We start from the raw sequence: 56,998 nt of genomic DNA, 5'->3' as shown, positions 1-56,998 counted from the left end.
TAACACTTACATGTTCCTTCTCAGGCTTAACTGTTACCTCTTTAATTGCACCTGTTTCTTTTAACGTTTTATGTAAAAACGGATCTACAATCCCTTCTAACGCTTCCACTACTTGCTCTTTCGTTACCATAGTTAGCCCAGCCCCCTGTATGAAAAATAACGTAATGTTAATTAAATTTATCTCTCTTTATTTTTGAAATAAATGCGTTTACATTTCCAGTATAACATATTTTCGGAAAACTTCGTTAACGGGAGAAACTCAAAAAATCCTCCTTATTCTGGAGGATTCCCTTTTTCCGTGAAATAACGTAATATACCACGATATACTGCAGCCGCTACCTTTTGCTGATATTTCTCCGAATTTAACATATACCTTTCGTTTACATTCGATAAAAAGCCAGCTTCAATTAGAGCACCTGGTGTTTTCGCATACTTCAATAAATACACATGAGAAATTGTTTTAGCAGAACGATTCGTATTCTCTAAACTCGTTCTCAATTCAGCTTGTATAAATTTCGCAGCACGTTCATTTTCAACCGAAGAACGATAGTAGAACGTTTGTGCGCCTTTCGATCCACTACTAGTTAAAGCATTTAAATGAATACTCGCAAAAAAGTCTACATCAGGCTTATTAATAATCTCTACACGCTTTTTTAGATCCTCTGCTTTACGTCTACTATATGATTTTGTATCTTTCTGAGCTAAATCATAATCTCCCTCACGTGTTAAAATAACTAGTGCACCTTGTTCTTGTAAATAATCTTGTACCTTCTTTGTAATTTCAAGCGTAATATCTTTTTCTATAATATCTTTTCCACCAACAGCCCCTCCGTCTGGCCCACCATGCCCAGCATCTAATACAATCACTTTCCCTGATAAGGGTAAATTCCAAGCTCGCCACGATTTTGTAATTTGAAATTCTTGTTTGACTAAAAAAAACAAAACAACCGCAGCGAGTGCAAAAGAGATAATTCGAATTCTCTTCATACCTTTCCTCCTCCAGCTAGTCCCTCTAATTACTTATATGGGACAAGAGGAAAGTTTATGCTTGTCTTAATGAAGCTTTAATCGATATCTTCTTTCACCTTTTTCATATCCTTCCTGCCACCATAAGCCGATAAACTGCTGGCAAGATTCAAAAAGTAATTCCTCATCTTGTAACTTAATTTCCCGCATAGTCATGCTCGTTAAAAATTGGAATAGTGTTTCCGTTAATTGTTGCTCTTCTTCTAAGGCTCTATATTTCACATCAAAGAATGATTCACCATAATAACCAAACTTACTGTATCTCGCTCCTAATAAATACGATTCTATCCCTAATTCAATACAGTAATCTTCATACTGACGATGAAGTTCCTGCATCTGAAAGGCATCCCTAATATTTGAACGTAATGTTTTTAATGATAATTCTCGCAGCATCTTCCGTTCATATTTCAACTGCTTTTCTTTTTGTTTTTCTTGTAAGCTGACAATGACATTCATAGTACTTATAAACCTCCCTAATACGTATTAGTCTAAACTTCTAAAGAAGAAGCATACGCGAGAGAATAGCACTAAAATATTCCAAACTACAAAAATTACAAAAGAGGAATGAAACATAAAAAAACCCCAACCAAAATGGTTGGGGTTTGTAGTTCGCAAAAATTAACGTTTTGAGAACTGAGGTGCACGACGTGCGCCTTTAAGACCGTATTTTTTACGCTCTTTCATACGTGCGTCACGAGTTAATAGACCTGCACGTTTTAGTGTTAGACGGTATTCTGGATCAGCTTTTAATAAAGCGCGAGAAATACCGTGACGAATAGCACCAGCTTGACCAGTGTATCCACCACCATTTACGTTTACAAGTACATCGTAGTTACCTAAAGTTTCTGTTGCAACTAGAGGTTGTTTCACTACTTCACGTAATGCAGCAAATGGGATATAGTTTTCAAAATCACGACCGTTAATGATAACGCGTCCTTCGCCTGGAACTAGGCGTACGCGCGCTACTGAACTCTTACGACGTCCAGTGCCATAGTATTGAACCTGTGCCAAAGTAAGCCCTCCTTTAATTGATTATCCGCGAAGTTCGTAAACTTCTGGTTTTTGTGCTTGGTGTGGATGCTCTGCTCCAGCATACACGTTTAATTTCTTAGATACTTGACGTCCTAAACGTCCTTTTGGAAGCATCCCTTTAATTGCAAGCTCTAACATTTGTACAGGGTAGTTTGTACGCATTTCTAGAGCTGTTCTTTGTTTAAGTCCACCTGGGTGGTTAGTGTGACGGTAGTAAATTTTATCGTTTAATTTATTACCTGTTAAATGAATTTTTTCAGCGTTAATAATAATTACATGATCACCCGTGTCAACGTGTGGTGTAAATGTAGGTTTGTTTTTACCGCGTAAAATAGATGCTACTTCAGTAGATAGGCGACCTAAAGTTTGACCTTCAGCATCAACCACATACCATTTACGCTCAACTTCGTTAGCTTTTGCCATAAAAGTCGTACGCATGTGTTTCCCTCCTCGTTATCTTTTCCATAGAAAAAATCTATTGTTTATCTTAAACACGATTTCCTTCCGGGGCTAATCGTGGTTTTAGAAACAATACCATATGTTATGATATACTTTTGAGTTTCTAATGTCAAGCAAATGTTACACCAGGATTAGTTGTTATAGTTTACCTGCCATAAGTAAAGTCCATGACCTGGAGCCATCTTTCCAGCAAACTGACGATTTTGTTTCGCTAAAATCTCTGGAATGCTATCAGGATCAAGCTTTCCTTGCCCTACGCTAAGTAACGTACCAACAATAATTCTGACCATATTATATAAAAATCCATTACCTACAAAACGAAAAATTAATTCATCGCCTTGCTCAATTAACTCAATTTCATAAATCGTTCGCACCTTATCTTTTTTGTCAGTTTTTGCCGAACAAAAAGAAGTGAAATCATGCGTTCCAATAAAATAAGGAATCGCCTTTCTTATAGAGCTTATTTCGAGCGGATATGGATATTGATATACGTAATTTCTACGGAATACATCCGCAGTCTTTGATAATAATACACGATAACGATATTCTTTTCTCTCGACACCGTAACGCGCATGAAATTCTTCTGTTTTTTTCTCTACCTGTCTGATAACAATATCATCTGGCAACATTGTGTTTAATGCATTACTCCATTGCCACTCTTCAAGCGACAACGGTGTATCAAAGTGTATGACTTGTCCTTTAGCGTGAACGGTAGAATCCGTTCTGCCCGATGCCTGAACACGAACAAGCGCTCCTTTATGCAATTTCTGCAAAGCTTTCTCAATCTCTTGTTGAACAGTACGATGCTGCGGCTGAATTTGATAACCACAAAAATGCATGCCATCATATGCAACCGTACATTTTATTCTATCCATTTCTCTATTCTCCATTACGATCGCACCCATGCCAAAATACAAGCTAAACAAAGTAAGCTTATTATCGTTAATGTATCACTTGTTTTCCAGCGTAGTTGCCTAAATTTAGTACGTCCTTCACCATTTTGATACCCACGTGCTTCCATAGCAATTGCTAAGTCCTCAGCACGCTTAAAAGCACTGATAAATAGAGGAACGAGTAGTGAGATAATAGCTTTCATCCTATCTTTTATCGGTCCTCCTGCGAAATCAATACCGCGTGAAGATTGTGCCTTCATTATTTTACTCGTTTCATCCATTAATGTCGGAATAAAACGAAGAGAAATTGACATCATTAATGCGATTTCATGAACAGGAACTTTTATACGTTTCAACGGCTTTAATAACGTCTCCAAACCATCTGTAATCTCAATAGGTGTCGTCGTTAACGTTAATAATGTCGTCATTAAAATAATAACGAAGAATCGTATAGAAATGTATATCCCTTGCTCTAATCCTTTTTCATGTATCGAAAACCAACCAAGCTGGAATAGTACTTCCCCTTCTTTATTTGTAAAAATATGCAGGAAAAATGTAAAAAGAAAAATCCATAGAATTGGTTTTAAGCCCGAAAGTACATAACGAATCGGCACTTTTGCAAAAAATAAAGCAATGAGTGCATATAAAAATAAAAATCCATATGAAATCGCATTATTTGCTAAGAAAACAACAAATACATATAAAAAGACAATCAGCAGCTTCGTACGTGGATCAAGTTGATGAATAAGAGACTTCCCTGGAATATATCTTCCAATAATCAACTGCTGCATGATTCATGACCACCTTTTCGTAACACCTGCACAACTTCATGAGTAAGATCCTCTAAAGATAAGGTAGCCTTTGGGATTGAAATGCCAAACTTCTCTTCAATTGCACGTTTATACTTTAAAGACATAGGAAGATCCACGCCAATTTTCTCTAGTTCATCAGCATGTGAAAATACTTCCTCTGCACTTCCTTGCAAAAAGACCGTTCCTTTATGCATGACTACAATCTGCTCCGCATACTTAGCAGCATCCTCCATATTATGTGTTACTAGGATAACTGTAAGACCTTTTTCCTTATGCAGCTTATAAAACATCTCCATAAGTTCATTCTGCCCTTTTGGATCTAGTCCTGCTGTAGGTTCATCTAATACAAGCACTTCGGGTTCCATCGCCAATACACCCGCTATCGCAACACGCCTCATTTGCCCACCACTTAACTCAAACGGTGAACGTGTTAACAGTTCTGGCTCTAACCCTACAAGTTCAATTGCCTCTCTTGCCTTTTGCTTCGCTTCTTCTACAGATACCCCAAAATTAGTAGGGCCGAAACAAATATCCTTCTCCACAGTCTCTTCAAACAACTGATGTTCTGGGAATTGAAAGACAACCCCTACCTTTTTACGTAGTGGCTTTAGCTTTTTTTCTTTCTTTCCTGCCGAAATGAAATGTTCACCAATTTGAACTGTGCCATTCGTCGGCTGCAATAAACCATTTAAATGTTGAATCATCGTCGACTTACCTGAACCAGTATGACCGATAATGGCATAATAGCCCCCACTTGGAAACGACACGTCTACATCATAAAGTGCGCGTCTTTCAAATGGAGTTTTATATTGATAACGATGTTCTACTTTTTGGAATGTAATCTCCAAAGTTCGTTCACCAAGCTTTCCATTGTAAGATGCGTATTTTGCAAGAGAATTTCATTTCTTTTTAATAATTCTGCTATTTTCACTGAAAATGGTACATCTAATCCAATTTCTTGGAGCATATGAGAGGACTTGAAGATTTGCTTTGGAGTCCCTTCCTCTAATATTTCTCCCTTGTTTAAAATAATGACACGATCTGATTGTGCCGCTTCTTCTAAATCGTGTGTAATTGATAACACGGTAATACCTTTTTGATTAACAAGTTGTCTAACCGTTTCTACTACTTCACGTCTCCCTTGAGGATCTAACATTGACGTTGCTTCATCTAATATCAAAATAGATGGCTGAAGTGCTAAAACGCCTGCTATTGCCACTCGCTGCTTTTGCCCACCAGATAACGAATGAGGTTCATCATTAAGAAAATCTTCCATACGGACAAGTTTGAGAGCCTGATTTAATCTTTCTACCATTTGCTCTCTTGGCATTCCGATATTCTCTAAGCCAAAAACAACGTCGTCTTGCACTGTCGTTCCAACAAATTGATTGTCTGGATTTTGAAATACCATCCCAATTTGTTTTCGAACATCCCATACCGTTTCCTCTGATAAAACCATTGTATCATTTACTGTAATAGTCCCTGCTTCCGGCAAAAACAAACCATTCAATAATTTTGCAAGTGTAGACTTCCCTGAACCGTTTTGTCCAATAACAGATACCCATTCTCCCTCATACAAGGCAAATGAAACATCTTTTAATGCATAAGTGGCTGCCCCAGGATATTGAAATGATATATTTTCTGTCCGAAGTTTCTCTTTTTTCAATACAAGGCACCCTTTCCTTCGCCAAGTTAGCCTATTTTTATATTTAAAAAAAAGGGCCATGACCAGTTTCTTGAAAAGAACTGTCCTGCCCTTTTAATTATCATTATACTAACTCGATAATTACCATTGGTGCTGCGTCTCCGCGACGTGGACCAATTTTTGCAATACGAGTGTATCCGCCTTGGCGCTCAGCATAGCGTGGAGCTACATCAGCGAATAATTTTTGAAGTGCATCTTGACCAGTCTCAGCGTTAGCTACTTCATTGCGAATGAAAGCTGCTGCTTGACGACGAGCGTGAAGATCTCCGCGTTTACCTAAAGTGATCATTTTTTCCACTACAGAACGAAGTTCTTTTGCACGAGTTTCTGTCGTTTGGATGCGCTCGTTGATAATTAAATCAGTAGCTAAATCACGTAACATAGCTTTACGTTGCGCACTTGTACGGCCTAATTTTCTGTATGCCATTCGTAGTTCCCTCCTTTGTTGATGGGTTTAAATCCTCAGTCGTCTTTACGTAAACCTAAACCTAATTCCTCAAGCTTATGTTTAACTTCTTCTAAGGATTTACGTCCTAAGTTACGAACTTTCATCATATCTTCTTCTGTTTTGTTCGCAAGCTCTTGTACAGTATTAATTCCTGCACGTTTTAGGCAATTATAAGAACGAACAGAAAGATCTAGTTCTTCGATAGTCATCTCAAGAACTTTCTCTTTTTGATCTTCTTCCTTCTCGACCATAATCTCAGCATTTTGTGCTTCATCAGTTAAACCAACAAAGATATTTAAATGCTCAGTTAAGATTTTGGCACCTAAAGAGATAGCTTCTTTTGGCCCGATGCTTCCATCCGTCCATACATCAAGCGTAAGCTTATCATAATTAGCCACTTGTCCGACACGTGTCTTTTCCACTTGGTAAGTCACACGTGATACTGGAGTATAAATAGAATCAATAGGAATTACTCCTATTGGTTGATCTTCGCTTTTATTTGCATCAGCTGGCGTATACCCACGGCCACGCTTTGCAGTTAAACGCATGCGGAAATGCGCATTTTTTGCTAACGTTGCAATGTGTAAATCTGGATTTAAGATTTCTACATCACTATCATGAGTAATATCAGCAGCTGTGACAATACCTTCGCCCTGCACATCAATTTCCAACGTCTTCTCTTCTTCAGAGTAGATTTTAAGAGCTAACTTTTTCAAGTTTAAGATGATCGTCGTAACGTCTTCTACTACGCCCTCAACTGTTGAAAATTCATGTAATACGCCATCGATTTGGATAGCAGTAACAGCGGCACCAGGGAGTGAGGATAAAAGAATACGACGTAAGGAGTTACCCAAAGTAGTACCATATCCACGCTCAAGCGGTTCAATTACGAATTTACCATATTTAGCATCTTCGTTAAGTTCAACCGTTTCGATTTTCGGCTTTTCGATTTCAATCATTAACTAAACCCTCCTTCAAAACGTCGAAACCCCGGTTAAACAAAGGGATACCCCCTGTCTAACCGAAAGTCCCCCTTAGGCAGTTCCCGATTGTGCACAACAAGCGATGTTTCTGTACGAAATTTCTCGATAATGCATCATATCCATTATAGACAAAAGGGAAAATTCTATACAGAAAAATTACACACGACGACGTTTTGGTGGACGACATCCATTATGAGGAACTGGAGTAACATCTCTAATTGCTGTTACTTCTAGACCTGCAGCTTGAAGAGCACGAATTGCAGCTTCACGACCAGCACCAGGACCTTTAACAGTAACCTCTAAAGTTTTTAAACCGTGCTCCATTGCAACTTTAGCAGCAGCTTCAGCAGCCATTTGCGCAGCGAATGGAGTAGACTTACGAGATCCACGGAAACCAAGTGCACCAGCACTAGACCAAGAAAGTGCGTTACCATGAGTATCTGTAAGTGTTACGATTGTGTTGTTGAAAGTAGAACGAATATGAGCTATACCAGCTTCAATATTCTTTTTCACACGTTTTTTACGAGTGTTTGTTTTACGTGCCATTGTTAGTTCAACCTCCTTTACTTATTATTTCTTTTTATTTGCTACTGTACGACGTGGACCTTTACGTGTACGAGCATTGTTTTTAGAGTTTTGACCACGAACTGGTAAACCACGACGGTGACGAAGACCACGGTAAGAACCGATCTCCATTAGACGTTTAATGTTAAGAGATACTTCACGACGAAGGTCTCCCTCAACTTTAATACGATCGATGATATCACGGATACGTCCTAGTTCGTCTTCCGTTAAATCACGAACTCGTGTTTCTGAAGAAATACCAGCTTCAGTTAGAATTTTTTCAGCAGTTGTGCGACCAATGCCGAATACGTAAGTTAAAGAAATAACAACGCGTTTGTCTCGAGGAATATCTACACCTGCGATACGTGCCATTCTGAATGCACCTCCTTCTGATTAACCTTGTTTTTGTTTATGTTTAGGGTTTTCACAAATAACCATTACTTTTCCACGTCTACGAATAACTTTACATTTTTCGCAGATTGGTTTAACTGACGGTCTTACTTTCATGTCTCGAACCTCCTTAAAGATTACGGAGTGCTATATTATTTAAAACGGTACGTAATACGACCACGATTTAAATCGTACGGAGATAATTCTACCGTAACTTTGTCTCCTGGTAAAATACGAATGAAGTTCATACGGATTTTACCAGAAACGTGAGCCAATACGACATGCCCATTCTCTAATTCTACTTTGAACATAGCATTTGGCAACGTTTCAAGAACGGTACCTTCGACTTCAATTACATCATCTTTAGCCATTCAATAGTTCTCCCTTCTTCAAATCAGTAACATTTTACACTGCTCTGAAATCCCGGAGAGCCAGCTACTTATAAAGTGGTAAGGATTTCGTATCCTGCTTCTGTAAGAGCAATCGTGTGCTCAAAGTGTGCACACCATTTACCATCTACCGTTACCACTGTCCAGTCATCAGATAGTGTTTTTACATATCGTCTTCCTTGATTCACCATCGGCTCAACACAGATGACCATTCCCGGCTTTAATCTAGGGCCTCTATTTGGTGGACCATAGTGCGGGATTTGAGGGTCCTCATGTAAGTCTTGCCCGATTCCGTGACCAACATACTCCCTAACGATCGAGAACCCATTCTCTTCAGCATGGGTTTGAACCGCATGTGAGATATTTGATAATCTTTCGCCTGGTTTTACTTGTTCTAGACCAAGATACAACGATTTTTCTGTGACATCAAGTAGCTTTTGAACAGATTCAGAAATGTTTCCAACTGGATACGTCCATGCAGAATCTCCATGGTACCCATTGTATTTCGCACCAATATCGATACTGATGATATCGCCCTCTTCGAGCTTGCGCTTCCCTGGAATTCCGTGTACAAGCTCTTCATTTACAGAAGCACATATGCTCCCCGGAAATCCGTTGTATCCTTTAAAAGATGGCGTAGCACCATATTTTTGAATCGTCTTTTCCGCTATTTGATCGAGCTCTTTCGTTGTAATTCCTGGAGTAATATGCTGTTTCAACTCTTGATGAGTTAAAGCAACGATCCTGCCAGCTTCTCGCATGATTTCTATCTCGCGAGGAGTTTTGCAGATGATCATTACGCTAAGCCTCCGATGAGAACATCGATATCAGCAAATACTTTATTGATATCTTGCTCACCATTAATGCTTTGTAAGTAACCAAGCTCCTCGTAGAAATCAAGCAAAGGTTTTGTTTGCTTAATATTTACATCTAAACGATTTGCCACAGTTTCTTCATTGTCATCAGAGCGTTGATATAATTCGCCACCACATTTATCGCACACATCAGCTTTTGCTGGTGGATTGAATTCTAAGTGGTAAGTCGCACCGCACTCTTTACAAATGCGACGGCCTGTAAGGCGTGTTAATAACAACCCTGAATCCACATTAATGTTTAAAACATAGTCGATTTTTTTACCAAGATCTTTCATAATCTCTTCAAGAGCTGATGCTTGTGCAACAGTTCGTGGGAAACCGTCTAGTAAGAAACCTCTTACGCAGTCTTCTTGACTTAAACGTTCACGAACGATTCCGATTGTAACTTCATCTGGAACAAGTGCACCTTTATCAATAAAAGATTTTGCTTGTAGACCCATTTCAGTTTCAGCCTTCATAGCTGCACGAAACATATCTCCTGTTGAAATGTGAGGGATGTTATACTTGGCAACAATCTGTTCGGCTTGTGTACCTTTACCAGCACCAGGAAGCCCCATTAAAATTAAGTTCATCCTTGTTCCCCCTCAGAGTACATGAGCATGTAGGGAAGACAATTCTTCCCACTTACTCATTGCTTGATAAACCCTTTGTAATGGCGTTTTACCAGTTGACTTTCTAGCTGCTTCATTGTTTCTAAAGCAACGCCGACAACGATTAACATACTCGTTCCACCAATCTGTGCAGATGGAGGAAGATTTCCCAATTTCGTAAAGATAACTGGTAAGATTGCAATCGCTGCTAGGAAAATTGATCCTACAAAGGTCAAACGATACAAGATTTTTGTTAGATATTGTTCCGTATTCTTACCCGGACGAATACCTGGAACATATCCACCTTGTTTGTTTAGATTCTCTGACATTTGCTCTGGATTAACCTGAACAAACGCATAGAAATATGTGAAGGCTACAATGAGCGCAACATATATGATCATTCCCACTGGGTGAGAATAGTTAAAGTTTGCAATGATCCACTGCGATACATCATGATTCGGGAAGAACTGTGCAATAGTTGGAGGCGTAATTAAGAATGAAACAGCAAAAATGACTGGAATAACACCCGCACTATTTACCTTAAGGGGTAAATGTGTGTTTTGTGCTCCAGCATGATTCCCATTCCCTCCTGTTACACGCTTCGCATATTGAATTGGGATCTTTCTAACAGCCTGTTGAATGAAAATAACACCAACAATAACCGCTAGCACAGCTAGTAAGATCAATGCAACTTTAACGATACTCATGAACAATTGATCTCCGATATTTTGAAACTGTTGTTGATACACTTGAGATATAACACTTGGGATCGCTGCGGCAATACCGCCAAAGATAAGGATGGAAATACCATTACCTACACCTTTAGCTGTAATCTGTTCACCTAACCACATTAAAAATGCAGTACCAGCAGTCAGTACCGTAGCAATGTATAAATAAGTGCTCCAACCAGGATTCAAAATTAATTGCCCACCTACCATACCGTTAAAACCAATTGACATACCAAACCCCTGAATAAACGCAAGAACAATTGTAAAGTAACGCGTGAATTGCGTTAGTTTACGACGGCCCATTTCACCTTGCTTCGACCATTCCGAAAATTTAGGAACAACATCCATCTGCAATAATTGCACGATGATGGATGCTGTAATATACGGCATGATTCCCATCGCGAAGATGGAGAAGTTTTTCAAGGCGCCACCGCCAAATGTATTTAGGATACCTAAGGCATTTAATTGATCTTGTGCTTTCAGTACGTCTCCATTTGTAAATGGCACTGGGATAAACGTGCCAATTCTGAATACGATTAACATCGCTAAAGTGAATAATATTTTACGTCTTATCTCAGCAACGCGCATAAAGTTGGAGATTGTACGAAACATTAGATCACCTCAACTGATCCGCCAGCTGCTTCAATTGCTTCTTTAGCACTTGAAGAGAACTTGTGCGCTTTAACAGTTAATTTTTTCTCTACTGCGCCGCTTGCAAGAATTTTAACACCGTCGTTTAACTTGCTGATAACGCCAGTTTCCAGCAATAATTCAGGTGTTACTTCTGTACCATCTTCAAAACGATTTAACGTTGATAAGTTTACAATAGTAAACTCTTTACGGTTAATGTTTGTGAAGCCGCGTTTTGGTAAACGACGGAATAATGGAGTTTGACCACCTTCGAAGCCAAGACGAACACCGCCACCAGAACGTGCGTTTTGTCCTTTATGACCTTTACCAGCAGTTTTACCGTTACCAGAACCGATACCACGACCGACACGGTTACGTACTTTACGAGAACCTTCTGCAGGTTTTAATTCATGAAGTTTCATTCCCAGGCACCTCCTTATATTAATGAGTTATCCTTAAGCTTCTGTTACAGTTATAAGGTGAGAAACTTTGTTGATCATACCAAGAATAGCAGGAGTTTCTTCCTTAACTACAGTTGAATTCAACTTTTTAAGACCTAAAGCTTCTACCGTCGCACGTTGATCTTGTGGACGACCAATTACACTACGAGTGAGGGTAATTTCTAACTTTTTCGCCATTTGTTTTCCCTCCTTAACCTAGTAGCTCTTCTACAGATTTACCGCGTAATTTTGCAACATCTTCAGCGCGCTTAAGTTCGCTTAATCCGTTCACAGTAGCGCGAATCATGTTGATTGGTGTGTTAGAACCAAGAGATTTCGAAAGAATATCTTGTACACCAGCTAATTCAAGTACCGCACGAACAGGTCCACCAGCAATAACACCAGTACCTTCAGCAGCAGGTTTTAAGAATACTTCACCAGCTCCAAAATGACCGTTGATTGTGTGTGGAATTGTTGTACCAACTAATGGTACAGCGATTAAGTTTTTCTTAGCGTCTTCGATAGCTTTGCGGATTGCGTCTGGTACCTCTTGTGCTTTACCAGTACCGAATCCAACATGACCGTTTTTATCGCCAACTACAACTAGTGCAGCAAAGCGGAAACGACGACCACCCTTAACAACTTTCGCGACACGATTTATCGTAACTACACGTTCTTCAAGTTCTAATTTACTTGGGTCAATGCGATGCATCAATTTTCCCTCCTTTGACCATTAAAATTGTAATCCAGCCTCACGAGCAGCCTCAGCTAGAGCTTTAACACGGCCATGGTATAAGTAACCACCGCGATCGAATACTACTTCTTTAACGCCTTTCTCTACAGCACGCTTAGCAACTGATTCTCCTACTTTCGTAGCAGCTTCAGTATTGCTAGTACCGTTAAGAGCAAGGTCTTTATCAAGAGTAGATGCACTTACTAACGTTACACCATTTACATCATCAATAACTTGAGCGTAAATATGTTGGTTAGAACGGAACACGTTTAAACGTGGACGTTCTGCAGTACCAGTAAGTTTAGCACGTACACGTGCATGTCTTTTCTTACGAGTCGCATTTTTATCAGCTTTAGTGATCATTCTTGTCACTCCTTTCTCTCACCTAACGGGTTTACTTAGCAGTTTTACCTTCTTTACGACGAACAACTTCGCCTTCGTAACGAATACCTTTACCTTTATAAGGCTCAGGAGCACGTACAGCACGGATGTTAGCAGCAAATTCGCCAACACGTTGCTTGTCGATACCTTTGATTACGATTTTAGTTGGTACAGGTACTTCAACTTCAAGACCTGCTTCCGGAGTCATTTCTACTGGATGAGAATAACCTACGCTTAATACAAGTTTATCTCCTTGTTTTTGAGCACGGTAACCAACACCGACTAATTCAAGTCCGCGTGCGAAACCTGTAGTTACACCTTCAACCATGTTTCCGATTAAAGCACGAGTTGTACCGTGTAATGCACGGTGTTCCTTCTGTTCAGATGGACGCTCAACTGTTAGTGTATTTTCTTCAATTTTGATAGACATATCAGCATTGAATTTACGAGTTAATTCACCTTTAGGGCCTTTTACTGCTACAGTATTGTCTTCTGCAATTGTAATAGTAACACCTGCAGGGATTTCAAGAATCTTTTTACCAATACGAGACATGTGGTCACACCTCCGTTCGTTTTAAATATATATTACCAAACGTATGCTACTACTTCTCCACCAGTTTGTAATTGACGAGCGTCTTTGTCTGTCATTACTCCCTTAGATGTAGAAACAAGAGCGATACCTAATCCGTTAAGTACACGTGGTACTTCATCAGCTTTAGCGTAAACGCGTAAGCCAGGTTTACTGATACGTTTTAATCCAGTGATTACACGTTCATTGTTTGCACCATATTTCAGGAAAATACGAAGGATACCTTGTTTGTTATCCTCGATGTATTCTACATCACGAATGAAACCTTCACGTTTTAAAAGTTCAGCGATCTCTTTTTTGATTTTAGAAGCAGGAACCTCTAATTTCTCATGACGTACCATGTTCGCATTACGGATGCGAGTAAGCATGTCTGCAATTGGATCTGTCATCACCATGTGTTTTACCTCCTTCCCATTTGTGGGTTTTACCAACTAGCTTTTTTAACACCAGGAATTTGACCTTTATATGCAAGTTCACGGAAACAAATACGGCAAAGCTTAAATTTGCGGTATACAGAATGCGGACGACCGCAGCGTTCGCAACGTGTATACTCTTGTACTTTAAACTTAGGAGTACGCTTTTGTTTCGCTATCATAGATTTTTTAGCCACGTTTTCGCCTCCTCTACTTAGCGTTGGTTTCCATTATTTTTGGAATGGCATACCGAATTGTGTTAAAAGTTCACGAGCTTCTTCATCAGTTTTCGCTGTAGTAACGATTACGATGTCCATACCGCGGACTTTGCTTACTTTATCATAATCGATCTCAGGGAAGATAAGTTGCTCTTTAACACCTAATGTGTAGTTCCCACGACCATCGAATGATTTCTTAGAAACACCACGGAAATCACGTACACGTGGTAAAGAAACTGATACTAATTTGTCGAAGAACTCATACATTTGCTCGCCGCGTAAAGTTACTTTCGCACCGATTGGCATACCTTCACGAAGACGGAAACCAGCGATTGATTTTTTAGCACGAGTTACAACAGGTTTTTGACCTGCGATTTGTGTTAATTCTTCTACTGCATTGTCTAAAGCTTTTGAGTTAGATACCGCGTCACCAACACCAGTGTTGATTACGATCTTTTCGATTTTCGGTACTTCCATCACAGATTTATAGTTAAACTTGCTCACTAGAGCAGGAGTAATTTCCTTTTGGAACTTCTCTTTAAGGCGATTCAATGAAGTGACCTCCTTTCTTAAGAAAATTATTTATCTAATAATTCACCAGATTTTTTTGCAATACGAACTTTTTTACCATCTTCTACTTTGAAGCCTACGCGAGTAGGTTCACCTGTTTTCGGATCTAAAACCATAACGTTAGAAACGTGAATAGGTGCTTCTTTAGTAATAATTCCACCTTGTGGATTTAATTGAGATGGCTTAGAGTGTTTTTTAACGATGTTAACACCCTCAACGATAACACGGTTTTGCTTTGGGAAAGCCACAAGGATAACGCCTTGTTTTCCTTTGTCTTTTCCAGTGATTACCTGTACTTTATCACCTTTTTTTACATGCATCTTAATTCTGCACCTCCTTAGCAAGGCAATACCTTAAATTATAGAACTTCTGGAGCTAAAGAAACGATCTTCATGAAGTTGCTATCACGTAATTCACGAGCTACTGGTCCGAAGATACGAGTACCACGTGGGCTCTTATCGTCTTTGATGATAACCGCTGCGTTTTCATCAAATTTGATATAAGAACCGTCCGGACGACGAGCTCCGCTCTTCGTACGTACCACTACTGCTTTAACAACGTCACCTTTTTTAACAACGCCACCTGGTGTTGCTTGTTTTACCGTAGCAACGATAATGTCACCAATGTTAGCATATTTACGACCAGAGCCGCCTAATACTTTAATTGTTAAAAGTTCACGTGCACCAGAGTTGTCAGCAACTTTCAAACGAGATTCTTGTTGGATCATGTTATGAAACCTCCCTTCGGACTAAAAATTCCGATTCGTCTATTTAGATAATAACCGCTTCTTCAACGATTTCAACTAAACGGAAACGCTTAGTAGCAGAAAGCGGGCGAGTTTCCATGATTTTAACGATATCGCCAAGTTTCGCTTGGTTTTGCTCATCATGGGCTTTGTACTTCTTAGAATACTTAACACGTTTTCCGTACAAGGAATGAGTTTTGTAAGTTTCAACTAAAACTGTAATCGTTTTGTCCATTTTGTCAGACACAACACGACCAGTATAAACTTTGCGTTGGTTACGTTCGCTCACTATGCAAACCTCCCCTCAATTTATCGATTAATTCCGATCTCTCTTTCACGAACTACAGTTTTCATACGAGCAATTGCTTTACGCACTTCACGAATGCGAGTTGGATTCTCTAATTGTCCTGTAGCAAGTTGGAAGCGAAGATTGAACAATTCTTCCTTTAAAGCTTTAACTTTTGTTTCGATTTCGGCAGTGGTTAATTCACGAATATCATTAGTTTTCATTAGATTCACCACCATTTTCTTCACGTTTTACGAATTTACATTTCACAGGTAACTTGTGAGCTGCAAGACGTAATGCTTCGCGTGCTACCTCTTCAGATACACCCGCGATTTCGAACATAATTTTCCCAGGTTTTACTACTGCTACCCAGCCTTCTGGTGCCCCTTTACCGGAACCCATACGTACTTCTAGAGGTTTTGCAGTGTAAGGTTTAGAAGGGAAAATTTTAATCCATACTTTACCGCCACGTTTCATGTAACGAGTCATTGCACGACGAGCAGCTTCGATTTGACGGTTTGTAATCCATGAAGCAGCTTGTGCTTGTAAACCGAATTCACCGAAAGCAATTTCAGTTCCACCTTTTGCACGACCACGCATTTTACCACGATGCTCTCTACGATATTTTACGCGTTTTGGCATTAACATATTATTTTCCTCCTTCCTCAGAAGCTTTCTTTTTTGTAGGAAGGACTTCTCCACGGTAGATCCATACTTTTACGCCTAATTTACCGTATGTTGTATCAGCTTCAACTGCTGCATAGTCAATATCAGCGCGAAGTGTATGAAGTGGAACAGTTCCTTCACTGTAAGATTCTGCACGAGCGATATCAGCTCCGCCAAGACGACCAGAAACCTGTGTTTTAATACCTTTAGCACCTGCACGCATAGCACGTTGAATAACTTGCTTTTGTGCACGACGGAATGATACACGGTTTTCTAATTGACGAGCGATGTTTTCGCCTACTAATTTAGCGTTAAGATCAGCTCTCTTAACTTCTAAAATGTTGATGTGTACACGCTTGCCTGTTAATTGGTTAAGAGCTTTACGAAGTGCTTCAACTTCAGTACCACCTTTACCAATTACCATACCAGGTTTTGCAGTGTGAATTGTAACATTTACACGATTTGCTGCACGTTCGATTTCTACTTTAGCAACAGCAGAATCTTTTAAGCGTACAGTAATGTACTCACGGATTTTGATGTCTTCATGTAGTAATGTAGCATAATCTTTCTCTGCGAACCAACGAGATTCCCAGTCACGGATAACGCCGACACGAAGACCAATTGGATTAACCTTTTGACCCATCGATTATCCCTCCTTCTTTTCTGATACCACAACTGTAATGTGGCTTGTGCGTTTGTTAATTTGGCTTGCACGACCCATTGCACGTGGACGGAAACGTTTCAACGTTGGACCTTCGTCAACGAAAACTTTTTCAACAACTAGGTTGTTAATATCCATCTCATAATTGTGCTCTGCATTTGCGATTGCAGATTTTAAAACTTTCTCTACAACTGGAGAAGCAGTTTTTGGTGTGTGGTTAAGGATAGCAATCGCTTCACCCACTTGCTTACCTCGGATTAAGTCTACTACTAAACGAACTTTACGAGGAGCAATACGAACTGTTCTCGCTACTGCTTTAGCTTGCATTGAAGTGCCTCCTCTCATTATCTTCTAGTTTTCTTATCGTCAGCAAGGTGACCTTTATACGTACGAGTTGGTGCGAATTCACCTAACTTATGGCCAACCATATCCTCAGTGATGTACACAGGTACGTGTTTACGACCATCATATACAGCGATTGTGTGTCCGATGAACTGAGGGAAGATTGTTGAACGGCGAGACCAAGTTTTAACAACTTGTTTTTGCTCAGATGCAACTAATTTTTCCATTTTGCTCATTAAGTGATCATCGACAAATGGTCCTTTTTTTAAGCTACGAGCCATTTTGGTGCCTCCCTTCGTGATTGGCGTACGGTTCTAGAAATGAACCGTACTACAATCCCATTATTTTTTACGACGACGAACGATGAATTTGTCAGACGCTTTGTTTTTCTTACGAGTCTTGAATCCAAGAGTTGGTTTACCCCATGGAGACATTGGAGACTTACGTCCGATTGGAGAACGTCCTTCACCACCACCGTGTGGGTGATCAACCGGGTTCATTACAGAACCACGAACTGTTGGGCGTTTACCTAACCAGCGAGAGCGACCTGCTTTACCGATTTTGATAAGTTCATGCTGTTCGTTACCTACTTGACCGATTGAAGCGCGACAAGCAGATAATACAAGACGTACTTCACCAGAAGTTAAACGTACAAGTACGTATTTACCTTCTTTACCAAGTACTTGAGCAGAAGTACCAGCAGAACGAACTAATTGTCCGCCACGACCAGGCTTAAGCTCGATATTATGAACAACAGTACCTACTGGAATGTTGATTAATGGTAATGCGTTACCGATTTTGATGTCAGCTTCTGGGCCAGACATAACTTCCATACCTACTTCTAAAGATTTAGGAGCAAGAATGTAACGTTTTTCACCGTCAACGTAGTTAATTAATGCGATATTCGCAGAGCGGTTTGGATCGTATTCGATCGTAGCAACGCGTCCTGGAATTCCATCTTTGTTACGCTTAAAGTCGATGATACGGTATTGACGCTTATGTCCGCCACCTTGATGACGTACAGTAATTTTACCTTGGTTATTACGACCAGCCTTCTTGCTTAAAGGAGCAAGTAATGACTTTTCTGGTCTGTCAGTCGTGATTTCAGCGAAATCATTCGTAGTCATATTACGACGACCGTTAGTAGTTGGATTATACTTTTTAATTCCCATCTCAATTTCCCTCCTTCTTTAGTAAGAATTAAACACCTTGGAAGATTTCGATTTCTTTGCTGTCAGCAGTTAGCTTAACGATTGCTTTACGACGACGGCTAGTAAAACCAGCGTGACGACCAACGCGTTTTGCTTTCGGCTTGTAGTTCATGATGTTCACTTTTTCTACTTTAACACCAAAGATCGCTTCAAGAGCATCTTTAACTTCTGTTTTATTAGATTTAACGTCCACATCGAACGTGTATTTTTTTTCAGCCATCATTTCCATAGAACGTTCAGTGATAACTGGGCGCTTAATGATATCACGAGGATCTCTCATTATGCAAGCACCTCCTCTACTTTTTCCACTGCCGCTTTTGTCATGATTAGCTTATCATGATGAAGCACGTCTAAAACGTTTACGCCATCAGCAGTGATTACTGTTACTCCAGGGATATTGCGAGCAGATAACTCTACAGATTCGTTTGCATCAGCAGTTACGATAAGAGCTTTCTTCTCAACAGTTAATCCTTTAAGTACTGCTAGCATGTCTTTTGTTTTTGGTGCATTTAACACTAGGTCTTCAAGAACTACAATGTTGTTCTCAACTACTTTAGTAGCTAATGCAGATTTGATTGCTAAACGACGAACCTTCTTAGGAAGTTTGTACGCATAGCTTCTTGGTGTAGGTCCGAATACCGTACCACCACCACGCCATTGAGGAGAGCGGATAGACCCTTGACGAGCACGTCCAGTTCCTTTTTGACGCCATGGTTTACGACCACCACCACGAACTTCAGAACGAGTTTTTACTTTGTGTGTACCTTGACGTAAAGATGCACGTTGCATCATTACAGCTTCGAAAAGTACAGCTTCATTTGGTTCGATACCGAAAATAGCTTCAGCTAATTCGATTTCACCAACCTGTGAACCAGTTTGGTTATATACAGTAACTTTTGGCATTGGAATTCCTCCTTCCTATTGTGAATTATTTGCTAACCTTCACAGCGCCTTGAACAACTACAAGAGATTTCTTAGCACCTGGAACGTTACCTTTTACTAGTAATAAGTTGCGCTCAGTGTCAACTTGAACGATTTCTAAGTTTTGGATAGTAACTTGGTCTCCACCCATACGTCCAGCAAGTTTTTTGCCTTTGAATACACGGTTCGGAGCAACTGGGCCCATTGAACCTGGACGACGGTGATAGCGAGAACCATGAGACATAGGTCCGCGAGATTGTCCGTGGCGTTTGATAACACCTTGGAAACCTTTACCTTTAGAAATTCCTGTTACGTCAACGATTTCACCTGCAGCGAAAACTTCAACTTTTACCTCTTGACCAACCTCTAATCCGTCCACGTCTGCATCGCGGATTTCGCGAATGAAGCGCTTAGGAGTTGTAGATGCTTTAGCAGTGTGGCCTTGTTCAGGTTTGTTAGTTAACTTTTCACGTTTATCTTCAAATCCTAACTGGATTGCATTGTAGCCATCAGTTTCAGTTGTTTTCTTTTGAAGAACAACGTTTGGATTAGCAGCGATAACTGTTACTGGGATTAACTCACCGTTCTCAGCAAATACTTGAGTCATACCGATCTTTCTTCCTAAGATTCCTTTGGTCATGAGTTACACCTCCTACATTTTTAAGTTATATGAATTATAGTTTGATTTCGATATCTACACCAGACGGTAAGTCTAAACGCATTAATGAATCTACTGTTTGTGGAGTAGGACTCACGATATCGATTAAACGTTTGTGTGTGCGCATTTCGAATTGCTCACGAGAATCTTTGTACTTATGAACAGCACGAAGAATTGTGTAAATAGTCTTCTCAGTTGGTAATGGGATCGGACCAGAAACTGTTGCCCCAGAACGCTTAGCTGTTTCTACAATTTTCTCAGCTGATTGATCAAGAATACGGTGATCATAAGCTTTTAAACGGATACGAATTTTTTCTTTTGCCATTATTTTCCCTCCTTCGTTCGCCTATTTCTAAAATAGACCTTCTCCATGGAAATTTCCCCACACCATGCCATGGCAAAGCGGCCGGGTGTGTCAGCAACCTTCCACTTCATCGCAGTCAAAGACCAACATTGTCTATTATACAATGTTATTCGTCTAGATGCAAGCATCTTTTTGTTTGCATCTGCTTTTCTCTACTTTTGCTATTATACATGGCACTTTAAAGAATTTCAAGTTTTCATCTCACAGAATCTGTTTTACAGTTTCTGGATTTTAGTTTATTGATTTTGTATTACTATAGAAGAAACTCGTCAAAACATAAAAAAATCATTTCATTCCTTATATAAATACAAACAAAAAAACCAAGGGAAAATCCCTTGGTTTTTTTATATCAGTTAAGATTACTCAACGATAGTAGCAACTACACCGTAACCTACTGTACGTCCACCTTCACGAATAGAGAATTTAGTTCCCTCTTCGATAGCGATTGGAGCGATAAGTTCGATAGTCATTTCGATGTTGTCACCAGGCATTACCATTTCAGTACCTTCTGGTAATTGGATGATACCAGTTACGTCAGTTGTACGGAAGTAGAACTGAGGACGGTAGTTAGCGAAGAATGGAGTGTGACGTCCACCTTCTTCTTTAGATAATACGAAAACTTCAGCTTTGAATTTAGCGTGAGCTTTTACAGAGCCAGTTTTAGCAAGAACTTGTCCACGTTGGATGTCTTCACGAGCAACCCCACGAAGTAAAGCACCGATGTTGTCTCCAGCTTGAGCTTGGTCAAGAAGTTTACGGAACATCTCTACACCAGTTACAGTTGTAGAAGCATTTTCTTCAGCAAGACCGATGATTTCTACTACGTCACCAACTTTAACGATTCCGCGCTCTACACGACCAGTTGCAACTGTACCACGACCTGTGATAGAGAATACATCCTCGATAGGCATTAAGAATGGTTTGTCAGTTTCACGTTCTGGAGTTGGGATGTAAGCATCAACTTCAGTCATTAATTCAATGATTTTTGCTTCCCAATCAGCTTCTCCTTGAAGAGCTTTAAGAGCAGAACCTTTGATTACAGGAATATCGTCGCCTGGGAATCCGTATTCAGATAATAGGTCGCGAACTTCCATTTCTACTAATTCTAATAATTCTTCGTCGTCTACCATGTCGCATTTGTTTAAGAATACAACGATGTAAGGAACACCTACTTGACGAGAAAGAAGGATGTGCTCACGTGTTTGAGGCATTGGGCCATCAGCAGCAGATACTACTAAGATACCGCCGTCCATTTGAGCAGCACCAGTGATCATGTTTTTAACATAGTCAGCGTGACCTGGGCAGTCAACGTGTGCATAGTGACGAGTTTCAGTTTCGTACTCAACGTGTGCAGTTGAGATTGTGATTCCGCGCTCTCTTTCTTCTGGAGCAGCGTCGATTTGATCGTATCCGCGTGCTTCAGCACCACCAGCTTTTGCAAGAACTGTAGTGATCGCAGCAGTTAATGTAGTTTTACCATGGTCAACGTGGCCGATTGTACCGATGTTAACATGGGGTTTAGAACGTTCGAATTTAGCTTTAGCCATTCTAAATTCCTCCTTAGTTTATATAGGTTATTTTATATTTAGACTAGAAAGTGAAACTTACGTCCCACTTTCTAAGCTTACATAAGTAGTTATACTTGAACAATCGATAAAAATCAATTATTCACCTTTATTTTTTTTAATAATTTCTTCAGAAACAGACTTCGGTACTTCTTCATAATGATCAAATGTCATTGAGAATGTTCCGCGTCCTTGAGTGTTAGAACGTAATGCCGTTGCATAACCGAACATTTCAGAAAGTGGAACCATAGCACGAACAACTTGTGCGTTACCGCGAGCTTCCATACCTTCTACACGTCCACGACGAGATGTTACGTCGCCCATAATGTCACCCATGTACTCTTCAGGAATTACAACTTCAACTTTCATCATTGGCTCAAGAATTACTGGGCTACATTTAGAAACCGCAGCTTTAAGTGCCATAGATGCAGCGATTTTGAACGCCATCTCAGATGAATCGACATCATGGTAAGATCCGTCAACTAACGCAGCTTTGATGTCAACTAGTGGATAACCAGCTAGTACACCATTTTTAAGTGAGTCTTCAAGACCCGCTCCAACAGCTGGGATGTATTCACGTGGAACTACACCACCGACGATTTTGTTTTGGAATTCAAAACCTTTACCTTCTTCATTAGGTTCAAACTCAATCCAAACGTGACCGAATTGTCCACGACCACCAGATTGACGAGCGAACTTACCTTCAACTTTCGCAGCAGCGCGGAAAGTCTCACGGTATGCTACCTGAGGAGCACCAACGTTTGCTTCCACTTTGAATTCACGGCGCATACGGTCAACGATGATATCAAGGTGAAGTTCACCCATACCAGCGATGATTGTTTGGCCAGTTTCTTGGTCAGTGTGAGCACGGAATGTTGGATCTTCTTCAGAAAGCTTAGATAATGCTGTACCCATTTTATCTTGGTCAGCTTTAGATTTTGGTTCGATAGCTACAGAGATAACTGGCTCTGGGAATTCCATAGACTCAAGGATAACAAGACTCTTCTCATCACAAAGAGTATCACCAGTAGTAGTATCTTTTAAACCTACAGCAGCAGCGATATCACCAGCGTAAACTGTTGAAATCTCTTCACGGCTGTTAGCGTGCATTTGTAGGATACGACCTACACGCTCACGCTTACCTTTAGTTGAGTTTTTCACGTATGATCCAGAGTTTAACACACCAGAATACACACGGAAGAACGTTAACTTACCAACATAAGGGTCAGTCATGATTTTGAATGCTAAAGCTGCGAATGGTTCTTCATCGCTAGACTTACGTTCGATTTCTTCATCTGTATCCGGAAGAGTACCTTTAATAGCTGGTACGTCTAATGGAGATGGTAGGTAGTCGATAACTGCGTCTAACAGAATTTGAACACCTTTATTTTTGAATGCAGAACCACAGATTACTGGGAAGAATTCTACAGAAGTTGTAGCCTTACGGATACCAGCTTTAAGCTCTTCTACAGTGATTTCTTCACCTTCTAGGTACTTCATCATCATTTCTTCATCAAGCTCAGCTACCGCTTCGATAAGTTTTCCACGGTATTCTGCAGCTAATTCTTTATGCTCTTCAGGAATTTCAACACGCTCGATGTCTGTTCCTAAATCGTTACCGTACATGTAAGCACATTCCTCAACAAGGTCAATGATACCATTGAACTCATCTTCAGCACCAATTGGTAACTGAATTGGGTGTGCGTTTGCTTGTAAACGATCGTGGATTGTTCCTACAGAGTATAAGAAATCCGCACCAATCTTATCCATTTTGTTAACGAATACGATACGAGGTACACCGTAAGTAGTAGCCTGACGCCAAACAGTTTCTGTTTGTGGTTCTACACCAGATTGTGCATCAAGTACTGCTACCGCACCATCAAGTACGCGTAAAGAACGTTCTACTTCTACTGTGAAGTCTACGTGTCCTGGAGTGTCAATGATGTTTACACGGTGACCTTTCCATTGAGCTGTAGTTGCAGCAGAAGTAATTGTGATACCACGCTCTTGCTCTTGCTCCATCCAGTCCATCTGAGATGCACCTTCATGAGTTTCACCGATTTTATGAATACGTCCTGTATAATACAGAATACGCTCAGTTGCTGTTGTTTTACCAGCATCGATGTGAGCCATGATACCAATATTACGAGTGTTTTCTAAAGAGAACTCTCTTGTCATTTGGTGTCTTGCTCCTTCCATATATGGATTGGATTTTTTTATTTTAAGTAGCAAAAAAGCCACTTTATATTGTTACACATGTCAGTATGTCCAGTACCCTCATTATGTAAAACGAGCGCCCAACGAAAGGGAGAGGCATTCTCCCTCTCCACACTTCCATAAGCGACAAATAAAGCGGTTTATGCTTACATTTATTTTACGTTGAATCCTACCAACGGTAATGAGCAAATGCTTTGTTAGCTTCTGCCATTTTATGAGTGTCTTCACGTTTCTTAACAGATGCACCAGCATTGTTAGCTGCATCTAAGATTTCGTAAGCTAGACGCTCTTCCATAGTTTTTTCACCACGAAGACGAGCATAGTTTACTAACCAGCGAAGACCTAAAGTTGTACGGCGTTCTGGACGAACCTCAACTGGAACTTGGTAGTTAGCACCACCAACACGACGAGCACGTACTTCAAGAACAGGCATGATGTTCTTAAGAGCTTGCTCGAATACTTCCATAGGGTCTTTATCTGAACGTTCACGAACGATATCGAAAGCGTTATAAAGAATTGTTTGAGATTTACCTTTTTTACCGTCAACCATCATTTTGTTGATAAGGCGTGTTACTAGCTTAGACTTGTACATTGGATCTGGTAACACGTCACGTTTCGCAACAGGTCCTTTACGAGGCATATTGAGTTCCTCCTTTCATTATAAGTTTATTATTTTTTAGCAGGTTTTGGTCGCTTAGTACCATATTTAGAACGTCCTTGCATACGTTTGTCAACACCAGCTGTATCAAGCGCACCACGAACGATGTGGTAACGTACCCCTGGTAAATCCTTTACTCGACCACCGCGAATTAATACTACGCTATGCTCTTGTAGGTTATGACCGATACCTGGGATGTAAGCTGTAACCTCGATACCGTTTGTTAAACGTACACGAGCGTATTTACGTAACGCTGAGTTAGGTTTCTTTGGAGTCATTGTACCAACACGAGTACATACACCACGTTTTTGAGGTGCAGAGATATCAGTTGATTTTTTCTTTAAAGAGTTGAACCCTTTGTTTAACGCAGGTGATTTAGATTTCCATACTTTATCAGTACGACCATTTCTCACTAATTGGTTAATAGTAGGCATTTGATTATCCTCCCTTCGCATGTTTGTATGACCACATATCCAGGTGGTTCATTATTAGTTGAAAACAAAGTTTTTGCAAGGAAGAGCAAATGCTCTCTCCTCACAAAAACAGTTTTAACTTATTATTCCTATTGCTGAAGCTCCCACTTGAATCCCCGAAACTTTTCCAAGCTTACGAACTGATTCAACTTTGGTTATGGGTATGTTATGTTGCAAGGCGGTACGAATGATCATATGGGTTAACCGCATATCAGCATCTTCCGCAATAACAACTTCTTTAACTATACCATTTTTGATTGCCTCCAATGTGCGTTTATGACCAACGACTACATTTTCAGCATTTGACACTTTTTGATAAGACATATAAATATCCTCCAAAGCATCGTTCAGGAGCAACCTTGATTATAGTAACATTTTGACTCATACAATGTCAACTAGGATTAACTGTTTTTATACAAAATTTACGACGGAAAATTTTACTGTTCCACATAAACTTCATCGTTTTCTACATTCATGTCACCTTGTGTTGTTTTTACAAGATCCACTTTGCGATAACGATTCATACCTGTTCCAGCAGGAACAAGTTTACCGATAATAACATTTTCTTTCAATCCTAGAAGCTCATCGCGTTTACCCTTAATCGCTGCATCAGTTAAGACACGTGTCGTTTCTTGGAACGATGCTGCAGATAAGAATGAATCAGTTTCAAGTGAAGCTTTTGTAATACCAAGTAGAACAGGTCTAGCCGTTGCTGGTTGTTTACCTTTCAGTAACACCTTCGCATTCGCATCAGTAAACTGATGGATATCTAGTAGTGTTCCTGGTAATACATCTGTTTCACCCGCATCACTTACACGAACTTTACGTAACATTTGACGTACCATTACTTCTACGTGTTTGTCACCAATTTCTACCCCTTGCATACGGTATACTTTTTGAACTTCACGTAGTAAGTATTCTTGAACCGCCGTAATGTCCGTTACTTTTAGTAATTCTTTCGGATCAATAGAACCTTCTGTTAACTCTTTACCGTGGCTAATTGGCTGTCCTAGAGTTACTTTCAGACGTGCACCGTAAGGAATAGCATACGTACGAGCTTCAACTTCACCCTGTACAACTACTTCTTGGCGATCTTTAACATCGTTAATCGCTGCGATAACACCATCGATTTCACTGATAACTGCCTGACCTTTCGGGTTACGAGCTTCGAAGATCTCTTGGATACGAGGTAAACCTTGAGTGATATCATCTCCGGCAACCCCACCTGTATGGAACGTACGCATCGTTAACTGTGTACCTGGCTCACCGATAGATTGAGCTGCGATAATACCTACCGCTTCTCCTACTTCTACGTCTGTACCAGTTGCTAAGTTTCGACCGTAACACTTCTTACATACACCGTGGCGAGTGTTACACGTGAACGCTGAACGAATGTTTACAGTTTCAACACCCGAATTTTCAACGATATGCGCGATATCTTCAGTAATTAGTTGGTTTTCACTAACTAATACTTCACCTGTTTCAGGATGTTTTACAGTTTTTCTTGCAAAACGTCCAACAAGACGATCATATAATGACTCAATTACTTCATTACCCTCTTTAATCGCACCAATTAATAGACCACGATCTGTTCCACAATCATCTTCACGGACAATTACATCTTGTGCAACGTCTACAAGACGACGTGTTAAGTAACCAGAATCGGCAGTTTTAAGTGCTGTATCGGCAAGACCTTTACGCGCACCATGCGTAGAGATGAAGTACTCAAGTACTGTTAAACCTTCACGGAAACTTGATTTAATTGGAAGTTCGATAATACGACCAGATGGATTGGCCATCAGACCACGCATACCAGCAAGCTGAGTAAAGTTCGATGCGTTACCACGGGCACCTGAATCACTCATCATGAAGATTGGGTTGCGTTTATTCAAGGATTTCATCAGTTTTCCTTGGATAACATCTTTTGCATTACTCCAAATAGAGATAACGCGATCGTAACGTTCTTCTTCCGTGATTAAACCGCGACGGAATTGTTTAATTACATTATCTACTTTTGCTTGTGCTTCATGGAGAATTTCATCTTTTTCGCCTAATACAAGAATGTCAGATACCCCAACTGTAATACCAGCTTTTGTAGAGTACTTAAATCCTAAGTTTTTCATACGGTCAAGCATGCGAGATGTTTCCGTAATTTGGAAACGTTTGAATACTTCCGCAATGATGTTACCAAGGATCTTCTTGCTAAATGGCGCCACTTCTTCGCGACTAGCAATAATTTCTTTAATGTTCGCACCTTTTTCAACGAAATATTCCGCTGGTGTTTCTTTTTCAAGGTTTGAGTTTGTTGGTTCATTAATATAAGGGAACGACTCTGGTAAGATTTCGTTAAATATTAATTTACCAACTGTTGTTAATAGAAGCTTACTCTTTTGCTCTTCAGTAAACGTTACATTATTTACCGAACTTGCAGCAACTGCAACACGTGTGTGCAGATGTACATATCCATTTTGGTATGCAAGTATTGCTTCGTTTGCATCTTTGAAGACCATACCTTCACCGATTGCGCCTTCACGCTCAAGTGTTAAGTAGTAGTTACCTAATACCATATCCTGAGATGGAGTAACAACTGGTTTTCCGTCTTTTGGATTCAAGATGTTTTGTGCCGCTAACATAAGAATACGAGCTTCTGCTTGTGCCTCTGATGATAACGGTACGTGAACTGCCATTTGGTCACCGTCAAAGTCCGCGTTGTATGCAGTACATACAAGTGGGTGAAGACGAATTGCGCGACCTTCTACTAATGTAGGTTCAAACGCCTGGATACCAAGACGGTGAAGTGTTGGTGCGCGGTTTAGAAGTACTGGATGCTCTTTGATCACAGATTCTAAAACGTCCCAAACTTCAGGTTGTACACGCTCAATTTTACGTTTAGCACTCTTAATGTTGTGTGCTAAACCTTTTCCAACTAACTCTTTCATAACGAAAGGCTTAAACAATTCAAGCGCCATTTCTTTCGGTAATCCACATTGGTACATCTTTAAGTTCGGTCCTACAACGATTACAGAACGGCCAGAGTAGTCAACACGTTTACCTAATAAGTTTTGACGGAAACGTCCTTGTTTACCTTTAAGCATGTGAGATAGTGATTTTAATGGACGGTTACCTGGTCCAGTAACTGGACGGCCGCGGCGACCATTATCGATTAATGCGTCTACAGCTTCTTGTAACATACGTTTTTCGTTTTGAACGATGATGCTTGGTGCACCTAAGTCCAATAGACGTTTTAAACGATTATTACGGTTAATTACACGACGGTATAAGTCGTTTAAGTCAGAAGTAGCAAAACGTCCACCATCCAACTGTACCATTGGGCGTAGTTCTGGCGGGATAACTGGAAGAACATCTAGGATCATCCAAGATGGGTGATTTCCAGAGTTACGGAATGCTTCTAATACTTCTAGACGTTTAATAGCACGAGTACGGCGTTGTCCTTGCGCTGTTTTTAATTCTTCTTTTAAGAAGTCTACTTCTTTATCTAAATCGATGTCTTGTAGTAGCTTTTTAATCGCTTCCGCACCCATAGCAGCTTGGAATGTGCTACCATATCGATCACGATATGCACGGTATTCTTTTTCAGAAAGTAATTGCTTCTTATCAAGTGGTGTATCTCCACTTTCTGTTACAACATAAGAAGCGAAATAAATTACTTCTTCAAGCGCGCGAGGGGACATGTCTAAGACAAGTCCCATGCGGCTCGGGATACCTTTGAAATACCAAATATGAGATACAGGAGCAGCTAATTCGATATGACCCATACGTTCACGACGAACTTTTGCACGCGTTACTTCAACGCCACATCGATCACAAACTACACCTTTATAACGTACACGTTTGTATTTTCCGCAATGACATTCCCAGTCCTTTTGTGGTCCGAAAATACGCTCACAGAACAAGCCATCTTTTTCAGGCTTTAACGTACGATAGTTAATTGTTTCTGGTTTCTTAACTTCACCGTATGACCAAGAACGAATCTTGTCAGGTGAAGCAAGTCCAATCTTCATATATTCAAAGTTATTTACATCTATCAAGGGGCCTACCTCCCTTTTAGTCTACAGGTTATCCCAATTATTCTTTAGTTGTCTCAACTTCGACATTCAATTTATCTGCTGATTGATGATCATCGTCATCTTCTGTATCACGCATTTCAATTTCTTTATCGTCGCTAGACATCATTTTAACGTCCATACCTAAACTTTGCAGCTCTTTAATCAATACTTTGAATGATTCAGGAACGCCTGGTTCTGGAACATTTTCGCCTTTAACAATTGCTTCATACGTCTTAACACGTCCAACAACATCATCAGACTTCACTGTTAAGATTTCTTGAAGAGTATAAGCAGCACCGTAAGCTTCAAGTGCCCAAACCTCCATCTCACCGAAACGCTGTCCACCGAACTGAGCTTTACCTCCAAGAGGCTGCTGCGTTACAAGTGAGTATGGTCCAGTAGAACGAGCATGAAGTTTATCGTCAACCATGTGCGCAAGTTTGATCATATACATGACACCAACAGATACGCGGTTATCGAATGGTTCACCAGTACGTCCGTCATACAGGATTGTTTTCGCGTCATTTGCCATACCAGCTTCTTCAATCGTGCCCCAAACATCTTCCTCACGAGCACCATCGAATACTGGTGTTGCAATGTGAATACCAAGGTATCTTGCTGCCATACCAAGATGAAGCTCTAATACCTGACCGATATTCATACGAGATGGTACCCCTAATGGGTTTAACATGATATCGATTGGCGTACCGTCTGGTAAGTAAGGCATATCTTCTTCTGGTAAAATACGAGAGATAACACCTTTGTTACCGTGACGTCCGGCCATCTTGTCACCTTCAGAGATTTTACGTTTTTGAACGATATATGCACGTACAAGTTGATTCACGCCTGGTGGCAATTCATCGCCATCTTCACGGTTGAATACTTTTACGTCTAAGATAATACCGCCACCACCGTGTGGTACACGTAGTGATGTATCACGTACTTCACGTGCTTTTTCTCCAAAGATAGCATGTAATAGACGTTCTTCAGCTGTTAATTCTGTTACACCTTTAGGTGTTACTTTACCAACAAGTAAATCTCCATCTTTTACTTCCGCACCAACGCGAATGATACCGCGCTCGTCAAGGTTGCGTAATGCATCTTCCCCAACGTTTGGAATGTCACGTGTAATTTCTTCTGGTCCAAGCTTCGTATCACGAGCTTCTGACTCATATTCTTCAATATGAATAGAAGTGTACACATCATCTTTTACAAGGCGCTCACTCATAATGATCGCATCCTCGTAGTTATAACCGTCCCAAGTCATGAAGCCAACAAGCACGTTACGTCCAAGTGCTAGTTCACCTAATTCCATAGAAGGACCATCCGCAAGAATCTCACCTTTTACAACTTCATTTCCAACACTTACGATTGGACGTTGGTTGTAGCAAGTTCCTTGGTTAGAACGAATGAATTTTTGCATTTTGTAACGATCTAAGTCGCCTTTTACTGTTTGACCGTCAACTTCTACATAGCGACGTACCCAAACTTCACGTGCTTCTACGCGTTCAACAACACCAGGATGTTTACAGATTACTGCAGCACCTGAGTCTTTTGCTGATACGTACTCCATACCTGTACCTACAATCGGAGATTCCGGATTCATTAACGGAACCGCCTGACGTTGCATGTTCGCTCCCATAAGTGCGCGGTTAGAGTCATCGTTTTCTAAGAACGGAATACAAGCTGTCGCTGCCGACACTACTTGTTTTGGAGATACATCCATGTAGTCGATGCGTTCTTTATTTGTGACAATGTTTTCACCACGGAAACGAGCTACGATATCTTCGCTAAGGAATTCTCCTTCTTCAGATAATTTCATATTCGCTTGGGCTACAACATAATTATCTTCTTCATCTGCTGTTAAGTAATCAACCTGCCCTGTTACAAGACCAGATTCTGGATCAACACGACGGTATGGTGTTTCAATGAAACCAAACTCATTTACTTTCGCGAACGATGATAATGAGTTAATCAAACCGATGTTTGGTCCCTCTGGCGTTTCAATCGGACACATACGACCATAGTGAGAGTAGTGAACGTCACGTACTTCAAAGCCTGCGCGCTCACGCGTTAAACCACCGGGTCCTAATGCAGATAGTCTTCGTTTGTGAGTTAACTCTGCTAATGGGTTTGTTTGATCCATGAACTGAGATAACTGAGAACTTCCGAAGAACTCTTTAATAGATGCAATAACCGGGCGAATGTTAATTAACGCTTGTGGTGTAATTGCATTTGTATCTTGAATCGACATTCTCTCACGAACAACACGTTCCATACGAGAAAGACCGATACGGAATTGATTTTGTAATAGTTCTCCAACAGAACGCAGACGACGGTTTCCTAAATGGTCGATATCATCTGTATCCCCCACTTTGTATAGTAGGTTGAAGAAGTAACTGATAGAAGCAAGGATATCACCTGGTGTGATGTGTTTTACATCACGAGTAATATTTGCATTACCAATTACATTAATTACGCGTTCGCCTTCTGACTCAGGAGCATAAATCTTAATAGATTGCAGCTCAACATCGCCTTCTACCACTCCACCCATTGGTTTCGCTGTTTTGAATCCAATGTTTTTCTCTAAGTAAGGTAAAATGCGATCAAGTGTACGACGATCTAAGATTGTTCCTTCCGCCGCTAAAATTTCACCAGTTTCTGGATCCACTAATGTTTCAGCTAAACGTTGATTAAACAATCTGTTTTTAATGTGTAACTTCTTGTTGATCTTATAGCGACCTACATTTGCTAAATCGTAGCGCTTTGGATCGAAGAAACGAGACACAAGTAAGCTCTTAGCATTTTCTACTGTTGGTGGTTCACCAGGACGTAGACGCTCATAAATTTCAAGCAATGCTTTTTCTGTGCTATCTGTGTTGTCTTTTTCTAATGTGTTGCTTAAGTATTCGTTATCACCTAAAAGCTCGGTGATTTCTTGATCAGAGCCAAACCCTAATGCGCGTAACAAAACAGTTACAGGAAGTTTACGCGTACGGTCAATACGCACATATACAACATCCTTAGCATCTGTCTCATACTCTAACCAAGCTCCGCGGTTTGGAATTACAGTAGCAGTAAAACCACGTTTTCCGTTTTTATCCACTTTGCCACTATAGTATACGCTTGGAGAGCGAACTAACTGGGAAACGATAACACGTTCTGCACCGTTAATTACGAATGTTCCAGTCTCTGTCATGAGTGGGAAATCTCCCATGAACACATCTTGTTCTTTTACTTCACCAGTTTCCTTGTTGATTAGACGCACTTTTACACGAAGTGGTGCTGCATACGTCACATCACGCTCTTTGCATTCGTCTACAGAGTATTTAGGTTCACCTAAGCTGTAGTCGATAAATTCAAGCGATAGATTTCCCGTAAAGTCTTCGATCGGAGAAATGTCCTGGAACATTTCTCGCAAACCCTCATCAAGAAACCACTGATAAGAAGAGGTTTGAATTTCGATAAGATTTGGTAACTCTAATACTTCACTAATACGGGCATAACTTCTTCGTTGGCGGTGGCGTCCGTATTGAACTAGTTGACCTGTCAACTGCTTCACCCCTCAAATCATGAGTATTATAAATGCACAAAAAAATTTGTGCAAAATCACAAATAAATACAACTACTGCTATTAGCGTAGTTTTTTCTCTTAAAGATAAATACGTTGAGTCTTTCTACCTGCTCAAAAAAGAAAAATGGCTTCTATAAGAAAACCATCATTCTGTTTCATAATCTGCTGATTTTACTATCTTTTCCAAGAGAAACAAAAATATACATCTTTCTCAACGCAGAAAATCATATATTGGCATTGTATAATGTTAACATAGCCAAAAATAACCGTCAACGTTTTTTTGATTTTATGATATAATATCCTTTTTTCTTTTCTACAACTTCGACTTCAGAAAATACTTCCTCTAGTTTCTTCAGTGCAGATGGTGCACCTTGCTTCTTTTGAATAACAATCCACAACTCTCCACCTGGAACTAAATACTCTACAGCCTTTTCTAAAATCTCATGCACGATATCTTTACCTGCACGAATTGGAGGATTAGATAGAATAGCAGCATACATACCATCTACATTTTCATAGACGCTACTTTGAAAAATGCGTACATTTCCAATTCTATTGTTAGCGGCATTTTCTTTCGCAAGCTCAAGCGCCCTTTCATTCACATCCACCATGTGAACTTTACGGTCTTGAAACTCTTTCGCCAACGATAAACCAATTGGTCCATATCCACAACCTACGTCTAATATATCACCTTTAATATCTGGCACTTGAAACGCTTCAATTAAAAGACGAGAACCAAAGTCCACTTCGTTTTTCGAGAACACCCCACGGTCAGATAAGAAAGTAAATTGAGATCCACGAAGTGTAAATTCCCATCGTTTACGATCACTTTTACTAGAAGGGTCGTTAGAAAAATAATGGTCTGCCATATGGCCACCTCTTTTCTTTACAGTTAAAAAAAAAGCTCGCATGAGAGCGAGCTTTTTTTAAAGCATCAAAAGTTAATTACTTAACTTCTACAGCAGCGCCAACTTCTTCAAGTTTAGCTTTCATTTCTTCAGCTTCCTCTTTAGAAACGCCTTCTTTGATTGCTTTTGGAGTGTTGTCAACTAATTCTTTAGCTTCTTTTAAGCCAAGACCAGTGATTTCACGTACAGCTTTGATAACTTTGATTTTTTGAGCGCCAGCACTTGCAAGTACTACGTCAAATTCAGTTTTCTCAGCAGCAGCTTCACCAGCGCCACCAGCTACAGCTACAGGAGCAGCAGCAGTTACGCCGAATTCTTCCTCGATAGCTTTTACTAAGTCGTTAAGTTCTAATACAGTCATAGATTTAACTGCTTCAATGATTTGTTCTTTAGTCATTGTAAATATCCTCCCTTAAATAGGTTTGTATTGTTTTATAGATAACAAGTAATTATCTTTTAAAAAATTAAGCGCCTTGCTCTTCCTTTTGTTCTGCAACTGCTTTAGTAGCAAGTGCAAGGTTACGGATTGGAGCTTGAAGAACGCTAAGAAGCATAGAAAGTAAGCCTTCACGTGATGGAAGAGTAGCGATAGCTTTAACCTCATCAAGTGTTACAAGTTTACCTTCGATTACACCAGCTTTAATTTCTAAAGCTTCATGTTTTGTAGCGAAGTCGTTTAATACTTTCGCAGGAGCAACTACATCCTCGTTACTGAACGCGATTGCGTTTGGTCCTGTTAAGAATTCGTTTAACTCAGCCATTTCAGCAGACTCTGCAGCACGACGAGTTAAAGAGTTTTTGTAAACTTTGAACTCAACGCCAGCTTCACGTAAGTTTTTACGTAATTCTGTTACTTCAGAAACTGTTAAACCACGGTAGTCAACAACGATTGTAGATTTACTTTCGCGAAGTTTGTCCGCGATTTCAGTTACAACTTGTTGTTTAGTTTCGATTACTTTGCTCATGTTATTACACCTCCTGTAGATTATATAGAAGATGTACCGAAAGTGCACTAAAAACCTCCATGCCCAACTTGTAGACATGGAGGCATATAGTCACAGAAAAAAATTCCGTTTCGTATATTAACACCTAGGTAGGAAATTAAGTCTATTGACACCTACTGTCTACGGTACACTAATTAAATTCACAACATAAATGATTATATAAAAACTTCTTTATGAAGTCAACTTCCAAATTTTACGCTAATGTAGAAACGTCTACACGTACGCCAGGTCCCATTGTAGAAGCAACTGTTACGTTCTTCATGTAAGTACCTTTTGCAGCAGCTGGCTTAACTTTTTGTAAAGTGTCAGCAATTGTTCCGAAGTTTTCTACTAATTTAGCATCTTCGAAAGATACTTTACCGATTGGAACGTGGATGTTACCAGCTTTATCAACGCGGTATTCAACTTTACCAGCTTTGATTTCGTTAACAGCTTTAGTTACATCGAAAGTAACTGTTCCAGTTTTAGGGTTTGGCATTAAACCTTTAGGTCCTAATACGCGACCAAGTTTACCAACTTCACCCATCATGTCAGGAGTTGCTACTACTACATCGAAATCGAACCAACCTTGTTGGATTTTACCGATGTAATCAGCATCGCCTACGAAGTCAGCTCCAGCAGCTTCAGCTTCTTTAGCCTTTTCACCTTTAGCGAATACTAATACACGTTGTACTTTACCAGTACCGTGTGGAAGAACAACTGCACCACGGATTTGTTGGTCAGCTTTCTTAGGGTCAACACCTAAACGGAATGCAACTTCTACAGTCGCATCAAATTTAGCTGTGTTTGTTTTCTTTACTAATTCTACTGCTTCTGTTGCAGAGTAAGCAGTTGCACGATCAACAAGCTTTGCAGCTTCTACGTACTTTTTACCTCTTTTAGCCATTTTTATTTCCTCCTCGAATGTGGTTTTAGCGGAATAACCTCCCACGTTTACGCTTATTTTCAGGTATAACCTGAGGATGCGCGCCATCCATTTATTTAAAAACGATAATCATTTACGATAATAAAGGTTGCGAATTGGAATTCCAGACCCGCAACCTTTTTAAAAAAACAAATCGAATTAGTCTTCGATAACGATGCCCATACTGCGTGCAGTACCTTCAACCATACGCATTGCAGCTTCTACACTAGCAGCGTTTAGGTCAGGCATTTTAGTTTCAGCGATTTCGCGTACTTTATCACGCTTAACAGTTGCCACTTTATTACGGTTTGGTTCACCAGAACCAGACTCAATACCAGCTACTTTCTTAAGAAGAACAGCAGCAGGAGGAGTTTTAGTAATGAAAGTGAATGAACGGTCCTCAAATACCGTAATTTCAACAGGGATGATAAGACCAGCTTGATCAGCTGTACGAGCGTTAAACTCTTTACAGAAGCCCATGATGTTAACACCTGCTTGTCCTAATGCTGGACCAACTGGTGGAGCTGGGTTAGCTTTACCTGCAGGAATTTGAAGCTTTACCATTTTAATTACCTTTTTAGCCACGAGACACACCTCCTTAAGTCCGTGATGTGGTCAATTGGACAGTGATTTGCCCTCCCACGTCATATTTTATCTGTAAGGATAAAATCTTTCAAAAAACGTCTCCGATAACGAAGACGTACTGACTTAAAAGATATTATCACTTTTTACAATTCATTTCAAGTTTCATTTTATAATTTTTCAATTTGATGGAAGTCAAGCTCAACTGGAGTCTCGCGACCAAACATGTCCACAAGCACGCTAACCTTTTTCTTCTCCACATCAATTTCTTCAATAGCACCTGTATAATCTGCGAATGGCCCCTCATTTACACGCACTGTCTCATGAAGTTCAAAGTCGAAATCAACCACTTCGTTGTCCATTCCCATATGCTTCATAATGGTAACCACTTCCTCTTCTAATAGAGGTGATGGTTTAGATCCAGAACCAGAAGAACCAACGAACCCAGTTACACCTGGCGTGTTACGTACAACATACCAAGAGTCATCAGTCATGATTAATTCTACTAATACATAACCTGGGAACACTTTTCTTTTCATTAATTTTTCTTTACCGTTTTTCATTTCTACTTCTACTTCTTCCGGGACAACAACACGGAAAATTTTATCTTGCATACCCATTGATTCTACACGTTTCTCTAGGTTTGCTTTTACTTTATTTTCATATCCAGAATAAGTATGGACAACATACCAACTTTTTTCCATTCATTTAGGACGAGCGTCCTTCCCTCCCTGACGTACATTTTTTTGCGCAAATGAAAAAACCCGTTCACCGGGCCTTTACACAGTTCTTATAAATAACATTATATCATGGATAAGTGCTTCTTATTCAAGAATTAACCAAGAATTAACCGAATTAAAGAAGAAATGCCCATATCAACCACTGCGAAGAAAATCGCAAAGAAGACAACTGTAGCGATAACAGTCGCTGTTGAACGGAGTAATTCATCTTTTTTAGGCCAACTTACTTTTTTCATTTCGCGACCTACATCGCCGAAAAAGTTCGTTAAACGCATCTACGGGACCTCCAGTGTATTATTTCAATTATTTATTTTGTTTCCTTGTGAACTGTATGCTGATTGCATGTTTTACAAAACTTCTTTATTTCAAGTCGCTCTACTGAGCTCGTATCTTTCATCGTAGAGTAGTTTCGATTTTTACACTCTTCACATGAGAGTACAACTTTTTTCCTCATTAGTTACACCAACCTTGTAACATTATGTCCCTAAAAATGTATCATATAACAAAAGACAATGTCAATGACATGCCTTTTGCACTCTCTACAAAAAGAAAACAGGTGATTTTTTACACCTGTAGCATTTGTTATGAATTTAAAGTGGTACTCTCTCTCATTTCCATATATCGTTCCAATTTCCGCTTCACCCTCTGTAAAGCGTTATCAATAGATTTCACATGTCTATTTAACTGTTCCGAAATCTCTTGATAAGAACGACCATCTAGATATAAAGAAAGCACTTTTCTTTCTAAATCGCTTAATAATTCAGATATTTTAGATTCTATGTCTGTATATTCTTCCTGACTTATAATCATTTCTTCAGGATCCGTTACCTTCGCTTCCGAAATAACATCTAATAATGTCCGATCAGATTCCTCATCATAAATCGGCTTATCTAAAGACACATATGAATTTAACGGAATATGTTTTTGCCTTGTTGCTGTTTTAATAGCGGTAATAATTTGCCGAGTGATACACAGTTCAGCAAATGCTTTGAATGAAGACAGCTTGTCCTCTTTATAATCACGAATCGCTTTAAACAATCCAATCATACCTTCTTGAACAATATCTTCTCGATCGGCACCCACTAAGAAATAAGATCTCGATTTCGCGCGAACAAAGTTCTTATATTTGTGAATCAAATATTCTAGAGCGTCAGTATTACCTTTTCGAACTAACTCAACGATTGCCTCATCCTCTAAATCACGAAATGTAACGTCGCCTACACTTACGAAGCCTGCTTCCACCTTGATCCCTCCGACCGCTATTTATTTAGCAATATTATACAGTAAAAAGATAAAGAGCGTCAATGCTTCAACGCTCTCCTCTTCTTAATTTTTCTAATTTTTCTGTAATATCTTTACTAAATATCTTTCGCATGGCGGGTTGCTTTTCTTTTGTGTCTTGTGTACGCCTTCTTACTTGTTGCTCCATCGCTTGTACTTCCAACTCCAATTCACGTGCAGATTTCCGAAGAGCACCTTGCGCAAATATAACCCATTGTTCCGTATAATCAGAAGTCGCAACATATATTTGCGTATTTATATTTCTAAGCTCAATCGCAAGCTGCTCTATCTTTTCATCTGCAGTTTGATTCTTCCTCGTGAATATGACTTCCACACGCGATTGTTTCATCTTTTTTTCAATACCTTGGACTGTATAAGCATCAAAAACTATCATTACCTTTGTACCTGTGTATCCTTGGTAATCCGCCATCTTATCAATCAGTGCATCTCTTGATGATTGCAAATCTACATCCCGTAGTTTCTTCAAGTCTCCCCAAGCTCCGATAATGTTGTAACCGTCAACGATTAAAATATCGTTCATTTTTTATTTACCAATTTCGTGACGCTTACGATATACCTCATACATTAACAAACTTGCGGCTACTGAAGCATTTAAGGATGTAACTTTACCGACCATCGGTAAAGTAATTAAGAAATCACATTTTTCACCAATAATACGACTCATACCTTTTCCTTCACTTCCAATTACTAATCCAATTGGCATTTTACCATCTAAATTACGGTAATCCGTTTTCCCTTTTGCATCTGTACCAGCAATCCAAAGTCCACGTTCTTTTAATTCATCGATTGTACGAGATAAATTCGTTACACGTGCAACAGGAATATATTCAATTGCTCCAGTCGATGCTTTCGCAACTGATGCAGTAAGTCCCACAGCTCTTCTTTTCGGAATAATAATTCCATGAGCTCCTGTTGCATCCGCAGTACGCATAATAGAACCTAGGTTATGCGGGTCTTCGATTTCATCTAAAATTAAGAAGAACGGATCTTCGTTACGCTTCTCTGCCACTTTAAATAGATCTTCTAGCTCAGCATATTGATATGCAGCCACTTGAGCAATTACACCTTGATGGTTCCCCTCAACTAACTGGTCTAACTTCTTCTTTGGTGCATGTTGTAAAATAATCTTATTTTCTTTCGCTAGTGCTAGTACAATTTGTATTTGTCCTTTGGCAGCACCTTCCGCGATCCAAATTTTATTAATATCTCTTCCTGAGCGTAACGCTTCAATTACAGGGTTACGTCCGATAATATATTCACTACTCATGATGATGTGCCCCCTTCCTTTTCTTCTAAAACAGCAATTGCCTTATATACAATTTCGTCTAATCTTTCACGATTATTTAATAAGTGATGATAGCCAATTAGCGCTTCAAAGGCTGTACTATATCGATATGTTTGTACATCAGTATTTTTCGGGACAGTACCTGAATTTGCATTACGCCCTCTTCTTAGTACCGCCTCTTCTTCCTCTGTTAAAAATGCTGTCTCTAATAAATGATAAACAACTTTCGCCTGCGCTTTTGCCGAAACAAAGCTTGTCCCTAATCGATGCAATTGATTAGGACGAACTTTCCCTTTTTGAAGTAGGTGATAGCGGATATATTGTTCATATACCGCATCACCCATATATGCTAACGCTAAGCTGTTTAATTGCTTTGCATCAATCATTCTTATCCTCTTTTCCATCTTGTACCTTGAGCGGTATCTTCTAAAATAATATTACGGTCTTTTAAATCATCGCGAATTTGATCCGATAACGCAAAATCACGATTTTTACGAGCTTCAATGCGCTTTTGGATAAGTACCTCAATTTCTTCATCAAGCAACTCTTCTTGCGCTAATTCTAACCCTAAAATATCAAATAATGTTTCAAGTTGTTTTACGTATGCTTCAATTACAACTGTAGACGTATGTTCTTCCAGTAAATATTGATTTGCATGATTTGCTACATTATATAACTCAGTGATTGCATTAGCAGTGTTGAAGTCATCATTCATTGCTTCTTCAAATGCAGTCTGGAATTTTTCCAGTTCCGCTAACCATTTCTCATTATGATCTGTTAAATCAGTACTACTTTCCATACGGTGTTTTAAATTACCGTAAGCCGTTTTAATTCTTTCCAGTCCGTTATTTGTACTTTGTAGTAAATCTTCACTGAAATTAATTGGGTGACGGTAATGTACCGATAGCATAAAGAATCTAATTAGCTGTGGATCATATTGCTTAATGATATCGTGAACTAAAATGAAGTTCCCCAGTGACTTAGACATCTTCTCATTATTAATATTAATATATCCATTGTGCATCCAATAACGTGCAAATGTTTTTCCTGTTAATGCCTCAGACTGCGCAATTTCATTCTCATGATGAGGAAATGCCAAGTCTTGACCACCAGCATGAATATCGATTGTATCTCCTAAGTATTTACGCGCCATTGCTGAGCATTCAATATGCCAGCCTGGACGACCTTTCCCCCAAGGGCTTTCCCAGAAGATTTCTCCTTCTTTCGCAGCTTTCCATAGAGCAAAATCAAGAGGATCTTGTTTCTTTTCTCCTACTTCAATGCGTGCACCGTGACGTAAGTCGGCGATTGGTTGATGCGATAATTTACCGTATCCTTCAAATTCCTTCGTTCTAAAGTACACATCACCTTCTGATTCATATGCATATCCTTTATTCACAAGTTCTTGAATAAATTCAATAATGATATCCATATTTTCCGTTACACGCGGATGAACTGTTGCATGTTTGCAACCTAGTGCCGTTACATCTTCAAAATACGCTTCAACGAAACGGTCAGCAATTGTCGGCACATCTTCACCTAATTCATTTGCTGCTTTAATTAATTTATCATCTACGTCAGTAAAGTTAGATACATACTGCACATCATACCCTTTATATTCTAAATAACGGCGTACCGTATCAAATACCATAGGTGGTCTTGCATTCCCAATGTGAATATAGTTATAAACTGTAGGTCCACACACATACATCTTTACCTTATTTTCTTCTAATGGAGTAAACTCTTCCTTTTGACGCGTTAACGTATTATAAATGTGAATAGTCATTTTTATCCTTCCTTTCTACCTTTGCTTCAAGTTGTTTTTTCAATTTATCAAGTTCTACTTCCATGACCTTTAACTTATCAAAAATTGGGTCTGGAAGGTCAGAATGATTTAATTCTTGACCGATCTTTACTCCATTTTGAATAACGACTCGGCCAGGTATACCTACAACTGTAGAATGTGCAGGCACTTCTTTTAATACGACAGACCCTGCTCCAATTTTAGAATTCTCTCCAACTGTAATAGAACCTAGTACTTTAGCACCTGTTGCAATTAATACATTATCCTGAATTGTAGGGTGCCTCTTCCCCTTTTCTTTACCCGTACCACCTAATGTAACACCTTGATAGATCGTTACATTATCACCAATCTCGCACGTTTCTCCAATTACAACCCCCATTCCATGGTCTATGAAAAAACGACGACCAATTGTTGCTCCTGGATGAATCTCAATACCGGTAAAAAAACGACTAACTTGTGAGATCCAACGTGCAATAAAGAAGAAATTCTTTTTATAAAAAGCATGTGCAATTCGATGGGCCCAAACTGCATGTAATCCAGAGTAAGTCAAAATGACTTCGAAATAACTTCTTGCCGCTGGATCCTGTTCAAAAACGACTTCAATATCTTCCCGAAGCCTCTTAAACATCGACGCTCCCTCCCCTTTATGGGCTGCTTTTTCGAGTGAACTAACTCCCTTAACTCCCTACTTATCCCCCTAAATCTTTATACACGGGGATAAAACTTATACTCATACCCATTTTTACGGTATAAAAAAGACGCCTCTGTCATATTGACAGAGACGCCTTATAAGCGCGGTTCCACTCTGTTTAGGCTAAAGAAAGCCTCAAACTCATCTATGATAACGGTGTACACCGCTTCTGCTTACTTTACGCCCTAAGACGTTTCACAAAACAATTCGCTGTTCAGCAGAAGACTCGAAGGGGCATTTCAAAAATCCGCTTATAAACCACTTCCAGCCTAAAGGTGGTTCTCTCTGTAAAAAGCCTGATTTTCTACTTCTCCTTCTCGTCGCTTTTCCTTATTAGGTTTTAAGTATACTTATTATATTTCTAAATCTAGAAAATGTTAACCAATTACTTTTTGAAGACGATTTAAAACTTTTTCTTTTCCAAGAAGTGCAATAGCATTAGGAAGCTCTGGGCCATGTGTTTGACCAGTAGTTGCAACACGGATTGGCATAAATAAGTTTTTACCTTTATGACCTGTTTCCTTTTGCACTGCTTTAATAGCCGCCTTAATTGCTGCTGGTTCCATCGCTTCTAGTGCTTCTACTTGACCCGCAAATGCACGAAGTACTTCTGGTACTTGTTCACCTTTTAATACTTCTTGTCCTTCTTCTTCATAATCAACATGATCTTTGAAGAACATTTCAGAAAGCTCTACAATTTCAGCTCCAAAACTCATTTGTTCATGATATAACGCAATTACATCACGAATCCAAGCTTGTTCTTGTTCGCTTAAAGTTTCACCTATACGTCCAGCTTTCACTAGATGCGGTAAGCTTAATTCTACCACCGTATCTAAATCTTGCTTTTTCATATATTGGTTGTTCATCCATTTTAGTTTTTGAGAATCAAATAATGCAGGTGATTTTGATAAACGAGCTGCATCGAACATTTTGATAAATTCTTCTTGAGAGAAGATTTCTTCTTCTCCTACTGGCGACCAACCTAGTAGTGCAATAAAGTTAAAGATCGCTTCTGGAAGATATCCAAGCTCTTTATATTGCTCAATAAATTGAATAATAGATTCATCACGCTTACTTAACTTTTTACGGCTTTCGTTTACAATTAAAGTCATATGACCAAATTGCGGAATATCCCAACCGAAAGCTTCGTAAATCATCATTTGTTTTGGCGTATTTGAAATATGATCATCACCACGAAGTACATGTGTAATCTCCATTAAGTGATCATCTACTGCTACCGCAAAGTTATAAGTTGGAATTCCATCTTTTTTCACGATAACGAAATCACCGAAATCATTTGAATGGAATGCAACTTCATCTTTTACGATATCTTTAAACGTGTAGTCGCGATCAACCGGTACACGGAAACGAATACTCGGAATGCGGCCTTCAGCCTCAAATCCCTTCATTTGCTCCTCAGTTAAATCACGGTGGTTTCCAGCATAACGCGGTGTTTCACCACGAGAGATTTGTCCTTCACGCTCTGCTTCTAGCTCTTCTTCTGTCATATAACATTTGTAAGCTAAACCGCGTTCTAATAAATCTTCATATAATTTTTTATAAATATCTAAACGCTCTGTTTGACGATATGGTCCAAATTCACCACCAACATCAACACCTTCATCCCAGTCCATACCGAGCCATTTCAAGTATTTTAATTGGCTTTCTTCTCCACCAGCAACATTACGTTTCACATCAGTATCTTCAATACGAATAATAAACTTACCATCTTGATGACGAGCAAATAAATAATTAAATAATGCCGTACGCGCATTTCCGATATGTAAGTGTCCTGTTGGACTTGGCGCATAGCGCACTCTCACTTGCTTTTCCATAATTGGTACACCTTCCATTCTTAATGTCAACACATTCTATAATTGTACACCAAAAAAATGTGATTATCCATCTTACGAATTAAAAACCATTATTTTTTCTGTAATAAAACAACTGCTTGAGAAGCAATTCCTTCTTCTCTACCTGTAAATCCTAATTTTTCTGTTGTTGTTGCTTTTACATTGATATTGTCAATAGACGTTTCTAATAGTTCACTAATACGTTTACGCATACTTTCAATATGCGGTGCCATCTTTGGCTTTTGAGCAATAATTGTACAATCTAGATTCCCTAACTCGTAACCTTGTTCACGTACAAATTCCCAAACCTTTTGCAGCAATACAGCTGAATCAGCATCTTTAAAAGCAGGATCTGTATCAGGGAAATGCTTTCCAATATCCCCAGCTGCAATTGCACCTAAACATGCATCCGCAATCGTATGTAACAATACGTCTGCATCTGAATGACCAATTAATCCTTTCTCATGAGGAATTGTAATTCCACCAATAATTAACGGTCTACCTTCCGCAAACTCATGTACATCAAAACCTTGTCCAATTCGAAACATTTTTTACATCCTCCTCAAGCTAAACTACAGAGCTTTATGATTCTATATTATATCGCTATCCTTATAAAGAAAAGCCCGGCTGTTGCCGAGCTTTTTTTCGCTATAATCATCACTTTCATTTCTTTTGAACATGAAGGAAACTTTCAGCAATTAATAAATCCTCTGGAGTCGTCACTTTAATATTATAGTAACTCCCCTCTACTACACCTACTTGCTTCCCGATACGTTCTACGAGGCTTGCATCATCTGTACCAAGGAAACAACCCTGTTTTGCACTTCTATGAGCTTCTAACAAAAGAGAAACAGCGAACCCTTGTGGTGTTTGTACAGCTTTAAGCTGAGATCTTTCTACCGTTTCGACAACGATACCCTGCTCTACTTTCTTAACTGTATCTTTCACTGGTACCGCACAAATGGACGCTCCATATTTTTCCGCTGCAGTTAATACATCTTGAATCACTTTGTTCGTTACAAATGGACGCGCGCCGTCATGTACAAGAACATACTCAACATCACTAGTATGCTGAATGGCGTTATATACACTATCTTGCCTTTCGGCTCCGCCCTGAATAAATTGTACTGGCTTTTCAATTGGATACTTCTGCATTAATTCTTCAAAATACGGACGTTCTTCTTCGTTAATTGCCATAATAATACTTTTGCACGCTTTATCTTTTTCAAAAGCACGTAACGTATGCACAATAATCGGTACTTCATTAATAAGTAAGAACAACTTATTTTTACCAGCACCCATCCGCTTACCTTGACCAGCTGCTGGAATAATTAATGTATACATATTAATAATCCTCTACTTATAATGCTTTTTCTAATAATTTACGTTTGGCGAAAATCATACGCCCAGCCGATGTTTGTAACACACTAGTAACAAGCACATTGAGTTGTGAACCTACATATTCTCTACCATCTTCTACTACAATCATCGTGCCATCATCTAAATATGCAACACCTTGATTTTGTTCTTTTCCATCTTTGACAACATAAACACTCAGTTCTTCACCTGGGAGTACAACAGGTTTAATTGCATTAGCTAAATCGTTAATATTTAACACCGTTACCCCTTGTAATTCAGAAACTTTGTTTAAATTGAAATCATTCGTTACTACCGTTCCACCAGTGATTTTCGCCAACTTTACAAGTTTGCTATCCACTTCTTGAATATCATCGAAATCGCCTTCATAAATTTCTACCGGAATCGGCATCTCTTTTTGAATACGATTTAAAATATCTAATCCTCTGCGACCACGATTACGCTTTAAAGCATCAGAAGAATCGGCAATGTGCTGAAGTTCTTCTAACACGAATTGTGGAATCACAATTGTTCCTTCTAAAAACTTTGTTTGGCAAATATCAGCAATACGCCCATCGATAATTACACTCGTATCGAGAATTTTCCAATGAGTTGTAGATTCTTCTACCTCAGTTTCTTCATTCTCACTATTATTATTTTTCTTCTTCCCACGTTGTGGTAATGTAAATAATCCTAGCAATTCATTCCTCTTTTTAAACCCTACTTGGAATCCTAAATATCCAAGTAAAAGAGTAAAGAACACTTGCAACACTGTGCTAATAACTGGAATTGTAAATTCACGAATTGGTATTAAAATTAAATATGCAACAATAAGACCAGAGATTAACCCTAATGTACCAAATAAAACATCCGCTACAGGCGCCTTTACAAGAGCCTCTTCAATATGCTTAATAAGTTGAACAATATAATCTACAAGCCAAAATGTTGTTAAAAATAAAATAATTGCACCAATAATTGCACGAACATACGATCCTTCCAATAAAGGAACGGCACCGATGTCTAATACATTAATAACTTTTGGGATTAAGTAAATCCCTAACGCTCCGCCAATTACTAGAAAGAAGAGCTGTACAATCCGTTTTAACATCCAACCACCTCCTACTCATTATTAACCATTGTTTCGCTAATCAAAACGCCGAATGCAAAAGCGGACGTGTTTTTTTTATAAATAGTTTTATTTACCAATATACCATATCTTATACCAAAAATGTTCTAGTGTCGTTATATTATGGAATCAATGTAATATTCTTAATTGTGTCTACTCATATAGAGATGCTCTTGGATTCTTTTTAAGCCTTCTCGTATTTTCTTCGCCCTTACTTCTCCAATTCCTTCCACATCATCCAATTCATTAATAGTTGCTCGACAAACACCTTGCAAAGTCTTAAATCGATTAATTAAATTTTCAATGATAAGTGGCGGAACGCGCGAAATTTTGCTTGTGATTCGGTATCCTCTCGGCGTCACACTTTCTTCTAAACTCATTTGTCCTGGATAGCCAAGCAATTTAACTAAATCGCTATCCTCTAGAAGTTGTGTATTCGCAAGATCTTGTAACTTTTTCAAAATTTGATGATGGTCTTGTGTTTTTTCTTGATAATAATCTTTAATTAATAACGCTGCCTCTGCCTCTAAATCAGCTAGTAGTTCTGTAAGTTGTAAACGAATTAACCTACCTTCCGTTCCTAACTCATGAATATAGCTCAATATTTCATTTTTAATCCGCAGTACCATTTCAACACTATGTAACACATGAACCACCTCGGACATTGTAACGACTTCTTCAAATTCTAGAATGCCCAAATTCGTAATACCATCATTCCATACAGCCTTATATTTTTCTAACGTTTGAATAGCTTGGTTTGCCTTTGTTAAAATAACACCTATATCCTTTAGTGTATAACGTAAATTCCCTTGATATAGTGTAATTACGTTACGTCTTTGTGAAATAGCCACAACGAGACTACCTGTCTGCTTTGCTACACGCTCTGCCGTCCGGTGGCGCATACCTGTTTCAATAGAATCAATAGATGCCTCTGGAACTAACTGTGCATTTGCAATTAAAATTTTACTTCCAGTTTCATTTAAAATAAGTGCCCCATCCATTTTTGCTAATTCGTATAAACTAGCAGGAGAGAATGCACAATTAATGTGAAATCCCCCATCAACAATACTTTTAATTTGTTCATTATATCCAAGAACAATTAGTCCCCCTGTTTGTGCGCGAAGCACATTATCTATCCCTTCGCGCAGTGGTGTTCCTGGGGCCACGAGCTGTAAAATATTAATCATACTTTTGACACGTTGCTTGTTTTCTTCCATAGCCTAGCCTCCTAATGTCAAACGAAGCGCTTCCCCTAAATTAGATACACCTACTACCTCAATTCCATCCGGAATTGTCCATCCTCCCAAATTTTTTCTAGGAATAATAGCACGTTGAAATCCTAATTTAGCTGCTTCTTGTACACGTTGTTCAATTCTTGATACTCTTCTTATTTCTCCAGTTAATCCTACTTCTCCTATTACTGCATCAGTTGGTGTCGTAGATTTATCTCTAAAACTTGAAGCAATACTTAAAGCCACAGCTAAATCAATTGCTGGTTCATCTAATTTCAAACCACCTGCTACTTTTAAATATGCGTCTTGGTTTTGCAATAATAAACCTGTTCTTTTTTCTAGCACTGCCATAATAAGCGATACACGGTTATGATCAATTCCCGTCGCCATTCTTCGAGGGTTTCCAAAACTAGTAGGGGAGATTAATGCTTGTATTTCTACTAAAACCGGTCTTGTTCCTTCCATTGAGGCAACTACTGTTGATCCTGCGACTCCAACGGGTCTTTCCTCAAGAAAAATTTCAGAAGGGTTTAAGACTTCCGCAAGACCGAGCTCTTTCATTTCAAAAATACCCATTTCATTCGTGGAGCCAAAACGATTCTTCACAGCTCGCAAAATACGATATGTATGATGACGATCTCCTTCAAAGTAAAGAACTGCATCGACCATATGTTCTAACATACGAGGTCCTGCAATTGCCCCCTCTTTTGTTACATGTCCGACGATAAAAATAGGAATTCCTTTCGTTTTTGCAAGTTTCATTAATTCCGCTGTACATTCACGTACTTGCGCTACACTTCCTGGGGCTGACGTCACTTCAGGTAAATGTATCGTTTGAATAGAGTCAATAACAACAAAAGCTGGATTCATTTCTTCAATGTGCGCTGCAATTCGCTGTAGATCAGTTTCTGCTACAACAAATAGATTACTACCCTTTACATGCAAACGATCTGCACGAAGTTTAATCTGCTTTGCTGACTCCTCACCTGATATGTATAGTACATCATATGAAGAATCTGCTAATTGCGATGAAATTTGTAATAACAATGTTGATTTCCCAATCCCAGGGTCTCCACCAATAAGTACTAAGGATCCATCTACAATCCCACCACCAAGTACACGGTTAAACTCTTGGAATTTCGTTTCAATACGTGCCTCAGATTTTGTTTCTACTTCTGTTAGGCGTCTTGGTTTTGTTACTTCCGATTGAATTGCATTGGCATAATTAAGGCGTCTTGATGATACAACCGGTTCCATCTCTTCAACAAGCGTATTCCATTGACCACAACCAGGGCATTTCCCCATATATTTTGGTGACTGATAACCACACTCTTGACATGTGAATTTTGTTTTCTTTTTAGCCATATCGTTTTATATTTCACTTCACTTTCATCTATAAACAGTTTATCCTTCTCGTACAAGAAAGAGGGCTATCTCGTAGCCCTCTTAGTTTGTCTATACTTATTTTACCTTTTCAGCACTATGAATGACAAATGATTCCCCTTCAACATCAAAGATAACTTTTTGTCCTTTCTCAATAGCACCTTTTAAAAGTTCTTCCGATAGTCTATCTTCTACATGTTTCTGAATTGCTCTACGAAGCGGACGAGCACCGTATTCTCGGTCAAATCCTTTATCAGCAATGGCTGAAATCGCTCCTTCTGTTAAATGCAATTCAATCTCTTGCTCTTTTAAGCGCTTCACTAACTGATTCACCATAAGTGTTACAATCTCTTGAATATGTTTTTTCTCAAGCATATGGAACACGATAATTTCATCAATACGGTTTAAGAATTCTGGACGAAATGCCTTTTTCAGTTCATCCATTACTTTACCTTTCATATCTGAATAATCGCGGCTCTCATCTTGTACGTTAAATCCAAGATGTTTATTACGTTTTAACGCATCTGCACCAACGTTAGATGTCATAATAACAATTGTATTACGGAAATCAACTGTACGCCCTTTAGAATCCGTTAAGCGACCATCTTCTAATACTTGTAGTAAAATGTTAAACACATCAGGATGAGCTTTCTCTACTTCATCTAATAGGACAACTGAATATGGCTTACGGCGAACCTTTTCTGTTAATTGTCCACCTTCTTCATATCCAACATATCCTGGAGGAGATCCAACTAAACGAGAAGTCGAATGCTTCTCCATGTACTCAGACATATCGATGCGAATCATTGCATCCTCATCACCGAACATAGATTCTGCTAATGCTCTTGCTAGTTCTGTTTTACCTACACCTGTTGGTCCTAAGAAAATAAATGAACCAATCGGACGTTTCGGATCTTTCAATCCTGCTCTAGCACGACGAACAGCTTTCGCTACAGCTACTACCGCTTCATCTTGACCAATAACACGGTTGTGAAGAATGGATTCTAAGTTTAATAATTTATCAGTCTCTGTTTGTGCAAGTTTAGAAACCGGTATACGAGTCCACGTAGAAACGACATTTGCAATATCTTCTACTGTCACTTCTGAGTTTTCTTTTCCTTGTTGCTCTTTCCATTGACGCTTCGTATCTTCTAACTTTTCACGTAAGCGTTGTTCCATATCACGTAAGGAAGCAGCTTTTTCAAATTCTTGACTTTGCACAGCTGCATCTTTTTCTTTTCTAATTTCCTCAAGTTTTACTTCAAGCTCTTTTAGATTTGGTGGTGTTGTATAAGAGCGTAAGCGAACCTTTGAAGCAGCTTCATCAATTAAATCAATTGCTTTATCTGGTAAGAAACGATCTGTAATATAGCGGTCTGAAAGCTTTACAGCTGCATCAATTGCATCATCTGTAATAGATACACGGTGATGCGCTTCGTAACGATCACGTAAACCTTTCAATATTTGAGTTGATTCGTCTAAACTTGGCTCATCAACGTGAATTGGTTGGAAACGTCTTTCTAAAGCCGCGTCTTTTTCAATATATTTACGATATTCATCTAAGGTTGTCGCCCCAATACATTGTAACTCTCCGCGTGCTAAAGATGGTTTTAAAATGTTAGATGCATCAATTGCACCTTCTGCTCCACCTGCACCAATTAATGTATGAAGTTCATCAATAAATAGAATAATGTTTCCAGCTTGACGGATTTCATCCATAACTTTCTTTAAACGATCTTCAAATTCACCACGATATTTCGTTCCAGCTACAACTGTACCCATATCTAGTGTCATAACACGCTTATCTCTTAATGTTTCAGGAACTTCATTATTTACAATTTGTTGTGCTAATCCTTCTGCAATTGCCGTTTTACCTACACCAGGTTCTCCAATTAATACAGGATTATTTTTTGTTCTACGGCTTAAAACTTCAATTACACGTTGAATTTCTTTACCACGACCGATAACAGGATCTAGACGATTTTCACGTGCAACAACTGTTAAATCACGTGCTAAGCTATCCAGTGTCGGTGTATTTGCATTCGTTGAAGAACCACCTTGGTGACCTGAACTTGCTTCATTACTTCCAAGGAGTTGCAATACTTGTTGTCTTGCCTTATTTAGGCTAACACCTAAGTTATTTAAAACACGTGCTGCTACACCTTCACCTTCACGGATTAAACCAAGCAAGATATGTTCTGTTCCAACGTAAGAATGACCTAATTTACGAGCTTCATCCATAGACAACTCAATAACCTTTTTAGCACGCGGTGTATAATGTACAGTTTGAGAAGCTTCTGTTCCGCGTCCAATTAACGCTTCTACCTCTTTTTGAACCTTCTCTGGACTTAATCCAAGAGCAATTAACGCTTTTGCTGCAATTCCTTCCCCTTCGCGTACAAGCCCAAGTAAAATGTGTTCTGTTCCAATATTATTATGCCCAATACGAATTGCTTCCTCTTGAGATAAAGCTAATACTTTCTGTGCTCTTTCTGTAAATCTTCCAAACATCATAGAAATCGCCTCCTACTTGCGCTTAGTTTTTTCAATACGTAATCGCTCACGGATTAAGGTTGCTCTTCGATAATCTCTTTCTTCTGGTCCTAAAGGTCCGCCTGCATATTGTTGTAAAATGCCTGGTTGTGTAAGAACCATTAGCTCAGTCAAAATATTTCTCGATACACCTTTTATATATCCTAAATCAATACCAAGTCGTACATCTGATAAGCAAGTGGCCGCTTCTGCAGATTGAATTAACCGACTGTTTGCTAGTATGCCATAAGAGCGATAAACCTTATCTTCAAGCTCAATACTTGAATTTTGTACAATTAATTCTCTAGCCATTTTTTCTTGCTGTATGATTTGTTGAATGACACTTTTTAAATCTGCAATAATATCTTCTTCAGATTTTCCTAGCGTCATTTGATTTGACACTTGAAATATATTACCTAACGCTTCGCTACCTTCACCGTATATTCCTCTTACTACTAACCCTAATTTTTGAATTACTTGTATAATGCGGCTAATTCTTTTCGTTAAAACGAGTCCCGGTAAGTGAATCATTACGGAAGCCCTCAATCCTGTACCAACGTTAGTAGGGCAGCTCGTTATATATCCAAGTGATTCATCAAAAGCATATTCAACCTCTTCCTCTATCCAATTATCTATTTGATTGGCACTTTGAATAGCCTCTGATAACTGTAACCCTGAAAATAAGCACTGTATCCTAATGTGGTCTTCTTCATTAAGCATAACACTAATATGTTCGCTTTCTGATAATAGACATGCTCCATATTCTGTTCCTGCAAGGTTAGGACTAATTAAATGCTTTTCAACTAATACTCTCCTTTGAAGAGGCGTTAATTCATTCATTTTTAATAGTTCAAACTCTCCAAAAGGTTCTACCGTTTTATTTATAAATTCCTTTTTAAATAATTCATGAATCTGTCTAGCTTCTTCTTCGTTTTGCATAGTAGAGAATTGATATTTTTTAAAATTACGAGCCAAACGAATTCGACTACTTAAAACAATATCAGAATCAGGGCCATCCCCCTTCATCCATGGACTAATCGCTTCATTCATAATTTTGTCCAGTGACATAGAACTATTCCCCCTCTCTATGCTCACTAAGCTGATTTTCAAGACCTCGAATATTATCCCTTACTTCAGCAGCTTTCTCAAACTCCTCTTTCTGTACGTATTGTTTCAGAATGAGTTTTAGTTCATCTAATTCTTTCTTTAAGTGAAGATTTCCTTCTATACGTTCCGGAATTTTTCCACAATGATCTGTATGTCCGCCGTGCAGACGTTTTAATAACGGCTTTAAATGTTCCTTAAATGTATCGTAACAAGAAGCACATCCAAACCGTCCCACCTTTGTAAATTGCTCATATGTCATCTTACAATCTGGACACCTTAATATACTTGTATTCGAAAGCCCGTTTTGTCCTTCTTCAAACATTGTTGATTCACCGTGTAATAACCCAGCAAATAAATCATGGAATGAAAAGTTAGACTGCGGTGATTGAAAGAAAGACGTATAGCCACTTTGTTCTGCACATTGCTCACAAAGATGAACTTCCGTCTTCTTTTCGTTGATTACTTTTGTATAATGTAAAGTTGCTGGTCTTATATTACAGTTTTGACAAGTCATCACTATCCCCACCTTTACAATAGGAACGATCTATCTGATAGTACTTTTCATACATTACTAGATTGTTCACTTTCCTTTACTTGTTTAAATAAAAGTGCGTGTTCTTTTTTCAAAACCTCTACAATATTTAACTGCCTTATCTCTTAGTTATTATTCTTTTACAAAAGCTATATTTATTTATATTTCAGTGTTCTTAACATTGCGCATAATATTCGAGCCCTAAGTTCATCTCGAGAAGGAACATCCATTGATAATACAGAACGATCTAGTACACTTAACATAAGTTTAGCTTCACGATTTGTTATGATTCCCTCTTCTATTAAACGTATAATCATACTCTCTGCATTCCCTTGCGCAACGCTATGATCAATCATATGAAGCATTTGATCAATCATGTCTATATCGTCATGCAGTTTGACTTTTATAATGCGAATGTAACCTCCTCCACCACGTTTACTTTCTACTACAAATCCTCTTTCTATCGTAAAACGGGTATTGATTACATAATTGATTTGAGATGGTACGCACTCGAATCGATCCGCAATCTCATTTCTTTTGATTTCAATCACATTATTATTACTTAAGTCAATAACTTGCTTTAGATATTGCTCAATGATATCAGATATATTTCTCATTTATCCGCCACCTTTATTGACTTTGACTATCTTTGACTTTAATTATATACGTATTAATAAAATTTGCAACTCTTTTGCTTATTCACTATCCTAGCCACATTCCCCTGTATTTAATCAAAATAATAATTATTTAAACACATTTTTTAATTACTATGGATTATAAAAGAAAACACGAAAAAACACGAGTCATTTGACTCGTGTTTAGTTGCTTGGCGACGTCCTACTCTCACAGGGACAAGGTCCCAACTACCATCGGCGCTAGAGAGCTTAACTTCCGTGTTCGGTATGGGAACGGGTGTGACCTCTCTGCCATCATCACCAAACTATGAAGGCATATTCCTTCAAAACTAGATAACATTTGCTACATATTATATGGTTAAGTCCTCGATCTATTAGTATTCGTCAGCTCCACATGTCACCATGCTTCCACCTCGAACCTATCAACCTGATCATCTTTCAGGGATCTTACTAGCTTACGCTATGGGAAATCTCATCTTGAGGGGGGCTTCATGCTTAGATGCTTTCAGCACTTATCCCTTCCGCACATAGCTACCCAGCTATGCCCTTGGCAGAACAACTGGTACACCAGCGGTGCGTCCATCCCGGTCCTCTCGTACTAAGGACAGCTCCTCTCAAATTTCCTACGCCCACGACGGATAGGGACCGAACTGTCTCACGACGTTCTGAACCCAGCTCGCGTACCGCTTTAATGGGCGAACAGCCCAACCCTTGGGACCGACTACAGCCCCAGGATGCGATGAGCCGACATCGAGGTGCCAAACCTCCCCGTCGATGTGGACTCTTGGGGGAGATAAGCCTGTTATCCCCGGGGTAGCTTTTATCCGTTGAGCGATGGCCCTTCCATGCGGAACCACCGGATCACTAAGCCCGACTTTCGTCCCTGCTCGACTTGTAGGTCTCGCAGTCAAGCTCCCTTATGCCTTTGCACTCTACGAATGATTTCCAACCATTCTGAGGGAACCTTTGGGCGCCTCCGTTACACTTTAGGAGGCGACCGCCCCAGTCAAACTGCCCACCTGACACTGTCTCCCGGGTCGATAAGACCCGTAGGTTAGAATTTCAATACAGTCAGGGCGGTATCCCACCAGCGCCTCCACCGAAGCTAGCGCTCCGGTTTCAATGGCTCCCGCCTATCCTGTACAAACTGTACCAAAATTCAATATCAGGCTACAGTAAAGCTCCACGGGGTCTTTCCGTCCTGTCGCGGGTAACCTGCATCTTCACAGGTACTATAATTTCACCGAGTCTCTGGTTGAGACAGTGCCCAAATCGTTACACCTTTCGTGCGGGTCGGAACTTACCCGACAAGGAATTTCGCTACCTTAGGACCGTTATAGTTACGGCCGCCGTTTACTGGGGCTTCAGTTCAGAGCTTCGCTTACGCTAACCCCTCTCCTTAACCTTCCAGCACCGGGCAGGTGTCAGCCCCTATACTTCGCCTTACGGCTTCGCAGAGACCTGTGTTTTTGCTAAACAGTCGCTTGGGCCTATTCACTGCGGCTTTCCGTTAAGAAAGCACCCCTTCTCCCGAAGTTACGGGGTCATTTTGCCGAGTTCCTTAACCAGAGTTCTCTCGCACACCTTAGGATTCTCTCCTCGCCTACCTGTGTCGGTTTGCGGTACAGGCACCTTTTATCTCGCTAGAAGCTTTTCTTGGCAGCGGGGAATCAAAGACTTCGCTCCATAAGGAGCTTCCCCATCACAGCTCAGCCTTCACGATAAGCGGATTTGCCTACTTATCAGCCTAACTGCTTGGACGTGCACAACCAATCGCACGCTTCTTCTATCCTTCTGCGTCCCTCCATTGCTCAAACGATAAAGAGGTGGTACAGGAATATCAACCTGTTGTCCATCGCCTACGCCTGTCGGCCTCGGCTTAGGTCCTGACTAACCCTGAGCGGACGAGCCTTCCTCAGGAAACCTTAGGCATTCGGTGGACGGGATTCTCACCCGTCTTTCGCTACTCATACCGGCATTCTCACTTCTAAGCGCTCCACCAGTCCTTCCGGTCTGACTTCACTGCACTTAGAACGCTCCCCTACCACTGATACCATTGGTATCAATTCGCAGCTTCGGTGGTGTATTTAGCCCCGGTACATTTTCGGCGCAGAGTCACTCGACTAGTGAGCTATTACGCACTCTTTAAATGGTGGCTGCTTCTAAGCCAACATCCTAGTTGTCTAAGCAACTCCACATCCTTTTCCACTTAATACACACTTTGGGACCTTAGCTGGCGATCTGGGCTGTTTCCCTCTTGACTACGGATCTTATCACTCGCAGTCTGACTCCTAAGGATAAGTCATTGGCATTCGGAGTTTGACTGAATTCGGTAATCCGATGAGGACCCCTAGTTCAATCAGTGCTCTACCTCCAAGACTCTTACACTTAAGGCTAGCCCTAAAGCTATTTCGGGGAGAACCAGCTATCTCCAGGTTCGATTGGAATTTCTCCGCTACCCACACCTCATCCCCGCACTTTTCAACGTGCGTGGGTTCGGGCCTCCATTCAGTGTTACCTGAACTTCACCCTGGACATGGGTAGATCACCTGGTTTCGGGTCTACGACCACGTACTAAACGCCCTATTCAGACTCGCTTTCGCTGCGGCTCCGCCTCTTCAGCTTAACCTCGCACGGGATCGTAACTCGCCGGTTCATTCTACAAAAGGCACGCCATCACCCATTAACGGGCTCTGACTATTTGTAGGCACACGGTTTCAGGATCTCTTTCACTCCCCTTCCGGGG

The 56,998-nt window shown here is 39.6% G+C and carries 70 protein-coding genes, 2 rRNA genes and 2 other annotated features (2 of these 74 running past the window's edge); all 72 genes read right to left on the bottom strand.

Going from position 1 to position 56,998, the window contains the following annotated elements; all coding sequences use genetic code 11:
* Positions 1-130, bottom strand: partial view of an iron-sulfur carrier protein/transcriptional regulator SalA gene (gene salA, locus ACU8YW_RS00855; RefSeq protein ID WP_000256609.1) — the start only. Its footprint begins 938 nt before the window's first position; only the first 130 of its 1,068 coding nucleotides appear in the window; it begins with the start codon at positions 128-130; its stop codon lies beyond the left edge, outside the window.
* Positions 131-273: 143 nt separating this feature from the next.
* On the bottom strand, positions 274-987 hold the full coding sequence (gene cwlD / locus ACU8YW_RS00850) for an N-acetylmuramoyl-L-alanine amidase CwlD (RefSeq protein WP_000822446.1): 714 nt from the start codon (positions 985-987) through the stop codon (positions 274-276).
* A 66-nt stretch (positions 988-1,053) separates the two neighbouring features.
* Positions 1,054-1,482, bottom strand: a complete 429-nt coding sequence (locus ACU8YW_RS00845) for a YbaK family protein (RefSeq protein WP_001101006.1) — start codon at positions 1,480-1,482, stop codon at positions 1,054-1,056.
* A gap of 162 nt (positions 1,483-1,644) precedes the next feature.
* Positions 1,645-2,037 carry a 30S ribosomal protein S9 gene (gene rpsI, locus ACU8YW_RS00840; RefSeq protein ID WP_000079986.1) on the bottom strand — a complete coding sequence of 131 codons (393 nt, stop codon included), beginning with the start codon at positions 2,035-2,037 and terminating at the stop codon, positions 1,645-1,647.
* Between the two features lie 21 nt (positions 2,038-2,058).
* The gene (gene rplM / locus ACU8YW_RS00835) at positions 2,059-2,496 is read right to left on the bottom strand and encodes a 50S ribosomal protein L13 (RefSeq protein WP_001260795.1); all 438 of its coding nucleotides are present in this window, start codon (positions 2,494-2,496) and stop codon (positions 2,059-2,061) included.
* Between the two features lie 152 nt (positions 2,497-2,648).
* Positions 2,649-3,392 (bottom strand): tRNA pseudouridine(38-40) synthase TruA, encoded by a 744-nt coding sequence (gene truA / locus ACU8YW_RS00830; RefSeq protein WP_088061486.1) that lies wholly within the window; start codon positions 3,390-3,392, stop codon positions 2,649-2,651.
* A 14-nt stretch (positions 3,393-3,406) separates the two neighbouring features.
* Positions 3,407-4,201 (bottom strand): energy-coupling factor transporter transmembrane component T family protein, encoded by a 795-nt coding sequence (locus ACU8YW_RS00825; protein ID WP_097890706.1) that lies wholly within the window; start codon positions 4,199-4,201, stop codon positions 3,407-3,409.
* Positions 4,189-5,070: an energy-coupling factor ABC transporter ATP-binding protein gene (locus ACU8YW_RS00820; protein ID WP_000406519.1), complete on the bottom strand. Its 882-nt coding sequence runs from the start codon at positions 5,068-5,070 to the stop codon at positions 4,189-4,191. The genes ACU8YW_RS00825 and ACU8YW_RS00820 overlap by 13 nt, the downstream gene beginning before the upstream one ends.
* Entirely contained in the window at positions 5,046-5,888 is an 843-nt protein-coding gene (locus ACU8YW_RS00815; protein WP_137035281.1) for an energy-coupling factor ABC transporter ATP-binding protein, read from the bottom strand. The genes ACU8YW_RS00820 and ACU8YW_RS00815 overlap by 25 nt, the downstream gene beginning before the upstream one ends.
* 103 nt (positions 5,889-5,991) lie before the next feature.
* A complete protein-coding gene (gene rplQ, locus ACU8YW_RS00810; protein WP_000331490.1) occupies positions 5,992-6,354 on the bottom strand; it encodes a 50S ribosomal protein L17 in 363 nt (120 codons plus the stop codon).
* A 35-nt stretch (positions 6,355-6,389) separates the two neighbouring features.
* Positions 6,390-7,334 carry a DNA-directed RNA polymerase subunit alpha gene (locus tag ACU8YW_RS00805; protein ID WP_000569644.1) on the bottom strand — a complete coding sequence of 315 codons (945 nt, stop codon included), beginning with the start codon at positions 7,332-7,334 and terminating at the stop codon, positions 6,390-6,392.
* A 180-nt stretch (positions 7,335-7,514) separates the two neighbouring features.
* Complete coding sequence (gene rpsK, locus ACU8YW_RS00800) at positions 7,515-7,904, bottom strand: 30S ribosomal protein S11 (protein WP_000101797.1); 390 nt, start codon at positions 7,902-7,904, stop codon at positions 7,515-7,517.
* A gap of 24 nt (positions 7,905-7,928) precedes the next feature.
* A complete protein-coding gene (gene rpsM, locus ACU8YW_RS00795; RefSeq protein ID WP_000090790.1) occupies positions 7,929-8,294 on the bottom strand; it encodes a 30S ribosomal protein S13 in 366 nt (121 codons plus the stop codon).
* Between the two features lie 21 nt (positions 8,295-8,315).
* On the bottom strand, positions 8,316-8,429 hold the full coding sequence (gene rpmJ, locus ACU8YW_RS00790) for a 50S ribosomal protein L36 (RefSeq protein WP_000868344.1): 114 nt from the start codon (positions 8,427-8,429) through the stop codon (positions 8,316-8,318).
* A gap of 35 nt (positions 8,430-8,464) precedes the next feature.
* Positions 8,465-8,683, bottom strand: a complete 219-nt coding sequence (gene infA, locus ACU8YW_RS00785) for a translation initiation factor IF-1 (protein ID WP_001029884.1) — start codon at positions 8,681-8,683, stop codon at positions 8,465-8,467.
* Between the two features lie 68 nt (positions 8,684-8,751).
* On the bottom strand, positions 8,752-9,498 hold the full coding sequence (gene map / locus ACU8YW_RS00780) for a type I methionyl aminopeptidase (RefSeq protein WP_000582534.1): 747 nt from the start codon (positions 9,496-9,498) through the stop codon (positions 8,752-8,754).
* Complete coding sequence (locus tag ACU8YW_RS00775) at positions 9,498-10,148, bottom strand: adenylate kinase (protein WP_001048998.1); 651 nt, start codon at positions 10,146-10,148, stop codon at positions 9,498-9,500. Before ACU8YW_RS00775 ends, map begins: the two co-directional genes overlap by 1 nt.
* 56 nt (positions 10,149-10,204) lie before the next feature.
* Positions 10,205-11,506: a preprotein translocase subunit SecY gene (gene secY / locus ACU8YW_RS00770; protein ID WP_000490119.1), complete on the bottom strand. Its 1,302-nt coding sequence runs from the start codon at positions 11,504-11,506 to the stop codon at positions 10,205-10,207.
* Positions 11,506-11,946, bottom strand: a complete 441-nt coding sequence (rplO, locus tag ACU8YW_RS00765) for a 50S ribosomal protein L15 (RefSeq protein ID WP_000766083.1) — start codon at positions 11,944-11,946, stop codon at positions 11,506-11,508. The genes secY and rplO overlap by 1 nt, the downstream gene beginning before the upstream one ends.
* 33 nt (positions 11,947-11,979) lie before the next feature.
* Positions 11,980-12,162, bottom strand: a complete 183-nt coding sequence (rpmD, locus tag ACU8YW_RS00760) for a 50S ribosomal protein L30 (protein WP_001085232.1) — start codon at positions 12,160-12,162, stop codon at positions 11,980-11,982.
* Positions 12,163-12,175: 13 nt separating this feature from the next.
* On the bottom strand, positions 12,176-12,676 hold the full coding sequence (rpsE, locus tag ACU8YW_RS00755; protein ID WP_000554646.1) for a 30S ribosomal protein S5: 501 nt from the start codon (positions 12,674-12,676) through the stop codon (positions 12,176-12,178).
* Between the two features lie 21 nt (positions 12,677-12,697).
* Positions 12,698-13,060: a 50S ribosomal protein L18 gene (gene rplR / locus ACU8YW_RS00750; RefSeq protein ID WP_000628818.1), complete on the bottom strand. Its 363-nt coding sequence runs from the start codon at positions 13,058-13,060 to the stop codon at positions 12,698-12,700.
* A 31-nt stretch (positions 13,061-13,091) separates the two neighbouring features.
* Positions 13,092-13,631, bottom strand: coding sequence for a 50S ribosomal protein L6 (gene rplF / locus ACU8YW_RS00745; RefSeq protein ID WP_000086550.1), 540 nt, complete (start codon positions 13,629-13,631; stop codon positions 13,092-13,094).
* A 32-nt stretch (positions 13,632-13,663) separates the two neighbouring features.
* Positions 13,664-14,062, bottom strand: coding sequence for a 30S ribosomal protein S8 (gene rpsH / locus ACU8YW_RS00740; protein WP_000245511.1), 399 nt, complete (start codon positions 14,060-14,062; stop codon positions 13,664-13,666).
* A 29-nt stretch (positions 14,063-14,091) separates the two neighbouring features.
* Positions 14,092-14,277, bottom strand: a complete 186-nt coding sequence (rpsN, locus tag ACU8YW_RS00735; RefSeq protein ID WP_001085700.1) for a 30S ribosomal protein S14 — start codon at positions 14,275-14,277, stop codon at positions 14,092-14,094.
* Between the two features lie 33 nt (positions 14,278-14,310).
* A complete protein-coding gene (rplE, locus tag ACU8YW_RS00730; protein WP_001080829.1) occupies positions 14,311-14,850 on the bottom strand; it encodes a 50S ribosomal protein L5 in 540 nt (179 codons plus the stop codon).
* Between the two features lie 26 nt (positions 14,851-14,876).
* Positions 14,877-15,188: a 50S ribosomal protein L24 gene (rplX, locus tag ACU8YW_RS00725; RefSeq protein ID WP_000558201.1), complete on the bottom strand. Its 312-nt coding sequence runs from the start codon at positions 15,186-15,188 to the stop codon at positions 14,877-14,879.
* A 38-nt stretch (positions 15,189-15,226) separates the two neighbouring features.
* Complete coding sequence (gene rplN, locus ACU8YW_RS00720; RefSeq protein WP_000615912.1) at positions 15,227-15,595, bottom strand: 50S ribosomal protein L14; 369 nt, start codon at positions 15,593-15,595, stop codon at positions 15,227-15,229.
* 43 nt (positions 15,596-15,638) lie between these two features.
* Entirely contained in the window at positions 15,639-15,902 is a 264-nt protein-coding gene (gene rpsQ / locus ACU8YW_RS00715) for a 30S ribosomal protein S17 (protein WP_000004106.1), read from the bottom strand.
* Positions 15,903-15,922: 20 nt separating this feature from the next.
* The gene (gene rpmC, locus ACU8YW_RS00710) at positions 15,923-16,123 is read right to left on the bottom strand and encodes a 50S ribosomal protein L29 (RefSeq protein WP_000855718.1); all 201 of its coding nucleotides are present in this window, start codon (positions 16,121-16,123) and stop codon (positions 15,923-15,925) included.
* The gene (gene rplP, locus ACU8YW_RS00705; protein WP_000928969.1) at positions 16,113-16,547 is read right to left on the bottom strand and encodes a 50S ribosomal protein L16; all 435 of its coding nucleotides are present in this window, start codon (positions 16,545-16,547) and stop codon (positions 16,113-16,115) included. Before rplP ends, rpmC begins: the two co-directional genes overlap by 11 nt.
* A 1-nt stretch (position 16,548) precedes the next feature.
* Positions 16,549-17,208: a 30S ribosomal protein S3 gene (rpsC, locus tag ACU8YW_RS00700; protein WP_000529958.1), complete on the bottom strand. Its 660-nt coding sequence runs from the start codon at positions 17,206-17,208 to the stop codon at positions 16,549-16,551.
* A gap of 3 nt (positions 17,209-17,211) precedes the next feature.
* A complete protein-coding gene (gene rplV / locus ACU8YW_RS00695) occupies positions 17,212-17,553 on the bottom strand; it encodes a 50S ribosomal protein L22 (RefSeq protein WP_001148024.1) in 342 nt (113 codons plus the stop codon).
* Between the two features lie 17 nt (positions 17,554-17,570).
* Positions 17,571-17,849: a 30S ribosomal protein S19 gene (rpsS, locus tag ACU8YW_RS00690; protein WP_000124454.1), complete on the bottom strand. Its 279-nt coding sequence runs from the start codon at positions 17,847-17,849 to the stop codon at positions 17,571-17,573.
* Between the two features lie 60 nt (positions 17,850-17,909).
* On the bottom strand, positions 17,910-18,740 hold the full coding sequence (rplB, locus tag ACU8YW_RS00685) for a 50S ribosomal protein L2 (RefSeq protein WP_000511583.1): 831 nt from the start codon (positions 18,738-18,740) through the stop codon (positions 17,910-17,912).
* 28 nt (positions 18,741-18,768) lie between these two features.
* Positions 18,769-19,059 (bottom strand): 50S ribosomal protein L23, encoded by a 291-nt coding sequence (gene rplW / locus ACU8YW_RS00680; RefSeq protein ID WP_001205558.1) that lies wholly within the window; start codon positions 19,057-19,059, stop codon positions 18,769-18,771.
* Positions 19,059-19,682, bottom strand: coding sequence for a 50S ribosomal protein L4 (gene rplD / locus ACU8YW_RS00675; protein WP_001127258.1), 624 nt, complete (start codon positions 19,680-19,682; stop codon positions 19,059-19,061). The genes rplW and rplD overlap by 1 nt, the downstream gene beginning before the upstream one ends.
* A gap of 25 nt (positions 19,683-19,707) precedes the next feature.
* A complete protein-coding gene (gene rplC / locus ACU8YW_RS00670; protein ID WP_000160209.1) occupies positions 19,708-20,340 on the bottom strand; it encodes a 50S ribosomal protein L3 in 633 nt (210 codons plus the stop codon).
* 34 nt (positions 20,341-20,374) lie between these two features.
* On the bottom strand, positions 20,375-20,683 hold the full coding sequence (gene rpsJ / locus ACU8YW_RS00665; protein WP_001040595.1) for a 30S ribosomal protein S10: 309 nt from the start codon (positions 20,681-20,683) through the stop codon (positions 20,375-20,377).
* Positions 20,684-21,081: 398 nt separating this feature from the next.
* The gene (gene tuf / locus ACU8YW_RS00660) at positions 21,082-22,269 is read right to left on the bottom strand and encodes an elongation factor Tu (protein ID WP_001029617.1); all 1,188 of its coding nucleotides are present in this window, start codon (positions 22,267-22,269) and stop codon (positions 21,082-21,084) included.
* Between the two features lie 117 nt (positions 22,270-22,386).
* Positions 22,387-24,465: an elongation factor G gene (gene fusA / locus ACU8YW_RS00655; RefSeq protein ID WP_000196381.1), complete on the bottom strand. Its 2,079-nt coding sequence runs from the start codon at positions 24,463-24,465 to the stop codon at positions 22,387-22,389.
* A gap of 208 nt (positions 24,466-24,673) precedes the next feature.
* Positions 24,674-25,144, bottom strand: a complete 471-nt coding sequence (rpsG, locus tag ACU8YW_RS00650) for a 30S ribosomal protein S7 (protein ID WP_001137489.1) — start codon at positions 25,142-25,144, stop codon at positions 24,674-24,676.
* A gap of 29 nt (positions 25,145-25,173) precedes the next feature.
* Complete coding sequence (rpsL, locus tag ACU8YW_RS00645; RefSeq protein WP_001142341.1) at positions 25,174-25,596, bottom strand: 30S ribosomal protein S12; 423 nt, start codon at positions 25,594-25,596, stop codon at positions 25,174-25,176.
* A 114-nt stretch (positions 25,597-25,710) separates the two neighbouring features.
* A complete protein-coding gene (locus ACU8YW_RS00640) occupies positions 25,711-25,959 on the bottom strand; it encodes a 50S ribosomal protein L7ae-like protein (RefSeq protein WP_000121828.1) in 249 nt (82 codons plus the stop codon).
* 113 nt (positions 25,960-26,072) lie between these two features.
* Positions 26,073-29,684 (bottom strand): DNA-directed RNA polymerase subunit beta', encoded by a 3,612-nt coding sequence (gene rpoC, locus ACU8YW_RS00635; protein WP_000567950.1) that lies wholly within the window; start codon positions 29,682-29,684, stop codon positions 26,073-26,075.
* Positions 29,685-29,721: 37 nt separating this feature from the next.
* Positions 29,722-33,255: a DNA-directed RNA polymerase subunit beta gene (gene rpoB, locus ACU8YW_RS00630; protein WP_000147550.1), complete on the bottom strand. Its 3,534-nt coding sequence runs from the start codon at positions 33,253-33,255 to the stop codon at positions 29,722-29,724.
* A 290-nt stretch (positions 33,256-33,545) separates the two neighbouring features.
* The gene (locus tag ACU8YW_RS00625; protein ID WP_048543031.1) at positions 33,546-34,145 is read right to left on the bottom strand and encodes a class I SAM-dependent methyltransferase; all 600 of its coding nucleotides are present in this window, start codon (positions 34,143-34,145) and stop codon (positions 33,546-33,548) included.
* A 76-nt stretch (positions 34,146-34,221) separates the two neighbouring features.
* Positions 34,222-34,581, bottom strand: a complete 360-nt coding sequence (gene rplL / locus ACU8YW_RS00620) for a 50S ribosomal protein L7/L12 (RefSeq protein ID WP_000159737.1) — start codon at positions 34,579-34,581, stop codon at positions 34,222-34,224.
* A 67-nt stretch (positions 34,582-34,648) separates the two neighbouring features.
* Positions 34,649-35,149, bottom strand: a complete 501-nt coding sequence (gene rplJ, locus ACU8YW_RS00615; RefSeq protein WP_000048721.1) for a 50S ribosomal protein L10 — start codon at positions 35,147-35,149, stop codon at positions 34,649-34,651.
* A 39-nt stretch (positions 35,150-35,188) separates the two neighbouring features.
* Positions 35,189-35,332 (bottom strand) — a sequence feature (ribosomal protein L10 leader region).
* Positions 35,333-35,381: 49 nt separating this feature from the next.
* On the bottom strand, positions 35,382-36,074 hold the full coding sequence (rplA, locus tag ACU8YW_RS00610; protein ID WP_002096939.1) for a 50S ribosomal protein L1: 693 nt from the start codon (positions 36,072-36,074) through the stop codon (positions 35,382-35,384).
* A 177-nt stretch (positions 36,075-36,251) separates the two neighbouring features.
* Complete coding sequence (rplK, locus tag ACU8YW_RS00605; RefSeq protein ID WP_001085872.1) at positions 36,252-36,677, bottom strand: 50S ribosomal protein L11; 426 nt, start codon at positions 36,675-36,677, stop codon at positions 36,252-36,254.
* A 167-nt stretch (positions 36,678-36,844) separates the two neighbouring features.
* Positions 36,845-37,378 carry a transcription termination/antitermination protein NusG gene (gene nusG / locus ACU8YW_RS00600; protein WP_000415794.1) on the bottom strand — a complete coding sequence of 178 codons (534 nt, stop codon included), beginning with the start codon at positions 37,376-37,378 and terminating at the stop codon, positions 36,845-36,847.
* Positions 37,379-37,509: 131 nt separating this feature from the next.
* Positions 37,510-37,689 (bottom strand): preprotein translocase subunit SecE, encoded by a 180-nt coding sequence (gene secE, locus ACU8YW_RS00595; RefSeq protein ID WP_001241321.1) that lies wholly within the window; start codon positions 37,687-37,689, stop codon positions 37,510-37,512.
* Positions 37,690-37,721: 32 nt separating this feature from the next.
* On the bottom strand, positions 37,722-37,868 hold the full coding sequence (gene rpmG, locus ACU8YW_RS00590) for a 50S ribosomal protein L33 (RefSeq protein ID WP_002070160.1): 147 nt from the start codon (positions 37,866-37,868) through the stop codon (positions 37,722-37,724).
* A gap of 128 nt (positions 37,869-37,996) precedes the next feature.
* On the bottom strand, positions 37,997-38,656 hold the full coding sequence (locus ACU8YW_RS00585; protein ID WP_000387198.1) for an RNA polymerase factor sigma-70: 660 nt from the start codon (positions 38,654-38,656) through the stop codon (positions 37,997-37,999).
* A gap of 67 nt (positions 38,657-38,723) precedes the next feature.
* Positions 38,724-39,236 (bottom strand): NYN domain-containing protein, encoded by a 513-nt coding sequence (locus ACU8YW_RS00580; protein WP_000997888.1) that lies wholly within the window; start codon positions 39,234-39,236, stop codon positions 38,724-38,726.
* A 3-nt stretch (positions 39,237-39,239) separates the two neighbouring features.
* The gene (gene rlmB, locus ACU8YW_RS00575) at positions 39,240-39,983 is read right to left on the bottom strand and encodes a 23S rRNA (guanosine(2251)-2'-O)-methyltransferase RlmB (protein WP_000093757.1); all 744 of its coding nucleotides are present in this window, start codon (positions 39,981-39,983) and stop codon (positions 39,240-39,242) included.
* The gene (locus ACU8YW_RS00570) at positions 39,980-40,387 is read right to left on the bottom strand and encodes a Mini-ribonuclease 3 (RefSeq protein WP_000564263.1); all 408 of its coding nucleotides are present in this window, start codon (positions 40,385-40,387) and stop codon (positions 39,980-39,982) included. Before ACU8YW_RS00570 ends, rlmB begins: the two co-directional genes overlap by 4 nt.
* Positions 40,388-40,389: 2 nt before the next feature.
* On the bottom strand, positions 40,390-41,787 hold the full coding sequence (gene cysS / locus ACU8YW_RS00565) for a cysteine--tRNA ligase (protein ID WP_000152265.1): 1,398 nt from the start codon (positions 41,785-41,787) through the stop codon (positions 40,390-40,392).
* Positions 41,768-42,433 carry a serine O-acetyltransferase gene (gene cysE, locus ACU8YW_RS00560; RefSeq protein WP_088061478.1) on the bottom strand — a complete coding sequence of 222 codons (666 nt, stop codon included), beginning with the start codon at positions 42,431-42,433 and terminating at the stop codon, positions 41,768-41,770. The genes cysS and cysE overlap by 20 nt, the downstream gene beginning before the upstream one ends.
* A 146-nt stretch (positions 42,434-42,579) precedes the next feature.
* Positions 42,580-42,826: a binding site (T-box leader), on the bottom strand.
* Positions 42,827-42,873: 47 nt separating this feature from the next.
* The gene (gene gltX, locus ACU8YW_RS00555; RefSeq protein ID WP_088061476.1) at positions 42,874-44,331 is read right to left on the bottom strand and encodes a glutamate--tRNA ligase; all 1,458 of its coding nucleotides are present in this window, start codon (positions 44,329-44,331) and stop codon (positions 42,874-42,876) included.
* An 89-nt stretch (positions 44,332-44,420) separates the two neighbouring features.
* A complete protein-coding gene (gene ispF, locus ACU8YW_RS00550; RefSeq protein ID WP_000488386.1) occupies positions 44,421-44,897 on the bottom strand; it encodes a 2-C-methyl-D-erythritol 2,4-cyclodiphosphate synthase in 477 nt (158 codons plus the stop codon).
* A 115-nt stretch (positions 44,898-45,012) separates the two neighbouring features.
* A complete protein-coding gene (gene ispD / locus ACU8YW_RS00545; RefSeq protein ID WP_048562648.1) occupies positions 45,013-45,693 on the bottom strand; it encodes a 2-C-methyl-D-erythritol 4-phosphate cytidylyltransferase in 681 nt (226 codons plus the stop codon).
* 16 nt (positions 45,694-45,709) lie between these two features.
* Entirely contained in the window at positions 45,710-46,813 is a 1,104-nt protein-coding gene (locus ACU8YW_RS00540) for a PIN/TRAM domain-containing protein (RefSeq protein ID WP_000919686.1), read from the bottom strand.
* A 161-nt stretch (positions 46,814-46,974) separates the two neighbouring features.
* Positions 46,975-48,048 (bottom strand): DNA integrity scanning diadenylate cyclase DisA, encoded by a 1,074-nt coding sequence (disA, locus tag ACU8YW_RS00535; RefSeq protein ID WP_000392165.1) that lies wholly within the window; start codon positions 48,046-48,048, stop codon positions 46,975-46,977.
* Positions 48,049-48,051: 3 nt separating this feature from the next.
* Positions 48,052-49,428, bottom strand: a complete 1,377-nt coding sequence (gene radA, locus ACU8YW_RS00530; protein WP_001085205.1) for a DNA repair protein RadA — start codon at positions 49,426-49,428, stop codon at positions 48,052-48,054.
* 96 nt (positions 49,429-49,524) lie between these two features.
* Positions 49,525-51,960 carry an ATP-dependent protease ATP-binding subunit ClpC gene (gene clpC, locus ACU8YW_RS00525; RefSeq protein WP_000971181.1) on the bottom strand — a complete coding sequence of 812 codons (2,436 nt, stop codon included), beginning with the start codon at positions 51,958-51,960 and terminating at the stop codon, positions 49,525-49,527.
* A gap of 12 nt (positions 51,961-51,972) precedes the next feature.
* A complete protein-coding gene (mcsB, locus tag ACU8YW_RS00520; RefSeq protein ID WP_426934631.1) occupies positions 51,973-53,046 on the bottom strand; it encodes a protein-arginine kinase McsB in 1,074 nt (357 codons plus the stop codon).
* Between the two features lie 4 nt (positions 53,047-53,050).
* A complete protein-coding gene (gene mcsA / locus ACU8YW_RS00515) occupies positions 53,051-53,599 on the bottom strand; it encodes a protein-arginine kinase activator protein McsA (protein ID WP_000128404.1) in 549 nt (182 codons plus the stop codon).
* 173 nt (positions 53,600-53,772) lie between these two features.
* A complete protein-coding gene (ctsR, locus tag ACU8YW_RS00510; RefSeq protein WP_001244556.1) occupies positions 53,773-54,234 on the bottom strand; it encodes a transcriptional regulator CtsR in 462 nt (153 codons plus the stop codon).
* A gap of 207 nt (positions 54,235-54,441) precedes the next feature.
* Positions 54,442-54,557 (bottom strand): 5S ribosomal RNA (gene rrf, locus ACU8YW_RS00505).
* Positions 54,558-54,606: 49 nt separating this feature from the next.
* A 23S ribosomal RNA gene (locus ACU8YW_RS00500) occupies positions 54,607-56,998 on the bottom strand (it continues 530 nt past the right edge of the window).

It is taken from the genome of Bacillus pretiosus (assembly GCF_052947655.1).
The sequence above is the reverse complement of the archived record's forward strand: the minus strand, read 5'-3'. Positions and strand labels throughout refer to the sequence as shown.

Excerpts from the sequence above, each read along its gene's own strand:
- cwlD (WP_000822446.1), bottom strand. The coding sequence starts at position 987 with ATGAAGAGAATTCGAATTATCTCTTTTGCACTCGCTGCGGTTGTTTTG.
- ACU8YW_RS00845 (WP_001101006.1), bottom strand. The coding sequence starts at position 1,482 with ATGAATGTCATTGTCAGCTTACAAGAAAAACAAAAAGAAAAGCAGTTG.
- rplM (WP_001260795.1), bottom strand. The coding sequence starts at position 2,496 with ATGCGTACGACTTTTATGGCAAAAGCTAACGAAGTTGAGCGTAAATGG.
- truA (WP_088061486.1), bottom strand. The coding sequence starts at position 3,392 with ATGGATAGAATAAAATGTACGGTTGCATATGATGGCATGCATTTTTGT.
- ACU8YW_RS00825 (WP_097890706.1), bottom strand. The coding sequence starts at position 4,201 with ATGCAGCAGTTGATTATTGGAAGATATATTCCAGGGAAGTCTCTTATT.
- rplQ (WP_000331490.1), bottom strand. The coding sequence starts at position 6,354 with ATGGCATACAGAAAATTAGGCCGTACAAGTGCGCAACGTAAAGCTATG.
- ACU8YW_RS00805 (WP_000569644.1), bottom strand. The coding sequence starts at position 7,334 with ATGATTGAAATCGAAAAGCCGAAAATCGAAACGGTTGAACTTAACGAA.
- rpsK (WP_000101797.1), bottom strand. The coding sequence starts at position 7,904 with ATGGCACGTAAAACAAACACTCGTAAAAAACGTGTGAAAAAGAATATT.
- rpsM (WP_000090790.1), bottom strand. The coding sequence starts at position 8,294 with ATGGCACGTATCGCAGGTGTAGATATTCCTCGAGACAAACGCGTTGTT.
- rpmJ (WP_000868344.1), bottom strand. The coding sequence starts at position 8,429 with ATGAAAGTAAGACCGTCAGTTAAACCAATCTGCGAAAAATGTAAAGTT.
- infA (WP_001029884.1), bottom strand. The coding sequence starts at position 8,683 with ATGGCTAAAGATGATGTAATTGAAGTCGAAGGTACCGTTCTTGAAACG.
- map (WP_000582534.1), bottom strand. The coding sequence starts at position 9,498 with ATGATCATCTGCAAAACTCCTCGCGAGATAGAAATCATGCGAGAAGCT.
- ACU8YW_RS00775 (WP_001048998.1), bottom strand. The coding sequence starts at position 10,148 with ATGAACTTAATTTTAATGGGGCTTCCTGGTGCTGGTAAAGGTACACAA.
- secY (WP_000490119.1), bottom strand. The coding sequence starts at position 11,506 with ATGTTTCGTACAATCTCCAACTTTATGCGCGTTGCTGAGATAAGACGT.
- rplO (WP_000766083.1), bottom strand. The coding sequence starts at position 11,946 with ATGAAACTTCATGAATTAAAACCTGCAGAAGGTTCTCGTAAAGTACGT.
- rpmD (WP_001085232.1), bottom strand. The coding sequence starts at position 12,162 with ATGGCGAAAAAGTTAGAAATTACCCTCACTCGTAGTGTAATTGGTCGT.
- rpsE (WP_000554646.1), bottom strand. The coding sequence starts at position 12,676 with ATGCATCGCATTGACCCAAGTAAATTAGAACTTGAAGAACGTGTAGTT.
- rplR (WP_000628818.1), bottom strand. The coding sequence starts at position 13,060 with ATGATCACTAAAGCTGATAAAAATGCGACTCGTAAGAAAAGACATGCA.
- rplF (WP_000086550.1), bottom strand. The coding sequence starts at position 13,631 with ATGTCTCGTATTGGTAAAAAGATTCTTGAAATCCCTGCAGGTGTTACT.
- rpsH (WP_000245511.1), bottom strand. The coding sequence starts at position 14,062 with ATGGTGATGACAGATCCAATTGCAGACATGCTTACTCGCATCCGTAAT.
- rplX (WP_000558201.1), bottom strand. The coding sequence starts at position 15,188 with ATGCATGTAAAAAAAGGTGATAAAGTACAGGTAATCACTGGAAAAGAC.
- rplN (WP_000615912.1), bottom strand. The coding sequence starts at position 15,595 with ATGATCCAACAAGAATCTCGTTTGAAAGTTGCTGACAACTCTGGTGCA.
- rpmC (WP_000855718.1), bottom strand. The coding sequence starts at position 16,123 with ATGAAAACTAATGATATTCGTGAATTAACCACTGCCGAAATCGAAACA.
- rplP (WP_000928969.1), bottom strand. The coding sequence starts at position 16,547 with ATGTTAATGCCAAAACGCGTAAAATATCGTAGAGAGCATCGTGGTAAA.
- rpsC (WP_000529958.1), bottom strand. The coding sequence starts at position 17,208 with ATGGGTCAAAAGGTTAATCCAATTGGTCTTCGTGTCGGCGTTATCCGT.
- rplV (WP_001148024.1), bottom strand. The coding sequence starts at position 17,553 with ATGCAAGCTAAAGCAGTAGCGAGAACAGTTCGTATTGCTCCTCGTAAA.
- rpsS (WP_000124454.1), bottom strand. The coding sequence starts at position 17,849 with ATGGCTCGTAGCTTAAAAAAAGGACCATTTGTCGATGATCACTTAATG.
- rplB (WP_000511583.1), bottom strand. The coding sequence starts at position 18,740 with ATGGGAATTAAAAAGTATAATCCAACTACTAACGGTCGTCGTAATATG.
- rplW (WP_001205558.1), bottom strand. The coding sequence starts at position 19,059 with ATGAGAGATCCTCGTGATATCATTAAGCGCCCAGTTATCACTGAACGT.
- rplD (WP_001127258.1), bottom strand. The coding sequence starts at position 19,682 with ATGCCAAAAGTTACTGTATATAACCAAACTGGTTCACAGGTTGGTGAA.
- rplC (WP_000160209.1), bottom strand. The coding sequence starts at position 20,340 with ATGACCAAAGGAATCTTAGGAAGAAAGATCGGTATGACTCAAGTATTT.
- rpsJ (WP_001040595.1), bottom strand. The coding sequence starts at position 20,683 with ATGGCAAAAGAAAAAATTCGTATCCGTTTAAAAGCTTATGATCACCGT.
- tuf (WP_001029617.1), bottom strand. The coding sequence starts at position 22,269 with ATGGCTAAAGCTAAATTCGAACGTTCTAAACCCCATGTTAACATCGGT.
- fusA (WP_000196381.1), bottom strand. The coding sequence starts at position 24,465 with ATGACAAGAGAGTTCTCTTTAGAAAACACTCGTAATATTGGTATCATG.
- rpsG (WP_001137489.1), bottom strand. The coding sequence starts at position 25,144 with ATGCCTCGTAAAGGACCTGTTGCGAAACGTGACGTGTTACCAGATCCA.
- rpsL (WP_001142341.1), bottom strand. The coding sequence starts at position 25,596 with ATGCCTACTATTAACCAATTAGTGAGAAATGGTCGTACTGATAAAGTA.
- ACU8YW_RS00640 (WP_000121828.1), bottom strand. The coding sequence starts at position 25,959 with ATGTCTTATCAAAAAGTGTCAAATGCTGAAAATGTAGTCGTTGGTCAT.
- ACU8YW_RS00625 (WP_048543031.1), bottom strand. The coding sequence starts at position 34,145 with ATGGCAGACCATTATTTTTCTAACGACCCTTCTAGTAAAAGTGATCGT.
- rplL (WP_000159737.1), bottom strand. The coding sequence starts at position 34,581 with ATGACTAAAGAACAAATCATTGAAGCAGTTAAATCTATGACTGTATTA.
- rplJ (WP_000048721.1), bottom strand. The coding sequence starts at position 35,149 with ATGAGCAAAGTAATCGAAACTAAACAACAAGTTGTAACTGAAATCGCG.
- rplA (WP_002096939.1), bottom strand. The coding sequence starts at position 36,074 with ATGGCTAAAAGAGGTAAAAAGTACGTAGAAGCTGCAAAGCTTGTTGAT.
- nusG (WP_000415794.1), bottom strand. The coding sequence starts at position 37,378 with ATGGAAAAAAGTTGGTATGTTGTCCATACTTATTCTGGATATGAAAAT.
- secE (WP_001241321.1), bottom strand. The coding sequence starts at position 37,689 with ATGCGTTTAACGAACTTTTTCGGCGATGTAGGTCGCGAAATGAAAAAA.
- rpmG (WP_002070160.1), bottom strand. The coding sequence starts at position 37,868 with ATGAGGAAAAAAGTTGTACTCTCATGTGAAGAGTGTAAAAATCGAAAC.
- ACU8YW_RS00580 (WP_000997888.1), bottom strand. The coding sequence starts at position 39,236 with ATGAACGATATTTTAATCGTTGACGGTTACAACATTATCGGAGCTTGG.
- rlmB (WP_000093757.1), bottom strand. The coding sequence starts at position 39,983 with ATGAGTAGTGAATATATTATCGGACGTAACCCTGTAATTGAAGCGTTA.
- ACU8YW_RS00570 (WP_000564263.1), bottom strand. The coding sequence starts at position 40,387 with ATGATTGATGCAAAGCAATTAAACAGCTTAGCGTTAGCATATATGGGT.
- cysS (WP_000152265.1), bottom strand. The coding sequence starts at position 41,787 with ATGACTATTCACATTTATAATACGTTAACGCGTCAAAAGGAAGAGTTT.
- cysE (WP_088061478.1), bottom strand. The coding sequence starts at position 42,433 with ATGTTTAAGAGGCTTCGGGAAGATATTGAAGTCGTTTTTGAACAGGAT.
- gltX (WP_088061476.1), bottom strand. The coding sequence starts at position 44,331 with ATGGAAAAGCAAGTGAGAGTGCGCTATGCGCCAAGTCCAACAGGACAC.
- ispF (WP_000488386.1), bottom strand. The coding sequence starts at position 44,897 with ATGTTTCGAATTGGACAAGGTTTTGATGTACATGAGTTTGCGGAAGGT.
- ispD (WP_048562648.1), bottom strand. The coding sequence starts at position 45,693 with ATGTATACATTAATTATTCCAGCAGCTGGTCAAGGTAAGCGGATGGGT.
- ACU8YW_RS00540 (WP_000919686.1), bottom strand. The coding sequence starts at position 46,813 with ATGTTAAAACGGATTGTACAGCTCTTCTTTCTAGTAATTGGCGGAGCG.
- disA (WP_000392165.1), bottom strand. The coding sequence starts at position 48,048 with ATGGAAGAAAACAAGCAACGTGTCAAAAGTATGATTAATATTTTACAG.
- radA (WP_001085205.1), bottom strand. The coding sequence starts at position 49,428 with ATGGCTAAAAAGAAAACAAAATTCACATGTCAAGAGTGTGGTTATCAG.
- clpC (WP_000971181.1), bottom strand. The coding sequence starts at position 51,960 with ATGATGTTTGGAAGATTTACAGAAAGAGCACAGAAAGTATTAGCTTTA.
- mcsB (WP_426934631.1), bottom strand. The coding sequence starts at position 53,046 with ATGTCACTGGACAAAATTATGAATGAAGCGATTAGTCCATGGATGAAG.
- mcsA (WP_000128404.1), bottom strand. The coding sequence starts at position 53,599 with ATGACTTGTCAAAACTGTAATATAAGACCAGCAACTTTACATTATACA.
- ctsR (WP_001244556.1), bottom strand. The coding sequence starts at position 54,234 with ATGAGAAATATATCTGATATCATTGAGCAATATCTAAAGCAAGTTATT.